Annotated in this window: 43 protein-coding genes, 1 tRNA gene and 1 other RNA gene (2 of these 45 cut by a window edge); 15 read left to right on the top strand and 30 right to left on the bottom strand. The window is 74.1% G+C overall.

Annotated elements, in window-relative coordinates:
* Positions 1 to 777, bottom strand: partial view of a 4-hydroxyphenylpyruvate dioxygenase gene (gene hppD, locus CG747_RS28065; protein ID WP_374701825.1) — the 5' portion only. It extends 381 nt beyond the left edge of the window; 777 of the gene's 1158 nt are visible here — the first part of the coding sequence; it begins with the start codon at positions 775 to 777; the stop codon falls past the left edge of the window.
* 129 nt (positions 778 to 906) lie between these two features.
* Here hppD and CG747_RS28060 point away from each other — a divergent pair, with 129 nt between their 5' ends.
* The 5 genes from CG747_RS28060 to CG747_RS28040 all read left to right on the top strand — a co-directional run bounded on the left by CG747_RS28060 (position 907) and on the right by CG747_RS28040 (position 5270).
* Positions 907 to 1374 (top strand): Lrp/AsnC family transcriptional regulator, encoded by a 468-nt coding sequence (locus CG747_RS28060; protein ID WP_100604632.1) that lies wholly within the window; start codon positions 907 to 909, stop codon positions 1372 to 1374.
* 45 nt (positions 1375 to 1419) lie between these two features.
* Entirely contained in the window at positions 1420 to 2067 is a 648-nt protein-coding gene (locus CG747_RS28055) for an ABC transporter permease (protein ID WP_100604631.1), read from the top strand.
* A 133-nt stretch (positions 2068 to 2200) separates the two neighbouring features.
* Complete coding sequence (locus CG747_RS28050) at positions 2201 to 3367, top strand: ABC transporter ATP-binding protein (protein WP_374701827.1); 1167 nt, start codon at positions 2201 to 2203, stop codon at positions 3365 to 3367.
* A complete protein-coding gene (locus CG747_RS28045) occupies positions 3364 to 4248 on the top strand; it encodes an ABC transporter permease (RefSeq protein ID WP_100604629.1) in 885 nt (294 codons plus the stop codon). The genes CG747_RS28050 and CG747_RS28045 overlap by 4 nt, the downstream gene beginning before the upstream one ends.
* Positions 4245 to 5270, top strand: a complete 1026-nt coding sequence (locus CG747_RS28040) for a glycine betaine ABC transporter substrate-binding protein (RefSeq protein WP_100604628.1) — start codon at positions 4245 to 4247, stop codon at positions 5268 to 5270. Before CG747_RS28045 ends, CG747_RS28040 begins: the two co-directional genes overlap by 4 nt.
* A 25-nt stretch (positions 5271 to 5295) precedes the next feature.
* On the opposite strand, the gene CG747_RS28035 is transcribed toward CG747_RS28040, so the two are convergent.
* The 4 genes from CG747_RS28035 to CG747_RS28015 form a co-directional block, all read right to left on the bottom strand.
* Complete coding sequence (locus CG747_RS28035) at positions 5296 to 6081, bottom strand: S16 family serine protease (protein WP_100604627.1); 786 nt, start codon at positions 6079 to 6081, stop codon at positions 5296 to 5298.
* Positions 6082 to 6209: 128 nt separating this feature from the next.
* Entirely contained in the window at positions 6210 to 6851 is a 642-nt protein-coding gene (locus CG747_RS28030) for an IclR family transcriptional regulator (protein ID WP_100604626.1), read from the bottom strand.
* A gap of 504 nt (positions 6852 to 7355) precedes the next feature.
* Positions 7356 to 9152 carry a DEAD/DEAH box helicase gene (locus tag CG747_RS28020; protein WP_100604624.1) on the bottom strand — a complete coding sequence of 599 codons (1797 nt, stop codon included), beginning with the start codon at positions 9150 to 9152 and terminating at the stop codon, positions 7356 to 7358.
* 184 nt (positions 9153 to 9336) lie between these two features.
* Complete coding sequence (locus CG747_RS28015) at positions 9337 to 10884, bottom strand: MFS transporter (protein ID WP_100604623.1); 1548 nt, start codon at positions 10882 to 10884, stop codon at positions 9337 to 9339.
* A 150-nt stretch (positions 10885 to 11034) separates the two neighbouring features.
* Between CG747_RS28015 and CG747_RS28010 the strand changes: the two genes are divergently transcribed.
* Together CG747_RS28010 and CG747_RS28005 are read left to right on the top strand one after the other, a co-directional pair.
* Positions 11035 to 11898 (top strand): alpha/beta fold hydrolase, encoded by an 864-nt coding sequence (locus CG747_RS28010; protein WP_100604622.1) that lies wholly within the window; start codon positions 11035 to 11037, stop codon positions 11896 to 11898.
* A 123-nt stretch (positions 11899 to 12021) separates the two neighbouring features.
* Positions 12022 to 12093 (top strand) — tRNA-Cys (locus tag CG747_RS28005).
* A gap of 199 nt (positions 12094 to 12292) precedes the next feature.
* Here the strand turns inward: CG747_RS28005 and CG747_RS28000 are convergent.
* From CG747_RS28000 to CG747_RS27975, 6 genes are all read right to left on the bottom strand, one after another.
* Complete coding sequence (locus CG747_RS28000) at positions 12293 to 14635, bottom strand: xanthine dehydrogenase family protein molybdopterin-binding subunit (protein WP_100604621.1); 2343 nt, start codon at positions 14633 to 14635, stop codon at positions 12293 to 12295.
* A gap of 100 nt (positions 14636 to 14735) precedes the next feature.
* Positions 14736 to 16796 (bottom strand): 2Fe-2S iron-sulfur cluster-binding protein, encoded by a 2061-nt coding sequence (locus CG747_RS27995; protein WP_100604620.1) that lies wholly within the window; start codon positions 16794 to 16796, stop codon positions 14736 to 14738.
* Positions 16793 to 17689: a xanthine dehydrogenase family protein subunit M gene (locus CG747_RS27990; RefSeq protein ID WP_100604619.1), complete on the bottom strand. Its 897-nt coding sequence runs from the start codon at positions 17687 to 17689 to the stop codon at positions 16793 to 16795. Before CG747_RS27990 ends, CG747_RS27995 begins: the two co-directional genes overlap by 4 nt.
* A gap of 233 nt (positions 17690 to 17922) precedes the next feature.
* Positions 17923 to 19605, bottom strand: a complete 1683-nt coding sequence (locus CG747_RS27985) for a beta-N-acetylhexosaminidase (RefSeq protein ID WP_100604618.1) — start codon at positions 19603 to 19605, stop codon at positions 17923 to 17925.
* Between the two features lie 163 nt (positions 19606 to 19768).
* Positions 19769 to 20053 (bottom strand): DUF3039 domain-containing protein, encoded by a 285-nt coding sequence (locus CG747_RS27980; RefSeq protein ID WP_026247947.1) that lies wholly within the window; start codon positions 20051 to 20053, stop codon positions 19769 to 19771.
* Positions 20040 to 21221 (bottom strand): MFS transporter, encoded by a 1182-nt coding sequence (locus tag CG747_RS27975; protein WP_100604617.1) that lies wholly within the window; start codon positions 21219 to 21221, stop codon positions 20040 to 20042. The genes CG747_RS27980 and CG747_RS27975 overlap by 14 nt, the downstream gene beginning before the upstream one ends.
* 133 nt (positions 21222 to 21354) lie before the next feature.
* Between CG747_RS27975 and CG747_RS27970 the strand changes: the two genes are divergently transcribed.
* Entirely contained in the window at positions 21355 to 22323 is a 969-nt protein-coding gene (locus CG747_RS27970; RefSeq protein ID WP_100604616.1) for a LysR family transcriptional regulator, read from the top strand.
* A gap of 59 nt (positions 22324 to 22382) precedes the next feature.
* Here CG747_RS27970 and CG747_RS27965 read toward each other — a convergent pair whose 3' ends face one another.
* Both CG747_RS27965 and CG747_RS27960 read right to left on the bottom strand, forming a co-directional pair.
* The gene (locus tag CG747_RS27965) at positions 22383 to 23066 is read right to left on the bottom strand and encodes a hypothetical protein (protein WP_100604615.1); all 684 of its coding nucleotides are present in this window, start codon (positions 23064 to 23066) and stop codon (positions 22383 to 22385) included.
* Between the two features lie 233 nt (positions 23067 to 23299).
* Entirely contained in the window at positions 23300 to 24007 is a 708-nt protein-coding gene (locus CG747_RS27960) for a YqgE/AlgH family protein (RefSeq protein WP_100604715.1), read from the bottom strand.
* Between the two features lie 294 nt (positions 24008 to 24301).
* Here CG747_RS27960 and murA point away from each other — a divergent pair, with 294 nt between their 5' ends.
* A complete protein-coding gene (gene murA / locus CG747_RS27955) occupies positions 24302 to 25648 on the top strand; it encodes a UDP-N-acetylglucosamine 1-carboxyvinyltransferase (protein ID WP_100604614.1) in 1347 nt (448 codons plus the stop codon).
* Between the two features lie 266 nt (positions 25649 to 25914).
* On the opposite strand, the gene CG747_RS27950 is transcribed toward murA, so the two are convergent.
* From CG747_RS27950 to CG747_RS27935, 4 genes are all read right to left on the bottom strand, one after another.
* A complete protein-coding gene (locus CG747_RS27950; RefSeq protein ID WP_004951951.1) occupies positions 25915 to 26196 on the bottom strand; it encodes an HU family DNA-binding protein in 282 nt (93 codons plus the stop codon).
* 245 nt (positions 26197 to 26441) lie between these two features.
* Positions 26442 to 27875, bottom strand: coding sequence for an NAD-dependent malic enzyme (locus CG747_RS27945; protein WP_100604613.1), 1434 nt, complete (start codon positions 27873 to 27875; stop codon positions 26442 to 26444).
* A gap of 499 nt (positions 27876 to 28374) precedes the next feature.
* Positions 28375 to 30807 carry a UvrD-helicase domain-containing protein gene (locus CG747_RS27940; RefSeq protein WP_100604612.1) on the bottom strand — a complete coding sequence of 811 codons (2433 nt, stop codon included), beginning with the start codon at positions 30805 to 30807 and terminating at the stop codon, positions 28375 to 28377.
* Between the two features lie 148 nt (positions 30808 to 30955).
* The gene (locus tag CG747_RS27935; protein ID WP_100604611.1) at positions 30956 to 31540 is read right to left on the bottom strand and encodes an ABATE domain-containing protein; all 585 of its coding nucleotides are present in this window, start codon (positions 31538 to 31540) and stop codon (positions 30956 to 30958) included.
* A gap of 383 nt (positions 31541 to 31923) precedes the next feature.
* Between CG747_RS27935 and CG747_RS27930 the strand changes: the two genes are divergently transcribed.
* On the top strand, positions 31924 to 32697 hold the full coding sequence (locus CG747_RS27930) for a class I SAM-dependent methyltransferase (RefSeq protein ID WP_100604610.1): 774 nt from the start codon (positions 31924 to 31926) through the stop codon (positions 32695 to 32697).
* A 120-nt stretch (positions 32698 to 32817) separates the two neighbouring features.
* Here the strand turns inward: CG747_RS27930 and CG747_RS27925 are convergent, their stop codons facing one another.
* Positions 32818 to 33999, bottom strand: a complete 1182-nt coding sequence (locus CG747_RS27925; protein WP_100604714.1) for a uroporphyrinogen-III synthase — start codon at positions 33997 to 33999, stop codon at positions 32818 to 32820.
* A gap of 199 nt (positions 34000 to 34198) precedes the next feature.
* Positions 34199 to 35611, bottom strand: coding sequence for a NarK/NasA family nitrate transporter (locus CG747_RS27920; protein WP_100604609.1), 1413 nt, complete (start codon positions 35609 to 35611; stop codon positions 34199 to 34201).
* Positions 35612 to 36214: 603 nt separating this feature from the next.
* On the opposite strand from CG747_RS27920, the gene CG747_RS27915 reads away from it, so the two are divergent.
* Positions 36215 to 38119: an asparagine synthase-related protein gene (locus CG747_RS27915; RefSeq protein ID WP_257980792.1), complete on the top strand. Its 1905-nt coding sequence runs from the start codon at positions 36215 to 36217 to the stop codon at positions 38117 to 38119.
* Positions 38120 to 38179: 60 nt separating this feature from the next.
* On the opposite strand, the gene CG747_RS27910 is transcribed toward CG747_RS27915, so the two are convergent.
* Together CG747_RS27910 and CG747_RS27905 are read right to left on the bottom strand one after the other, a co-directional pair.
* Positions 38180 to 38716 (bottom strand): DUF4232 domain-containing protein, encoded by a 537-nt coding sequence (locus CG747_RS27910; RefSeq protein WP_257980791.1) that lies wholly within the window; start codon positions 38714 to 38716, stop codon positions 38180 to 38182.
* A gap of 186 nt (positions 38717 to 38902) precedes the next feature.
* A complete protein-coding gene (locus tag CG747_RS27905; RefSeq protein ID WP_100604712.1) occupies positions 38903 to 39895 on the bottom strand; it encodes a LysR family transcriptional regulator in 993 nt (330 codons plus the stop codon).
* A 400-nt stretch (positions 39896 to 40295) separates the two neighbouring features.
* Between CG747_RS27905 and CG747_RS27900 the strand changes: the two genes are divergently transcribed.
* Positions 40296 to 40634 carry a hypothetical protein gene (locus CG747_RS27900; protein ID WP_374701824.1) on the top strand — a complete coding sequence of 113 codons (339 nt, stop codon included), beginning with the start codon at positions 40296 to 40298 and terminating at the stop codon, positions 40632 to 40634.
* 111 nt (positions 40635 to 40745) lie between these two features.
* On the opposite strand, the gene ssrA is transcribed toward CG747_RS27900, so the two are convergent.
* From ssrA to ftsE, 5 genes are all read right to left on the bottom strand, one after another.
* Positions 40746 to 41116: a transfer-messenger RNA gene (gene ssrA / locus CG747_RS27895) on the bottom strand.
* 125 nt (positions 41117 to 41241) lie between these two features.
* Positions 41242 to 41742 carry an SsrA-binding protein SmpB gene (gene smpB / locus CG747_RS27890; RefSeq protein WP_100604608.1) on the bottom strand — a complete coding sequence of 167 codons (501 nt, stop codon included), beginning with the start codon at positions 41740 to 41742 and terminating at the stop codon, positions 41242 to 41244.
* Between the two features lie 18 nt (positions 41743 to 41760).
* Complete coding sequence (locus CG747_RS27885; RefSeq protein WP_100604607.1) at positions 41761 to 42948, bottom strand: S41 family peptidase; 1188 nt, start codon at positions 42946 to 42948, stop codon at positions 41761 to 41763.
* 67 nt (positions 42949 to 43015) lie between these two features.
* A complete protein-coding gene (ftsX, locus tag CG747_RS27880) occupies positions 43016 to 43927 on the bottom strand; it encodes a permease-like cell division protein FtsX (RefSeq protein WP_100604606.1) in 912 nt (303 codons plus the stop codon).
* A gap of 9 nt (positions 43928 to 43936) precedes the next feature.
* Complete coding sequence (gene ftsE / locus CG747_RS27875; RefSeq protein ID WP_100604605.1) at positions 43937 to 44626, bottom strand: cell division ATP-binding protein FtsE; 690 nt, start codon at positions 44624 to 44626, stop codon at positions 43937 to 43939.
* Positions 44627 to 44921: 295 nt separating this feature from the next.
* On the opposite strand from ftsE, the gene CG747_RS27870 reads away from it, so the two are divergent.
* Positions 44922 to 45113: a hypothetical protein gene (locus CG747_RS27870; RefSeq protein WP_100604604.1), complete on the top strand. Its 192-nt coding sequence runs from the start codon at positions 44922 to 44924 to the stop codon at positions 45111 to 45113.
* Between the two features lie 141 nt (positions 45114 to 45254).
* On the opposite strand, the gene CG747_RS27865 is transcribed toward CG747_RS27870, so the two are convergent.
* From CG747_RS27865 to CG747_RS27850, 4 genes are all read right to left on the bottom strand, one after another.
* The gene (locus CG747_RS27865; RefSeq protein ID WP_100604603.1) at positions 45255 to 46190 is read right to left on the bottom strand and encodes an LPXTG cell wall anchor domain-containing protein; all 936 of its coding nucleotides are present in this window, start codon (positions 46188 to 46190) and stop codon (positions 45255 to 45257) included.
* Between the two features lie 335 nt (positions 46191 to 46525).
* On the bottom strand, positions 46526 to 47632 hold the full coding sequence (prfB, locus tag CG747_RS27860; RefSeq protein WP_100604602.1) for a peptide chain release factor 2: 1107 nt from the start codon (positions 47630 to 47632) through the stop codon (positions 46526 to 46528).
* Positions 47633 to 47757: 125 nt separating this feature from the next.
* Positions 47758 to 49062 (bottom strand): serine/threonine-protein kinase, encoded by a 1305-nt coding sequence (locus CG747_RS27855; RefSeq protein WP_100604601.1) that lies wholly within the window; start codon positions 49060 to 49062, stop codon positions 47758 to 47760.
* 180 nt (positions 49063 to 49242) lie between these two features.
* A complete protein-coding gene (locus CG747_RS27850; protein ID WP_100604600.1) occupies positions 49243 to 50871 on the bottom strand; it encodes a serine/threonine-protein kinase in 1629 nt (542 codons plus the stop codon).
* 535 nt (positions 50872 to 51406) lie between these two features.
* Between CG747_RS27850 and CG747_RS27845 the strand changes: the two genes are divergently transcribed.
* Positions 51407 to 55507, top strand: a complete 4101-nt coding sequence (locus tag CG747_RS27845; RefSeq protein ID WP_100604599.1) for an FtsK/SpoIIIE domain-containing protein — start codon at positions 51407 to 51409, stop codon at positions 55505 to 55507.
* A gap of 1071 nt (positions 55508 to 56578) precedes the next feature.
* Positions 56579 to 57671 carry the 5' portion of an ABC transporter substrate-binding protein gene (locus CG747_RS27840; RefSeq protein ID WP_100604711.1) on the top strand. Its footprint extends 242 nt past the window's final position, so 1093 of the gene's 1335 nt are visible here — the first part of the coding sequence; the start codon lies at positions 56579 to 56581; its stop codon lies beyond the right edge, outside the window.

The following is a 57671-nucleotide window of genomic DNA, read 5'->3' as shown; positions in this document are numbered from 1 at the left end:
CTGGGACTTCTTCTTGGCGATGGCGGGCTCGTTGAGCGGGAACTTCACCTTCTTGGTGCCGTCCGCGACGACCTTGGACATCAGCGCCGAGTACTCGGTGGCGATGTCGTCGCCGACGAACTCCTTCATGTTGGTGAAGCCCATGACGTTGTTGTAGAAGGCCACCCACTCGTTCATCCTGCCGAGCTCGACGTTGCCGACGCAGTGGTCGATCGCCTGGAAGAAACGTTTCGTCGGAGCGGCGACCAGCGGCTCCGAGGCGACGAAGCCCGGCAGGTACGGCCCGTCGTAACCGGTGCGCTCCACGAGGGTGTGCCGGGTCTGCCCGTAGGTGGCGATGGCGGCCCGGACGACGGTGCCGTGCTCGTCCTTGGTCTCGTAGGGCTCGGTCAGGCCGGTCGCGCCGTGCTCGACGGCGTAGGCGTACGCCGCGCGGGCGTCCGGCACCTCGATGGCCAGGTCGATGACGCCGTCGCCGTGCGCGGCCACGTGGTCGGCGAGGAAGCGGCCCCACTCGGTGGTCGGCTTGACCACGGAGGTGAACACGAACCGGGCGCCGCCGGACTCCAGGACGTAGGAGGCCGTCTCGCGGCTGCCGGTCTCCGGGCCCTGGTAGGCGATCCGCTTCATGCCGAAGGCGGTGGAGTAGTAGTGCGCGGCCTGCTTGGCGTTGCCGACGGCGAAGACGACCGCGTCCATCCCCTTGACCGGGAAGGGGTCCGCCTGCCGGGCCGTGTGCGGGGTGGTGGGCTGGGTGTGCATCGTGGTGTCTGCCATGTCCGCAGAGTCCCGCCGATCCACAAGGTGCGCAATAGTTTGTGCATCCGCTGGGCACTCTGTATAGCAGTCCGCGGGTATCACCGAGCGTTCTGTACATGATGACCATCGAAATCGGAGGGTGCGGCGATGGCGATCGATCATTTGGACGGGGCACTGCTGGAACTGCTCGCCCGGGAGCCGCGGATCGGCGTCCTGGAGGCGTCCCGCCGGCTGGGGGTGGCCCGCGGGACGGTGCAGGCGCGCCTCGACCGGCTTCAGTCGAATGGAGTGATCAGGGGTTTCGGACCGGACGTGGACCCGGCGGCGCTGGGATATCCGGTGACCGCGTTCGCGACCCTGGAGATCAAGCAGGGCCAAGGCAGCGACGTACGGGCCCACTTGGCGGGCGTTCCGGAAGTGCTGGAGCTGCATACAACGACCGGGCACGGGGACATGCTCTGCAGGCTGGTGGCGCGGTCGAACGCCGATCTGCAGCGGGTGATCGACCGGGTCGTGGGCTTTGATGGCATCGTGCGGGCATCCACGGCGATTGTCATGGAAAATCCGGTTCCGCTGCGGATCATCCCGCTGGTGAAGCAGGCCGCGGGCGACTGAACCGCGGCGGGCCGGCCGCAGTGCGACGGACCGAGGAGGCGACGAGTGAGCTTCTGGGAGTACGTCGGCAGCCGGCACACCCAGCTGCTGACGGACACGTACCAGCACGCCAGCGCGGTCTTCCAGTGCATGGTGATCGCGACGGTGCTGGGCGTCGCGATCGGCGTCGCCACCTACCGCAGCGAATGGGCCGGCACGCTCGCCACCATGACCACCGCGACGATCCTGACCATCCCGTCCCTGGCCATGATCGGCCTGCTGATCCCGGTCGTCGGCCTCGGCGTCGCACCGACCGTCGTGGCGCTGACCCTGTACGGGCTGCTGCCGGTGGTCCGCAACGCCATCGTGGGGCTGCGCGGGGTGGACCCGGCCCTGGTCGACGCGGCCAAGGGCATCGGGATGTCGCGCCCGGCCCGGCTCTTCCGGGTCGAACTCCCGCTGGCCTGGCCGCCGATCCTCACCGGCATCCGGGTCGCCACCCAGATGCTGATGGGCATCGCGGCCATCGCCGCCTTCGCCTCGGGCCCCGGCCTCGGCAACGAGATCTTCCGCGGGATCGCCTCGCTGGGCAGCGCCAACGCGCTCAACCAGGTGCTCTCCGGGACGCTCGGGATCGTCGTCCTGGCGCTCCTCTTCGACGCCGCCTACGTCCTGATCGGGCGCCTGACCATCTCCAGGGGGATCCGTGCCTGAGCCGTACCCGAGCGACCCGAGCGCCACGGAGAACGCCGCGCGGCCGGCCGGTTCGGTGGGCGCCGCCATCCGGCTGGAGCACCTGACGAAGGCCTACCCGGGCACCCCCGCCCCGGCGGTGGACGACGTCAGCATGGAGATCAAGGCCGGCGAGACGGTGGTGTTCGTGGGGCCGTCCGGCTGCGGCAAGTCGACCACGCTGAAGATGATCAACCGGCTGATCGAGCCGACGTCGGGGCGGATCCGGATCGGCGACGAGGACGTCACCGCCATCGACCCGGTCCGGCTGCGCCGCAAGGTCGGCTACGCCATCCAGGCGTCCGGGCTCTTCCCGCACATGACGGTGGCGCAGAACATCGCCCTGGTGCCGAGGATGACCGGCTGGTCGAAGGCGCGCACCCGGGACCGGGTGGCCCAGATGCTCGACCTGGTCGGCCTGGACCCGGGCGAGTTCCACGACCGCTACCCCCGGCAGCTCTCCGGCGGCCAGCAGCAGCGGGTCGGGGTGGCCCGCGCGCTCGCCGCCGACCCGCCGGTGCTGCTGATGGACGAGCCGTTCGGCGCCGTCGACCCGATCACCCGCGACCACCTCCAGGACGAGCTCATCCGGCTCCAGCACGAGCTGCACAAGACCATCGTCTTCGTCACCCACGACTTCGACGAGGCGATCAAGCTCGGCGACCGGATCGCGGTGCTCCGCGAACGCTCGCACATCGCCCAGTTCGACACCCCGGAGGCCATCCTCACCAACCCGGCGGACGACTTCGTCTCCGGCTTCGTGGGCGCCGGAGCGGCGCTCAAGCGGCTGAACCTGACCCGGGTGCGGGACGTGGCGGTGGTCGACTTCCCCACCGCGCGGGTCGACGACCCACTCCAGTCGATCTTCGACCTGCTGCGCGACGGCGCCACCAACGAAGTGCTGCTGCTGGACCGCCACCGCCGCCCGTACAAGTGGCTGCGCCGCGGCGACCTCTCGCTCGCCAAACAGTCGCTGGCCCGGGCCGGCACCCTGGTCACCGACACGGTGACCCTGGACGCGACGCTGCGCGACGCCCTGGAGGCGGTGCTGACCGACAGCGCGGGCCGGGTCGCGGTCACCGGCCGGCGCGGCGAGTTCCTCGGTGTGGTCGACATGGAGACGCTGATGAACAACGTCCACGAACTGCTGGAGGCGGACCGCCTGGAGGCCCTGGAGCACCAGCACGAACTCCAGGCGCTGCGCGCCCACCGGACCCAGCTCGCCCAGGAGGGCCTGAACGGCGCGGGCGGGGCCGAGCGCGGCCCGGGAGGCCGGGCGTGACGCCGGGCGCCGGATCGGGCGGCGGGGGCCGCAGACGGCCTCCTGAGGGGCCCGGCGGGGCGGCTCCACCGGACGGCGCGGAGACCGCTGAGCGGGAGGTGGCGTCCGGGACGGCGCCGACCCGCTCCGCCCCGGTGGGCGGGCGCCGGATCAGCTGGCAGAAGTGGACGTTCATGCCGGCGTTCCTGACCGCCGCGCTGCTGGCGACCTGGCTGTGGTTCCGCGGCGCCCGTCTGGACTCCATCGCCCACCAGGCGGTCGACCACGGCAAGGTGTGGCTGGCGCTGCGCCAGCACCTCCAACTGACCGCCGTCTCCACCATCTTCGTGCTGGTGATCGCGATCCCGCTGGGCATCGCGCTGACCCGGCCGCGGCTGCGCCGGGCCACCCCGTTCGCGATGGCCGTCGCCAACCTCGGGCAGGCCGTCCCGGCGCTCGGCCTGCTGGTGCTGCTGGTCATCTGGCTCGGCATCGGCGCCCGTTCGGCGATCGTCGGCATGGTGGTCTACGCCGTCCTGCCGGTGCTGGCCAACACCATCGCCGGGCTGCGCGGCATCGATCCGACGCTGACCGAGGCGGCCCGCGGGATCGGCATGTCCCCGCTGGGCGTGCTGACCAAGGTCGAACTCCCGCTGGCCGTCCCGCTGATCCTGGCCGGGGTGCGCACCGCGCTGGTGCTGAACGTGGGCACCGCGACGCTGGCCACGTTCGGCGGGGGCGGCGGGCTGGGCGACCTCATCTCGGCGGGCATCATCACCCAGCGGATGCCGGTGCTGATCCTGGGCTCGGTGCTGACCGTGGCGCTGGCGCTACTGGTCGAGTGGCTCGCCTCGCTGGCCGAACTGCTGTTGCGGCCGCGCGGATTGGAGGTGGCCACATGAGGGGGCAGAGCGGCCCGAGGGTGCGGAACGGCCCGAGGGTGCGGCGCGGCAGGCTCGCGGCGGTCGGCGCGGCACTGCTGGCGGCCGCGGCGCTCGGCGGCTGCGGGCTGGTCAGCGGCAGCCCGATGACCGACGACGTCGTCCCCGGGACGGTCGGCCGGGGGCTGCCCCTCAAGGGCGCCCAGCTCACCGTCACCTCCAAGGAGTTCACCGAGAACATCATCCTCGGCCAGATCATGGGGCTGGTCTTCAAGGCGGCCGGCGCCACCGTCGTCGACAAGACCAACATCCAGGGCACCATCGGCGCCCGGGAGGCGGTCCGCACCGGCACCGCGGACGGGATGTACGAGTACACCGGCACCGGCTGGATCACTCACCTCGGGCACGTCAAGCCGATCCCGGACCCGCATCAGCAGTGGGTGGCGGTACGCGACGCCGACCTGCGCAACGGCATCGTCTGGCTGCCGCAGTCCCGGCTGAACAACACCTACGCGCTGGCGCTGAACGCCGCCAACGAGCAGAAGTACCGGGTGCGCACCCTCTCCGACGTCGCCGCACTGCTGAAGAAGGACCCCCGCGCGGTCACGCTGTGCGTGGAGAACGAGTTCGCCACCCGCAACGACGGCCTGCCCGGCATGGCGAAGGCGTACGGCATGGACATCCCGCCCGGCAACGTCCGGCGGATGACCGGCGGCGTGGTCTACACCGAGACGGCGAAGGGGACGTCCTGCACCTTCGGCGAGGTCTTCACCACCGACGGCCGGATCAAGGCGATGGGGCTGACCGTCCTCGCCGACGACAAGCGCTTCTTCCCGAACTACAACGCCGCGCCGTCGATCAACGCCGCCGCGCTGCGGAAGTACCCGCAGATCGCCGCCGTCCTCGCCCCGGTCACCGCCGCCCTGGACAACGAGGTCGCCCAGAAGCTCAACGCCGAGGTCGACGTCGAGGGCCGCGATCCGCACGAGGTGGCCAAGTCGTGGCTGCTCCGGGAGGGCTTCATCAGGAAGGGCGGCGGCTAGGGACGACGGGCCCCGGGCCCTCGGCTCAGCCGGTGCAGCTGGGCACCGCACCGCCGGAGTTGAGGGCCTTCAGGGCGTCCACCGCCCCGTCCAGGGAGGTGATCGGGATCAGCCGCATCCCTTGGGGGAGCTCGGCGCGGGCATCCGTGCACTCCTGGCGCGGGACGAGGAAGACCGTCGCGCCGTCGCGGTGCGCGGCCTGGGTCTTGAGCGCCACCCCGCCGACCGCGCCGACCGCGCCGTCGGCGTCGATGGTGCCGGTCCCCGCGATGGTCCGGCCGCCGGTGAGGTCGCGCCCGGCGCCGTCGCCGGCCAGCTTGTCGACGATGCCCAGCGCGAACATCAGGCCGGCGCTGGGCCCGCCGACGTCCGCCAGGCTCAAGGTGACCTTGACGTCCTTGGGGGACTTCCCCAGCCGGCCCAGTGCGGCCCGGGTGGCACTGTCCTGCGACTGCTTCATCTGCTCCGCGTTGTGCTCGGCGATCTCCTCGGTGTTGTTGCCCACCGGGTAGACCGAATCCCGCGGCATGACCGCCTCGTCGGTGCGGAACCACGCCCGGACCACGTCCGGCAGGTGGACGGAGGCGTCCGGGCCGGTGGCGGTGATGGAGGTCATCCGCAGCTGCCCGCTGGTGTCGCGGGTGGGGGGGCCGGCGACGGTGATCACGGGTTTGCCCTTGTCGTCGCCGAGGACGTTGGCGGTGATGCCTGGATAGGCGACCGAGTACGGCAGCGGTGCCAGGGCCGCGGTGACGAGGACGGCGAGGACGAGGGCGGTGCAGACCAGCAGGGCACGGGCGCGTGAGGACACTCCGCCACCCTAAATGACCCCCGCCCCGCCCGCCCCGTGCGGCGCCCTGGCCACACGGCAGCGGCACAGGGTCACCACATGGCGCACGTGATCGCCACGGGCACGCGGACCGGCGGCGGGCCGCCGCGTCAGCGCAGCGCCTCGGCGACCTCCCGGGCCGCGTCCACCACCCGCGGCCCGATCTGCTCCGCGACGGTGTCCGTGAGCATCACCACGCCCACGCTGCCCTCGATGCCGCTGACCCCGAGCAGCGGAGCCGCGGCACCGCTGGCACCGGCCTCCAACTCCCCGTGCGTCAGGGCGAGTCCGGCGTCCTGGAGGCGGCCCTGGCGGGCCTTGAGGATCGCCCGCCCGGCGGCCCCGCGGTCCAGCGGATGGCGGAACCCGGCCCGGTAGGCGACGTGGTAGTCGGTCCAGGTCGGCTCGACCACCGCGACCGCCAGCGCCTCGGTGCCGTCGACGAGGGTGAGGTGGGCGGTGGCGCCGACGTCCTCGGCGAGCGACCGCAGCGCCGGCAGTGCGGCCTCTCTGACCAGGGGGTGGACCTGACGGCCCAGGCGCAGCACGCCCAGTCCGACCCGGGCCCGGCCGCCGGCGTCCCGGCGCACCAGAGCGTGCTGCTCCAGCGTCGCCAGCAGGCGGTAGACCACGGTGCGGTTGACGCCGAGCTTGTGCGAGAGCTCGGTGACGGTCAGCCCGTGATCGGTGTCGGCGAGCAGTTTGAGGACGCGCAGTCCTCGGTCGAGCGTCTGGGAGGTCTCTGCGGTCACGACGCCCCCTCCTGAAGTGAGTGGCGGCGTCCGTGCGCGGCGCACTGCCCGTCCCGGAGCAGCGCGCAGGAGCCGCCGGCCGCTTTGCACCGGCTGCGCTCCGCGGCGGCGCTGCCACGGGGCGTGTGCGTGACCGGGACAGTAGCGAGCCACTCCGGTCAGCGGAAGAGTCCGTCCAGAATCCGGGCTTTCACGCCCGGAATATCCGCTCTCGTCCGCACCGTGGCCCTCTCCGACGGGGGCCAGGTCGCGCCACCGTGACCGGCCCGTGACTTCCGGCCGCGCGCCGCCCGGCGCTGCGCGGCGCGCTCCGCACACCACTTCCGCACGGAACCCGCACCGCGCCTCCCCGACGCGTCCCCCGGACCGACACCGGCCGGACCCGTCACCACTGGCACCATCGGCACCATCGGCACCACTGGCGCCACCGGCACTACTGACACCACTGGCACCACCGGCTCCGGCCCGCCGGGCCGCCGGGCCGGGCCGCGGCCGCGAACGCGCTCAGCGCATCCGCGTGGCCCACTCCCGCACCTTCTTGATGCGTTCGTTGAGCTGCCCGGCCGTCGCCTCCGCGCTCGGCGGGCCGCCGCACGTCCGGCGCAGCTCGGTGTGGATCACCCCGTGCGGTTTGCCGCTCTGGTGGACGTAGGCGCCCACCAGCGTGTTGAGCTGCTTGCGCAGCTCCAGCAGCTCCTTGTGCGTGACCACCGGCCGCCGCTCGGCGGGCATCTCCAGCAGGTCCGCCTCCGCGTCCGGCTTCTTCCGGCTGTGCGCTATCTGCCGCGCCTGCCGCTTCTGGAGCAGCATCTGCACCTGGTCGGGCTCCAGCAGGCCGGGGATGCCGAGGTAGTCCTGCTCCTCCTCGCTGCCGGCGTGCGCCTGCATGCCGAACTCGGCGCCGTCGTAGAGCACCCGGTCGAAGACCGCCTCCGACTCCAGCGCCTCGAACGAGAACTGCTCCTGCTCCCCGGTGTCCTCGTCCTGCTCCTTGTTCGCCTCGTCCATCTCCTTCTCGGACTCGGCGTACGGGTCCTCCTCGCCGTCCTTCTTCGGCTTGTCGAGGACGTGGTCGCGTTCGACCTCCATCTCGTTGGCGAAGCCGAGCAGCGACGGGACGGTGGGGAGGAAGACGGACGCGGTCTCACCGCGCTTGCGGGACCGGACGAAGCGGCCGACCGCCTGCGCGAAGAACAGCGGGGTGGAGATCGTGGTGGCGTACACGCCGACCGCGAGCCGGGGCACGTCGACGCCCTCGGACACCATCCGGACCGCGACCATCCAGCGGTCGTCGGAGTGCGAGAAGTCGTCGATGCGCTGCGAGGCGCCGGAGTCGTCGGAGAGCACGAGCGTCGCGCCCTGCCCGGTGATCTCCCGGATCAGCTTGGCGTACGCGCGGGCCTGCTCCTGGTCGGAGGCGATCACCAGGGCGCCGGCGTCCGGGATGCCCTTGCGGACCTCGCTCAGCCGGCGGTCGGCGGCCCGCAGCACGTTCGGCATCCAGTCGCCGCGCGGGTCCAGCGCGGTGCGCCACGCCTGGGAGACCGCGTCCTTGGTCATCGGCTCGCCCAGCCGCGCCGCGATCTCGTCGCCGGCCTTGGTGCGCCAGCGCATGTTCCCGCTGTAGGAGAGGAAGATGACCGGCCGGACGACGCCGTCGGAGAGCGCGTTCCCGTAGCCGTAGGTGTAGTCGGCCGACGACCGGCGGATCCCGTCGTTGCCCTCCTCGTACGCCACGAACGGGATGGGGTTGGTGTCGGATCGGAAGGGCGTACCGGTCAGCGCCAGCCGCCGGGTCGCCGGCTCGAACGCCTCCAGGCACGCCTCGCCCCACGACTTCGAGTCACCGGCGTGGTGGATCTCGTCGAGGATGACCAGGGTCTTGCGCTGCTCGATCCGGTTGCGGTGCAGCATCGGGCGCACCCCGACACCGGCGTAGGTGATCGCGATGCCGTGGTACTCGCGGCCCAGCGGCCCGGCGCTGTACTCCGGGTCGAGCTTGATCCCGATCCGGGCCGCGGCCTCCGCCCACTGCTTCTTCAGGTGCTCGGTCGGCGCGACGACGGTCACCTGCTGCACGACGTGGTGGTGCAGCAGCCACGAGGCGAGGGTCAGCGCGAACGTCGTCTTGCCGGCGCCGGGCGTGGCCACGGCGAGGAAGTCTCTCGGCTGGGTCTGGATGTACCGGTCCATGGCCGCCTGCTGCCAGGCACGCAGCTTGTTCGCGGTACCCCACGGGGCCCGCCCCGGGAAGGCCGGGGACAGGTGATGGCTGTTGGTGGCGCTGGTGGTAGTAGTCACGGTCTCCGTCGGCTGAAGTCGGCGATCGGCAACCGCGTCAGCCTACCGGTGCCCCGCTTTCCCCCCGACGCGGAACGGCCGCTCCCGCCCGGGGGTGGGAGCGACGTCACACCGCACCGGCTGCCGATGGGGGCGGTGCCCAGTGCCGGGCGTCGCGCGGCAGACGGGAATGCGACGACAGGTGCTAGAGCTCCACCGACGGCCGGGGCCCGTCCACCGCTTTCGGGCGCAGCCGGGCGGCCACCACCGCGCCGACGACCGCCACCACCGCCATCGCCGCGAAGACCGCCAGGAACGCCGCGGGGTGGCTCACCGGGGCGGCGCCGCCGGTGGTGGCCGGCGCGGCACCGCCCGCGGCGATCGAACCGCCGCCGAAGGCCACGAACAGCACCCCGCTGACGCCGACGAAGGTCACATTGCCCAGCGCATCGGACATCTGGAGGGACGAGGAGTTGCTGCCCGCCTCCTCCGGACGGGACAGCTTCAGCAGCAGCACCCCGCCACTGGAGATGTTCAGGCCCATGCCGAAGCCGCCGATCGTCCACGCCGCGGCCACCGTCCAGACCGGCACCGCGTCGATCAGCACCAGCGGCACCAGCAGGATCGCCGTCGCCAGCAGCGCCATGCCCAGGCCCATCAGCCGCTCGCGGTGCGGGTCCAGACGCGGGCGGCTCTGGACGTACGAGCCGAGCGCCCAGGTCAGGCCGCCGCCGGTGAGCGAGAGCCCGGCCAGGGTGGCGGACAGCCCGCGCTGGGTGACCAGCAGCAGCGGGATGAAGCTCTCGGCCGCCACCAGCGACCCGGCGGCCAGACCGCGCATCAGCACCACCGCCGGCAGCCCCCGCGCCGCCCGGAACGTGCCGCGGGGCAGCAGTCGCACGATGGCCGGGGCCAGCAGCGCCAGCCCGACGGCGGCCGGCAGCAGCGCGCCCCGGTCCGGGTGCTGGCCCGCGTACTGCAACAGCGACGCACCCACCGCGACCGCCAGGGCCAGCAGGCAGCGGCGGCTGCCGAGGATGCCCCGAAGGCCGGCGTCCGGGCCCGGGGCGGTGCGCGGCAGCTTGCGCAGCGCCGGCAGCATCACCGCGAGCGGCAGGAGTATCAGCACGGGTATGGAGAGGAACACCCAGCGCCAGCCGAACTGCTCGGTGACCGTCCCGGCGACCAGCGGGCCGACTATCACCGGCACCACCCAGGCCGCCGAGAACGACGCCATGACCGACGGCCGCAGCCGCTCGGGATAGCCGCGGCCGACGACGACGTACAGCGCCACCACGGCCAGGCCGCCGCCCAGGCCCTGGACCCCGCGCCCGGCGACGAACATGCCCATGCCCTGCGCCCCGCCGGCGATCAGCAGCCCCGCGCCGAACGCGGCGATCCCGCTGAACAGCGGCGCCAGCGGTCCGCGCCGGTCGCTCCACACACCGGAGAGCGCCATGGCGAACAGGCTGGCCGTGAAGAAGGCCGAGAAGGCGAAGGCATAGAGCCCGATGCCGTCGAGGGCGTGGGCCGCCACCGGCATGGCGGTGTTCACCGCGCTCGCCTCGAAGGCGATGAGGGAGACGACGGAGATGATGCCGAGGGTCAGGGCGCGGTGCTCCCGTCCGAGGACGCCTCCGGAGCCGTCCGGGGGCGGGGTGGCGGCACGGGCGGCAAGTACGGCGGGTGCGGCGGTACTGCCCGCGGCGGCGGGGGCGGCCGCGTCCGCGGGGCTCGAAGGATCAGCGGTCATCGGGCCAGCGTAAGGGCCGTAGGGTACTTGCGCCCCTGTCCGGAGTCGGGGATTCCCTCCGCCGTCGGTCCTACGCCGCACACCGCTCCCCGGCCCCGCGGCCGCGTCCCGGCCACCGCGCCGCCCCGGACCGTCCGGCAGGCTGTCCACATGCCGTACTTCCGCACCTACGACGACGCCGAGCTGCACTACCGCGTGCTCGGGCCCGCCGACTCCCCGCTGCCGCCCCTGGTGTGCCTGGCCGGCGGCCCCGGGCGGGACGCCGCGTACCTGGGGGATCTGGGCGGCCTGGCCGTACACCGGCAGCTGATCGTCCCGGACAGCCGCGGCACCGGCGCCTCCCCGGCCGCCGCCGATCCCGGCCGATACGCCTTCCCGCGCCTCGCCGAGGACGTCGAGGCGCTCCGCGCCCACCTCGGCCTCGAACGCTTCGCCCTGCTCGGCCACGACGCGGGGGCCACGCTGGCGCAGGCGTACGCGGCGGCCCACCCGGAGCGGCCGACCCGCCTGGTGCTGGTCTGCCCCGGCTCCCGCCTCCAGGACGAACTCCCCGACGACGCACGGGAGATCTTCGCGTCCCGGATGCACGAGGAGTGGTGGCCGCGGGCCGCGGTGGCGGTGCAGGAGCTGACCGAGGCGTCCGACCTGGCGGAGGTCCGCGATCTGCTGCACGCCGCGGCACCGCTGGCCTACGGGCGGTGGGACGAACCGCAGCGGGCCCACGCGGCCACCGAGGGCGCGCAGTTGCGGCCCGTACCGCGGGCGGGCTTCTGGCAGGGCGTGGACGAGCCGACCCGGGAGGCACTGCTGGCGGGGCTGCGGCGGGTCGACTGCCCGGTCCTGGTGGTCACCGGCGACCGGGACGGGGTGGTCGGGATGCGCGCGGGCGAGCTGGTGGCCGCCGCCTTCCCGCACGGCCGGGTGCGTCCGCTGCACCTCGTGGGGCACTACCCCTGGGTGGACGAGCCGGAGCTCTTCCGCCCCCTCGTGGAGGAGTTCCTCCGGGCCTCCTGAGGCCGCCGGACCACCGCCCACCGCCCGTTCGTGAACCGCGTGTTGCAGCCTCGTGGCAGCCCGCCCGCCGCTCTTGTCCGGCCCCCCACCCCGCGGCCTAGAGTCGGGACAGCACCGCACCCCGGCCGTGTGCCCGAGTGGTTCAGGGACTCGCCTGCAAAGCGAGTTACGCGGGTTCGATCCCCGCCACGGCCTCTGTACGCGCAACGCCTCGACAGGCAGCGCGCGAGCGCTTCGGCGCAGCCACCCGAAGGCGGCCCCGACAACCGCGGGGACCGCCTTCAGTCCGGCCCGCACGCCACGGCACCCGCACGCCACGGCGCCCGCGCGACGCCGGCGCGCCCTCGACGCACCGGCACCACCACGGCTTCGCTACGGCATCACCGCGGCATCACTACGGCATCTGCGACGTCTGCACCGGCTGTGCCACCGCCGCCTGCGGCCGGATCGGCAGCCGGCCGATCGGCCGGCCGGTGGCGGCCCGGACCGCCGACGCCACCGCGGCCGGCGAGGTCACGACCGGCACCGCGCTGGCCGCCTTGGCGCCGAACGGCGCGATCACATCGCGCTCCTCGACGAGCTTGACGATCCGGATGTCCGGCGCGTCCAGCGCGGTCGGCAGCGCATAGCCGGTCAGGTCGGGGTGGCGGACCTCGCCGCGGGTGGTGCGGAGGTTCTCCATCAGCGCGGCGCCCAGGCCCTGGGTGACCCCGGCCTCGATCCGGGCCCGCAGCTGGCGCGGGTTGAGCACCCGGCCGACGTCCTGCGCCACGGACATCTCCACCACCCGGACGGTGCCCAGTTCGATGTCCACGTCGGCGACGCAGCGGATGGCGCAGAACGCGAGGCCGACGAACGCATCGCCCTGACCGGTCTCGTCCAGCGGCTCGGTGGGGTGCGGCCGGCACTGGGCGGTGGCCCACAGTTCCTTGCCGTCCAGCGCCTCGGCAACGGTGGTGCTGAGCACCCCGTCGTAGGAGGTGATCTTGCCGTCGGCGATCTGGAGCAGCTCCGTGGACATCCCGAACGTGTGGGCCAGCGGCTGGAGGAGCTGGGTGCGGACCATCTTCGCGGCCCGCTCGACGGCGCCGCCGGAGACCCAGGTGTGCCGGCCGTGGCAGGCCCGACCGGCCGGCGGCTGGTCGGTGTCCACGCCCGCGACGTGCACCTCCTCGACGCCCAGCGTCTCCTGGACGATCTGCCGCGCCAGCGTCGCGAACCCGGAACCGGTCTCCACCGCGGCGCAGATGACGGTGGCGACCGAGCCGCTGACCTTCACGGTCGCGGTGGACACCTCGTCGGCGCCCTCCGCGCCCAGCATGTGCACCATGCCCAGCGCGTAGCCGACCCCGCGCCGGACCGCGCCCGGCTCGCCCGCGCCCTCGGTGCCGCCCGGCAGCAGCCACTCCGCCTCGGGGGTGTCCTTGGGCAGCTCGGGCAGCGGCGCCTCGGTGACGGCGCGCAGGAGTTCGGCGACCGGGGCGGGGCAGGTGACGGTCTGCCCGGTGGGCAGCAGGTCGCCGGTGGCCATGACGTTGCGGCGGCGGATCTCGTCCGGCTCCAGGCCCAACTGGGCGGCGAGCTTGTCCATCTGGCCCTCGTAGGCGGCGCAGACCTGGAGCGCGCCCTCGCCGCGCATGTGCCCGGACGGCGGGTTGTTGGTGCGGACCGCCCAGCCCTCGACGACGGCGTGCGGGACGACGTACGGGCCGCAGGAGAACGAGACCGCGGCGGCCAGCGCCTCGGCGGAGGTGTCCGCGTAGGCCCCGGCGTCCATCAGGATCTGCGCCTCCACCTTCACCAGCTTGCCGTCGCCGTCCGCGTGGTGGCGGTAGCGCAGCAGCGTGGGGTGGCGGTGGGCGTGCGTGAGGAAGGACTCCTCCCGGGTGGCGGCCAGCTTCACCGGGCATCCCGTACGGAGCGCCAGCAGGCCCAGGGACAACTGGATGCCGGGGTCCTCGCGGTCGGCGGTGGCACCGGGCACGCCGGTCACCACGACCTTGACCTGCTCGGGCTGCAGGCCGAAGGAGGCGGCGGCCAGATCGCGGTCGGCGTGCGGGTCGGTGGAGGCGGTGTAGATCTCCACCCCGCCGTCCGGGCGCGGCACCGCGAGACCGGCCTCGGCCCCGATGGGCGCCGGGTCCTGGCGGCCGATCCGGTAGAAGCCCTCGACCATCACCTCGCCGACCGCCTCGGCGTCGCCGAAGCGGAGCGGGATGTGCCGGATGAGGTTGCCGTCGGGGTGCAACGGCTCGGCCTCGAAGGCGAGTTGGGGATCGGTGACGGCCTCCAGGACCTCGTACTCGACCACGATGGCGGCGGCGGCCAGCCGGGCCGTGTCCGGGTGGTCGGCGGCCACCGCGGCGATCGGCTCACCGTGGTAGCGGACCTCGTCCCTGGCGAACACCGGGCGGTCGGCGATGCCCCGGCCGTGCCCCTTGTCGCCGGGCACGTCCTCGTGCGTGACGACGGCGCGCACGCCCGGCATCTCCGTGGCGTGCCGGGTGTCCACGGACCGGATCCGGGCCCGGGGGTGCGGGGACCGCAGCACCGCCGCCCACAGCAGGCCCTCGGCCCACAGGTCGGCGGCGTACGGGAAGGTGCCCTCGGCCTTGGCCGCCGCGTCGGCGGGCGTCAGGGAGACGCCCAGCCCGTGCGGCGGCGGTTCGGCGGGGATCTGGACGCCCGCGGGGGGCGTCGCGGTGACGGCTCCGGCGCCGTCGGTCGTACCGCTCATGCCGAGTCCTCGCTCCGCTCGCCCGCGCATCCGCCGGGCGCGCACCTCTTGACGAATCTCCCCCAGCCGTCGGCCGCGGGTACCCCCACGCTGCGCTCGCTCATCCGGCGCCCCCCGGCTGCGGATCCTGGTGGTGCGGTGCCCCGTCCATCGGGTCGGCGGGACCCGCCTGGTGGGGGATGCGGGCGGCTTCGGCCGGCGCCGGCTCGGCGACGGCCGACTCGGCGGCCTCGGCACGGGACTTCACGACCTCGGCGACGGCGTCCAGGACACCGCGGTACCCCGAGCAGCGGCACAGGTTGCCGCAGAGCGCCTTGCGGGTCTCCAGCTCCGTGGGGGCGTGATTGCCCTCCAGGAGGTCGTGCACGGTCATCGCCATGCCCGGTACGCAGAAGCCGCACTGGACCGCCCCGGAGGCGGCGAGCGCCTGCTGGACGTCGGAGGGCACGCCGTGCTGCGCCAGCCCCTCGACGGTGCGGACCTCGCTGCCGGCCGCGGTGGCGGCGGGCACCAGGCAGGAGGCGACCAGCCGCCCGTCCACCTGGACCGAGCAGGCCCCGCACTCCCCTTGGGAGCAGCCGTCCTTGGCCCCGGCCAGGCCGAGCCGTTCGCGCAGCACGTACAGCAGCGACTCGCCGATCCAGGCGTCGGTGACGGGCCGGTCGGCGCCGTTGACGCGCAGCAGGTAGGAGGCGGAGGGGTGTTCGTCGTGGCTGTCGAGGACGGCCTCGGCGGCGTCCGGCGCGGCAGCGACGTCGGGGGCGGCGGGGGCCGCCTCGGGCGCGGGGTGCGCCGCGGCCTCCTCGACGACGTGGGCGGCCGGTCCGGCGGGCGCGGCGGCCTCGGCGGGGGCCGGCTCGACGGGCGCGGCGGGGGCCGCGGCGGGCTCCGCCGGGAGGTCGGCCGGGGCATCCGGGGCGGGCGCCTCCGGAGCGCCGGGCAGCGGATCCGCCGCCACCGGGGCGGCGGCCACGGCCTCGGCAGGGACCTCGGGGTGCGCCACGGGCGTCGCGGGCCCGGCGGGGGCGTACTCCTCGACCGGCGCGCCGGGTGCGGCACCGGGGCCGGCGACCACGCCGTGGCCGTCACCGAGGACGAACTGCCCCGTGGTGTCGAGCTGTTCGCCCTCCACCACCGGGACCGACCACCCTTCGGCGCCTCCCGGGGCGGGCACCTCGGCGGCGGCCTCCTGGCCGGCTGCGGAGTCCTGGACCGCGGCGGCGCCGTGTCCCGCGGGCGCTTCCTGGCCCGCGACGACATCCTGGCCCGCGGCCGCGTGGGCCTGCTCCTGCGGGGACGGGTGCGCGGCCGGCGGCCACTGGGCCAGCGCGTCGGCGGGCAGCGACCAGTGGCCGGTCGCACCCGCCGCGCCCGGCGCGTACGGGTCGGCGGCGGGCGCCGGGAACGGCTCCCCCGCGGCGCCGCCCTCACCGGCGCCGACGGCACCGCCCGCGTCGACGGTCCCGGCGGTCCCGCTCGTGGCGTTGAGCCCGGCGGTGAAGTTCCAGTGGCCGGTGGCACCGGCCTCCCCGGGGGCGGACGCGCCGGCGCCGCCGTCGTACGGCGCGCCGGGGTAGCCGCCGTCCTGGTAGGACGCGGCGCCGCCGTGCCCGGTCAGCCGGTCGTCGCCGACCAGGTACTCACCGGACTCCTCCAGGGTGTCATCGACCGCGGGGACGGTCCAGGCGCCACCGGCCGCCTCCGGGCTGCCGGCGACCGGCCAGTGCACCTGGTCGCCGCCCCACGCCTGGGCGCCCTCGGGCACGTTGGCCTGATAGCCCGCGGACGGGTCCTGGTGCGGTGCGTGCCCCTGCTGTGCCGCCGGGGCGTAGCCCGCCGCGGGGTCGGCGTAGCCGGCCGACGGGTCGGCGAACGGCATCGTCCACTGCCCGGTGGCCGCCGGGTCGGTGCCGGGGCCCGGCACCGGGGGCGCGGCGGGGTGCGCGGGGAACGAGGCGGGCGGGGTGTAGCCGTGGCCGGGGGCGGCCAGCGGCTCCGTGCCCGGAGTGCCGTAACCGGCCCCGTACGCCCCGGTGGTGAAGCCTTCCGGGAGCTGGACGAAGGCGGTCGCCTCCGACTCGTACTCGCCGCCCGGCGGCAGCGGCTGCCACCCCTGCTCGGGGTGCGGCTGCTGCGGGTGACGGTGGTCTGCGTTGCTCACGAGAGCGCCCTCCCAAGTGCGCGGCGGGCCAGGGCTGCCACCGTACGGCGCAGGTGCAGCGCGGCCGGCGGCAGGGTCTCCGGTTCGGAGCCGTCCTGCGGCGGCGCCGGGTCGGGGATGCAGGCGGCGGCCACGTAGTCGCCGAAGGCGGCCAGCGCCTCGGGGACCAGGCCGCGTTCGCCGTCCCAGTCGATGAGCGAGGCCACCCACTGCTCGGCCTCCAGCGGGCGCAGCGGCATGGCCGCGACCGCGCCGACCGCGCAGCGCACCGAGCGCCGGGCCGGGTCCAGGACGAGCGCGACGGAGGCGGTGGCGCGGCCGGGGCCGGTGCGCCCGGTGGCCTTGAGGAAGGTCTGCGGGGCGTGCAGCAGCGGCACCCGTACGAAGCCGACGAGTTCACCGGGGCTCAGCATCTCGCGGCCGGTGAGCAGGTGGCTGACCGGGATCTCGCGGCGGGCGCCCCCGGGGCCGGCGATGACCAGCGTGGCCTCCAGGGCGGCGAGCACCGGGAGGGTGTCGCCCGTGGGGGCGCAGCTGACGATGTTGCCGCCCAGGGTCCCGGCGTTGCGGATCTGCGGCGGGCCGGCCGCGCGGGCCGCGGCGGCCAGGCCCGGGATCAGGGCGGCGAAGTCGGGGCGCCCCATCCGGGCGAGGGTGAGGCCGGCGCCGAGCAGCGCATGGCCGTCCAGGTACTGCCAGCCGCGGATCTCGCTGATCCGGCCGAGGCCCACCAGGCCCGCGGGTCTGAGGAGTCCGGCGTTGACCGCCGCCATGAGGTCCGTGCCGCCCGCGACGGGCACGGCGGCGGGCATGGCGGTCAGTGCCGCCACCGCCTCGTCGAGCGAGGCCGGCAACGTCACCGATTGCGACGCCTGCGGTGCGTGCGTGGTCAACCCAGCTGCCCCTTCCCCGGTGTCCCGGCAGTTCCGCTCCGCCGTACGGTACGTGCTCACAGCCCGGACGTGGCAACTCTGGCACATCTTCGCGGGCCCGGTACGCGCGAGGGTCCGCGAAGCGGTGTTCCGTCCTCGAACAGGGCGCTGGTCCGGTTTCGTCCGCCGGTTCCGGTCACCGGGCACCACCGTTCCAGGGTCCGGCCGGACGGGCGCCCCCCTTGCACGGCGGCTCACACGTTTGGGGGCGCCCCGTCGAAGGGGCGTCCGAGGATGCCGGGGCGTTTCTGCCAGGGGTGCGGGCCGCCGGGCGGGCGGTAGCCGACGCCGAGGGCGTCGAGGCGGGCGTAGTGGTGGGTCATCCGGCGGGTGAAGTCCTGGTAGTCGCGGGCCGGCGGGGCGGGCAGCCGGGACCAGGCGACCTCGGCGAGCGCGGCCAGCCGCGGGAAGACCTGGTAGTCGAGGCGCTGCTGACTGTCCATCCCCTCGGTCCAGGTGTTGGCCTGGGTGCCGAGGACCCGTTCGGCCTGTTCGTCCGTCAGGTCCGGCGGCACCGGCTCGAAGCGGTAGACGTCCTCCAGGGTCCGCACGTAGCCGATCGGCACCGGCTCGTCGGGGGAGGCGTGCTGACGGTGGTCCAGATACACCTGCTGCTCGGGGCACATGACGACGTCGTGGCCGGCCTTGGCGGCGGCGATGCCGCCCGCGTACCCGCGCCAGGAGGAGACCGCCGCCCCCTCGGCCAGGCCCCCTTCGAGGATCTCGTCCCAGCCGACGAGCCGCCGGCCGCGGTCGGTGAGCCAGCGGTCGAAGTGGCGGATGAACCAGCTCTGCAGGCCGTCCTCGCCGTCCAGGGACAGGGCGGCGATCCGGGCCTGGGCGGTGGGCGACGCCCGCCACTGGTCCTTGGGGCACTCGTCGCCGCCGAGGTGCACGAACCGCGACGGGAAGAGCCCGAGCACCTCCTCCAGCACGTTTTCGTAGAAGCGCAGGGTGTTGTCGGTGGGCGCCAGTACGTTGGGATTGACGCCCCAGGTGTCCCAGACCTTCAGGGAGGTGGTGTCGATGACGTCGGTGTTGCCGAGCTCCGGGTACGCCGCGATGGCGGCCTGCGAGTGCCCGGGGACATCGATCTCGGGGACGACGGTGATCTGCCGCTCGGCGGCGTAGGCGACGATCTCGCGGAGGTCGTCCTGGGTGTAGTAGCCGCCGTGCGGGCGCGGGTCCCACAGCGGCGAGTCGCGGTGGCCGAGTCTGCTGCGCTCGCGCCAGGCGCCGGTCGCGGTCAGCTCCGGGTAGCGGAGGATCTCGATCCGCCAGCCCTGGTCGTCGGTGAGGTGGAAGTGCAGGACGTTCAGCTTGTGGGCGGCCATCAGGTCGAGGTAGCGCAGCACCCCCTCCTTGGGCAGGAAGTGCCGGGCGACGTCCAGCATCAGGCCGCGCCAGGCGAAGCGGGGGGCGTCCTCGATGGTCTGCTCCGGCAGACCGGGGGTGTGCGCGGGGTCGAGGGGCGCGCGCCGGAAGGCGGCGGGGCCGAGGAGCTGACGGAGCGTCTGCGCGCCCCAGAAGACGCCGGCCGGGCCGCCGCCGGTGAGGCGCACGCCCCAGCGGGCGTCGGCGTCGAGCCGGTAGCCCTCCGCCGGGAGGGCCGGGTCGAGGGCGAGCGCCAGGGCGTCCGGGGCCTCGGCGGAGCCGGGCGGCAGCGGCAGCGCGAAGGCGGCGCCGAGGGTGGCGCGCAGCCAGCGGGCGGTGGCCTCGGTGCCTGGGGCGGCGGCCAGCGCGGTCTGCGTGCCGAGCCGTACGGTCCGCGGGCGGGCCCCGGCGTCGCCCGGGTCGTGGCTCAGGTCGTGGCTCAGGTCGTGGCTCAGCGGCGCCGGGATCAGACCCGTGTGGGCAGCGGTCTCCAGATCTGTCACGACGTCAGTCTTCACCGCGCCGCCGCGGAGGGAAACCCGCGGCGGGCGGCGCGGGCACGGCGACGGGCCCGGGCCCCTGAGGGGGCGCGGGCCCGTGCGGACCATGGGCGCGGAGCGGTGCGCCGGGGCGCCGCGCCCGAGGGGCGGGCGCCGCGGCCGGCGGTTACTTCTTGCCGCCGTCCTTGTCCTTGTCGCCACCGGCGCCCATGGACTCGAAGATCTCCTTGCACAGCGGGCAGACCGGGTACTTCTTCGGGTCGCGACCCGGGACCCAGACCTTGCCGCAGAGCGCCACGACGGGCGTGCCGTCGAGCGCGCTCGCCATGATCTTGTCCTTCTGGACGTAGTGGGCGAAGCGCTCGTGGTCGCCGTCGCCGTGCGACACCTGCGGTGTCGGCTCTACGAGGGTCCCCGTACCTGCCCCGCGCTCGGGCTCAAGAGTGCTCATAACTGCCAAGGGTACTCACGCGCGGCGCGGGTCGGGAGCGTCGGCCCGCCCCCAGGTGCACCACCAGTGCCAGGGCCGCCACACCGGCCGCCGCCCAGGGCAGCGCGGCCGGCGGCAGCCCCGCGGCCAGGGCCAGCCCGCCGAGCGCCGAGCCGACGGCGCTGCCCAGGTAGAGCGCCGAGTTGTTCAGCGCGAGGACGACGGTGCCGCGCCGCGCGCCGGCCTGAAGCAGCCGGTGCTGCTGCGGCACCTGGAACGCCCAGCCGGCCGCGCCCCAGGCCAGCAGGGCGACCACCGCACCGGGCAGCGCCACCGCCGCCAGGGTCGGCAGCAGGGCCTCGGCCGCGGCGACCACCAGCAGGATCACGCCGGCCAGCATCCGCACCCGCCCGGTCCGGTCCACCAGCGGCCCGGACAGCACGCTCCCCAGCACTCCGCCGGCGCCCCAGGCCCACAGGTACGGGGCGACCTCGTGGACGCCGCCGGCCGCGGCCAGCACCGGCGCGAGGTAGGTGTAGAGGCCGAGGCTGGCCACCGCGGCGAGGAAGGACACCGCGACCACCGGCGCCACCGCCCGGTCGGCGATGGCCGTCAGCCGGGCCCGCACCGGGACGGCGGGCCCCGCGGGCACCTGCGGCAGCAGCACCGCCAGCCCGCCGAGCGCGGCCGCGCCCAGCGCGGTGACCAGCCAGAGCGTGGCCCGCCACCCGGCGTGCTCGGCGAGCAGCACACCGATCGGCACGCCGAGCACGGTGCCCGCGCTCATCCCGCCCATCACCAGTGCCAGCGCCCGGCCGCGCCGCTCCTCGGGGACCAGTGCGGCGGCGGCCGCGGTGGACAGCGCGGAGTAGACCCCGGCGCCGGCCCCGGCGACGATCCGGGCGGCGAGCAGCGTTCCCAGCGACGGGGCCAGCGCGGTCAGGCCGTTGCCGAGGGTGAAGACGGCCAGCGCGGCCAGGATCAGCAGCCGGGGCCGCACCCCGGAGAGCAGTCCGGCGACCAGCGGCGCGGAGATCGCGTAGGCGAGCGTGAAGACGGTCACGAGTTGGCCGGCGAGGGACACCCGAGTGCCGACGTCCGCCGCGAGGACCGGCAGCAGCCCCGCCATCACATACGCGTCCAGGCCGAGGGTGAACGCCCCCAGCGTCAGCAGCCAGACCTTGCGCACCGCACTCAACTCCCCTGGTGGTCCAGGGGGACCGGGGGCCTTCCCCGGCCCCGGGAGGACCATCGCGGGGAAACGTAGGCAGTCTCCGGATGGCCGGGGAAATGCCCGTACGGAGCACTTATGCTGGGGCGGCATGAATGGTGTCCGCAGTAACCAGGACGACGCCGACGCCACGGCGGGGCCCGCCCCCGACGACGGCCACGACCTCGCTCCGGACGACGCCGACCAGCTCGCCGACCCGGCCCTCGACGGCGTCGAACTACGCCATCTGCGGGGCTTCCTCGCCGTCGCGGAGGAGCGCAGCTTCACGCACGCCGCGGACCGCCTGCGGATCGGCCAGCCCGCGCTGACCCGCGCCGTCCGCGCCCTGGAGGCCACGCTCGGCGTCCGGCTGCTGGACCGGACCACCCGCCGGGTCGCCCTCACCGACGCCGGCCGCCGCCTCTACGCCGACCTCGCCCCGCTGCTCCCCCGGCTCGCCGCCGCACTGCGCTCCCCCGCCGGGCCGGGGTTGCTGCGCCTGGGCTTCACCTCACTGCTGCCGGCCGCCTGCGGCACGCTGGTCACGGAGTTCAAGGCGGCGACCGGCGCCAAGGTCCGGCTCGTCCGCCGGGACACCCCGCTGGCCGGGCTGGAGACCGGGGAGTCGGACGTGGTGGTGCTCCGGGGCGAGGTGCCGCGGGACGCCGGACTGCGCACCGCGCTCCTCTTCCGGGAGCCGCGGGTCGCCGCCGTGCCGCGCGCCGCCGCTCCGGGGAGCCTGGCCCGCCGGCGGGTGCTGGACTGGGCCGAGCTGGCGGAGCTGCCGCTGGTGGTCAACACCGTCACCGGCACCACCCGGCCCGAGCTGTGGCCCGCCGACCGGCGCCCCCGACTCGCCTGCACCGCGGGCAACTTCGACGAGTGGCTGGAGGCGGTCGCGGCCGGGCACGGGGTCGGGGTGGCCCCGGAGGGGGTGGCCGAACGGCATCCGCACCCCCGGATCCGCTACGTCCGGCTGAAGAACGCCCCGCCGGTGCCGGTGCGCCTGGCCCTGCCGGCCCGCGACGCCGATCCGCTGGCCGAGCGCTTCTTCGCCCTGGGCGGGCAGCACCGCCGCTGACGCCCTCAGCGGCCGGCCGGTGCGCCGGCGCGAACCCACCGGCGCGCGCCGGAGCGGCGCTACGACGCGACCGCCGGCACCCCGCCCCGGTCCCCGACCGTCAGCCCCAGCTCCGCGGCGAACGCCAGCGCGGCCTCCGGGCGGACCTCGTACCAGCAGTCCGGGCCGCAGACCGCGTCCAGCAGCGCGGAGACGTCCGCCGCGCCGACCGTGCGGGCCTCGGCGGCCGCGATGAACGCACGGACCGTCGCCGCCGGCTGGACGTCGGTCTCCGTGAGGGCCACCAGGTGCTCGGTGATCTCCTCCACCGCCGCGTCGCCGGGCGCCGCCCAGCCCATCGCCATCTCCAGGCCGTCGTCCGGCATCGCCGCGGGGTACGGGGCGCGGGCCCAGGCGCCGTCCTCGTACCAGTAGGCGAAGCCGAGGAGGTTGCCCTGGGCGTCGTCCCGCAGCTGCTCCCAGGGCAGCCAGGCGGGGCCGCCGGCCAGGAAGTCGATCTGCCGGTCGCCGCTGTGGGTGTAGCTCCCGTCGGAGTCCTGGCCGCAGAGCAGGGCGCGGCCGCCGTCGTACAGCTTCAGCCGCCACCAGTACGAGCCGCCGCAGTTCCAGCAGTGCAGGCCGTCCGGCCCCCAGGAGTACTCGTCCCCGTCGTTCATGGCGGCGGCCACCACCGCCAGGGTCGCGGCCCGCGCCCACACCTGCTCCGGATGGTCCAGGTCCTCGGGCACGCTCGGCCTGTGCATGGTGCTCTCCCCCGTCCGTTCGGCGCGGTCGCGAGCTCCCCTGCTCGCACGAGGCTCAAGGGCTCGGGGACGCGGCCGCGCAGCGTTCTTGCCACACCGAACGATAGCGACGGGGTCCGACAATTCCCCATGACGAAGCCGTCACAAAGTGCCCCGTCGAGCGCCCGGGCGCACCACCCGGCGCACGGGGTCCGGCACGCGCTGCGCGGCGGCGCCCGCAGTGGTCCGGCGGCTCAGTTCAGCGACGGGTCGTCGGGGTACGTCGCCACCATCGCCAGCTCGTTGCGCTGCCGGCGCAGCACGGCCCGCCACAGCTGCTCCGGATCGGGCGAGGAGACGTCGCCGGGCTCGGACTCGACGACGTACCAGGCCCCCTCCACCAGCTCTTCCTCCAGTTGGCCGGGTCCCCAGCCGGCGTACCCGGCGAAGATCCGCAGGCTGCCGAGGACCGCGGCGAGGAGCTCCGGCGGGGCCTCCAGGTCCACCAGGCCGATCGCGCCGTGCACCCGGCGCCAGCCCAGCGGCTCGTCCCCCGGCCCGGCGCCGTCCGCCGTGTCGGTGGCCCGGGGGTCCTCCCGGCTCGTGGAGCCCGGGGGAGCGCCGGCCGCCCCGCCGACCGCGCCACCCGTACGGGTGCCGGCGCCGGCCCCCGGGGAGGGGGCGCCCTCGCCGGACGGCCCGCCGGGCACCACGGCCACGCCGAGCGCCGAGTCCAGCGAGACCGGGCCGCCCTGGAAGACCACCCCGGGCTCCCCGGCCAGCTCGGCCCAGGGTGCGAGGATGTCGGCGACGCCGACCGGTGTGGGACGGTTCAGGACCACGCCGAGGGACCCCTCCTCGTCGTGGTCGAGGAGGAGCACCACCGCGCGGTCGAAGTTCGGGTCGGCGAGCGCGGGTGTGGCGACGAGCAGCCGCCCTGTGAGCGAGGACACCTCGGTCATGGCCACATGATCCCGCACTTCCGGCCGGAAGGGGGAGTCAACGCCCGGACCCGCTGGGAGAGCAGGGCGGGCGTACGGCGGCAGGCCCCGGCGCACGCGCTTCGCCCGGGATGACCCATTCGCGACATTTGGCATGTTGCGCGCAAAAGGTGATTACGAATCAAAGGCGGACCGTAGCGGAGCGTGTTGTGACAAAGCCATTACATGGCTGGACCAGGCGCATCGCCACGGACCCCCCCTCGGTCGCCCTTACCATTTCTCCTGGCCCTGACCGACTCCTGGAACGCGAGATCCATGACCGTCTCTACTGACGACGTACTGCTTGTCCACGGCGGCACCCCGCTCGAGGGCGAGATCCGGGTTCGTGGTGCGAAGAACCTTGTGCCCAAGGCCATGGTCGCCGCCCTGCTGGGCAGCGGTCCGAGCCGGCTGCGCAACGTTCCCGACATCCGGGACGTCCGCGTGGTGCGTGGGCTGCTCCAGTTGCACGGCGTCACGGTGCGCCCGGGTGACGAGGCCGGCGAGCTGGTCCTCGACCCGTCGCACGTGGAGAGCGCCAACGTCGCGGACATCGACGCGCACGCCGGCTCCTCGCGGATCCCGATCCTGTTCTGCGGCCCGCTGCTGCACCGCCTGGGCCACGCCTTCATCCCGGGCCTGGGCGGCTGCGACATCGGCGGCCGGCCGGTCGATTTCCACTTCGACGTCCTGCGCCAGTTCGGCGCCAAGATCGAGAAGCGCGACGACGGGCAGTACCTGGAGGCCCCGCAGCGGCTGCGCGGCTGCAAGATCCGGCTGCCCTACCCCTCTGTCGGCTCGACCGAGCAGGTGCTGCTGACGGCCGTCCTGGCCGAGGGCGTCACCGAGCTGTCGAACGCCGCCGTGGAGCCGGAGATCGAGGACCTGATCTGCGTGCTCCAGAAAATGGGCGCGATCATCTCCATGGACACCGACCGGACGATCCGGATCACCGGTGTCGACAAGCTCGACGGCTACACCCACCGCGCCCTCCCGGACCGCCTGGAGGCCGCCTCCTGGGCGTCCGCGGCACTGGCCACCGAGGGCAACATCTACGTCCGCGGCGCCCACCAGCGCTCGATGATGACGTTCCTGAACACCTTCCGTAAGGTCGGCGGCGCCTTCGAGATCGACGACGAGGGCATCCGCTTCTGGCACCCGGGCGGCTCGCTCAACGCCATCGCCCTGGAGACCGACGTCCACCCCGGTTTCCAGACCGACTGGCAGCAGCCCCTGGTGGTCGCCCTGACCCAGGCGTCCGGCCTGTCGATCGTCCACGAGACGGTCTACGAGTCCCGGCTGGGCTTCACCGAGGCGCTCAACCAGATGGGCGCGCACATCCAGCTCTACCGCGAGTGCCTGGGCGGCTCCGCCTGCCGCTTCGGCCAGCGCAACTTCCTGCACTCCGCGGTCGTCTCCGGCCCCACCAAGCTGCAGGGCGCCGACCTGGTCATCCCCGACCTGCGCGGCGGCTTCTCGTACCTGATCGCGGCGCTGGCGGCGCAGGGCACCTCCCGGGTGCACGGCATCGACCTGATCAACCGCGGCTACGAGAACTTCATGGAGAAGCTCGTGGAACTGGGCGCGAAGGTGGAGCTGCCGAACGGCTCCCTGCAGGGCTGACACCCGCCCGCCCGAGGCTCCGGGCCCCCGAGGCCACGAAGGCGCCGTACGGTCGCGAATGCGACGACCGTGCGGCGCCTTCGCGCTGTCCCGCCGGGCGGGCCGCCAGGGGGCCGACGGGGCGGCGACGAGCGCACACGGGCCCCGGAGTCGGAGCCCCGGCCCGACCAGGGCCTTCCAAGGCCCCTGAGCACCGCACAGACGGGCATACGCGAAGGCGGCCACCCCCGGGAGGGGTGGCCGCCTTCGGTGCCGTCGGAAGGGCCTTACTTGCCCTTGGCGGCTTCCTTGAGCTTGGAGCCCGCGGAGACCTTCACGCTGTAGCCGGCCGCGATCTGGATCGGCTCACCGGTCTGCGGGTTCCGGGCGGTGCGAGCGGCACGGTGGGTGCGCTCGAAGGTCAGGAAGCCGGGGATGGTGACCTTCTCGTCGCCCTTGGCGACGACCTCGCCGACGGTCTCGGCGAGCGCGGCCAGAACGGCGTCGGCGTCCTTGCGGGTCACCTCGGCGCGATCGGCCAGAGCGGCCACCAGCTCACTGCGGTTCATGTATGTACTCCCGTGTTCTTCTTGCCAATGCGGCGTGAGATCGAAGCCGATGCTGCCAGGGCCCTCGGACGGCCCACCGAACCGGGTCCGTCCTTCAGCTCCCTCGCGCCTGAGGTCCCCCTGGACAATGTCCTTGGGAGAGCATCCTGCCCCCACCTGCGGCGGTAAAGCCAATCCGGCACCCTGGAGGGTCACTCGACACCCTATGGGGGGCCTGCTGAGGGCGAGTCCCGCGACGCGCCGTCTCAGAGCTCCGTGGCAGCCGTCACAGCCTCGCCCGCGGCCTTCGCCGCGTCGCGCACCGCGCCGGCCACCGCGCCCGCGACCTTCTCGTTGAAGACGCTGGGGATGATGTAGTTCGCGTTGAGCTCGTCGTCCAGCACGACGTCGGCGAGAGCGCGGGCCGCAGCCAGCATCATCTCGGTGTTCACCGTACGCGAGGCGGCGTCGAGCAGGCCGCGGAAGACGCCGGGGAACACCAGGACGTTGTTGATCTGGTTGGGGAAGTCGGAGCGGCCGGTGGCGACCACGGCGGCGGTCTGCCGGGCGACGGCCGGGTCGACCTCGGGGTCCGGGTTGGCGAGTGCGAACACGATCGCGCCGTCGGCCATCTGGGCCACGTCGTCGCCGTCGAGGACGTTGGGGGCCGAGACGCCGATGAAGACGTCGGCGCCGACCGCGGCCTCCTTGAGGGTGCCGGTGACGCCCTCGGGGTTGGTGTTGTCGGCGATCCAGCGCAGCGCCGAGTCGGGGTCGGCGTCGACCAGGTCGGGGCGGCCGGCGTGGACCACGCCGTGGATGTCGGCGACCACGGCGTGGTGGACGCCGGCGGCCAGCAGCAGCTTGAGGATGGCGGTACCGGCCGCGCCGGCGCCGGACATCACGACCCGGACGTCCTCGATCTTCTTGCCGACCACCCGCAGCGCGTTGGTGAGCGCGGCGAGCACCACGATGGCGGTGCCGTGCTGGTCGTCGTGGAAGACCGGGATGTCCAGGGCCTCGCGCAGCCGGGCCTCGATCTCGAAGCAGCGGGGCGCGGAGATGTCCTCCAGGTTGATGCCCGCGAAGCCGGGGGCGATGGCCTTGACGATCTCGACGATCGCGTCGCTGTCCTGGGTGTCCAGGCAGATCGGCCAGGCGTCGATGCCGGCGAAGCGCTTGAAGAGGGCCGCCTTGCCCTCCATGACGGGCAGTGCGGCCTTGGGGCCGATGTTGCCGAGGCCGAGGACCGCGGAGCCGTCGGTGACCACCGCGACGCTGTTGCGCTTGATGGTGAGCCGGCGGGCGTCCTCGGGGTTGTCGGCGATCGCCTGGCAGACCCGGGCCACGCCGGGGGTGTAGACCATGGACAGGTCGTCGCGGTTCCGGATGGGGTGCTTGGACGACATCTCGATCTTGCCGCCGAGGTGCATCAGGAAGGTCCGGTCGGAGACCTTGCCGAGCGAGACGCCCTCGATGGTGCGCAGCTTGGAGACGATCTCCTGGGCGTGCGCGGTGGAGGTCGCGGCGATCGTGACGTCGATCCGGAGTTTTTCGTGGCCGGATGCGGTCACGTCGAGGCCGGTGACCGACCCGCCGGAGGACTCCACGGCCGTGGTGAGCTGGCTGACGGCGGTGCCGCTTGCGGGAACTTCCAGTCGCACCGTCATCGAATACGAGACGCTAGGCGCCGTTGCCATGGCCGACTTCCTCTGCTTTCCCTGGTTTGGCTCTAAGCGGCTCCGGGACTCAGGGGTGCCCGAGCCGGAGCGCGTTGTTCGATCGTCCCACCTACCAGCTGGTATACGGTAACCAGCTACAAATTTCGGAAAGACTCTTCCACCATACGAGAGTTGGTCCGCCGAGCGGAACCCCCCTCGGGCAACGCGAACCAGCCACGGCGCACCCGAGCACCTGCGCCGGGCGAAAACGACCGCGGGCGCCTCTCCCGAAGGAGAGGCGCCCGCGCCTTTGTGGCTTATGACACCGACCCGCCATGCTCGCCTCGCGGCAAGTGGTCGCTCGTAGCGACGATGGTTGGGCCCGGGGGCTTGGATCGAGCCGGTGCCGCCACCAAGGCTAACAAACCATCCCGGCAAGCGAATCCCGTCCCGCGCGACTGATTTCACAACCCCTCGGATGGCAGCACCGCCCCCGGTACGTGGTGCGCCCCGCGCGGGGGCGCACCGCGGCCGGGCCCTAGGGCCGCAGCAGGTCCGGTACGCCGTCGCCGTCCGGGTCGTCCGGGGCGGCGGAGAGCACGGTCAGCTGCTGGGTGGCGCGGGTCAGGGCGACGTAGAGCACCCGCAGACCGGCCGGGGACTCGTCGGCGATCTCGGCGGGCGAGACCACCAGGGTGGCGTCGTACTCCAGACCCTTGGCCTCCAGGGAGCCCAGCGCCACCACGCGGTCGCCGAGCCCGGCCAGCCAGGTGCGGGCCTGCGCGCGGCGGTGCATCGCGACCACGACGCCGACCGTGCCCTCGACCTCGGCCAGCAGCCGCTCGGCCTCGGCGACGGTGGCCCGGGCCAGCGCCTGGTCGGCGGCACCCTTGGCGCCGCCCGTGCCGTCCACGACGGCGAAGCGGGGTTCCAGACCGGTCGAGCGGACCGCCCTCGGTGCCGGGGAGCCGGGCATGGCCAGGGCCAGCACCTTGGACGCCAGCTCCGCGATCTCGGCCGGGTTGCGGTAGTTCACGGTGAGCGTGAAGCGGCGGCGGGGGCGGGTGCCGAGCGCCTCGTCGCGGGCCTCCGCGGCCTCGTCCGGGTCCGACCAGGAGGACTGCGCCGGGTCGCCGACCACGGTCCAGGTGGCGTGCCGGCCGCGGCGGCCGACCATCCGCCACTGCATCGGCGTCAGGTCCTGGGCCTCGTCGACGATGACGTGGGCGTAGTCGGTGCGCTCCTCCTCCAGCCGCTCCCGGCGGCTGCGGCCGGCCGAGAACCGGTCCGCGTACGTGGTCAGCTCCTCCAGGCCGGTCAGCTGGTCCAGCGGGTCGGCCGCGCGCGGGCGGGCCGGCCGGGCCGGGGCGCCCAGGATCTGCTGGAGCTCGTCCAGCAGCGCGATGTCGTGCACCGACAGCGGGCCCTGCCCGTCCTCGCCCGAGCGGCGCAGCGAGCGGGCGAGTTGACGGACCTCGCGGGGGTTGAGGAGGCGGCGCCCCCAGCGGCCGAGGCGGCGCTCGTCGGCCATCGCGGCGAGCACCCCGCGCGGGGTGAGCTCGGGCCACCAGGCGTCCAGGAACTCCTGGAACCCGGGCTCGGTGGTGAGGTCCTCGTCGAAGCCCTGGCGGGCCTCGGCGGCCAGCTCCGGGTCCGGGAAGCGGCGGGCGGCGCCGGACTTGGTCCACAGGGCGTCCAGGATCAGCCGGCGGGCGCGCGGGCGCAGCAGGTTGACCGGGGCGGTACCGCCCAGGGCGGACTGCCGGATGGCGCGCAGCTCGGCCTCGTCGAGTTCGAGCCGGCCGCCGAACGCGACGACCCGGAGGCGGGTCGGCGGGGCCGGGGCGTCCGCTCCCCCGGCGAGGTCCTCCAGGGACAGCTGGGCGTCCCCGGCGCTGCGGGCGCGCGGCGGCGCGGGCGTCTCCAGCGCCCCGCGGGCCGCCCGGCGCAGCAGCTTCAGCATCCGCGCCGAGCCCTTGACGCGGGAGACCGCCGGCGGGTCGTAGGCGGTCGCCTCGGCGCCGTCGACGAGCGAGCCCAGTGCCCGGATGGCGACCTGCCCCTCCTCGCCGAGGGACGGCAGTACGCCCTCGGTGTAGGCGACCAGCAGCGGGGTCGGGGAGACGATCAGGATGCCGCCGGCGTAGCGGCGGCGGTCCTGGTAGAGGAGGTAGGCGGCGCGGTGCAGGGCGACCGCGGTCTTGCCGGTGCCGGGACCGCCCTCGACCTCGGTGACGGAGGCGGCGGGGGCCCGGATCACCATGTCCTGCTCGGCCTGGATGGAGGCGACGATGTCCCGCATGGTGTGGCTGCGGGCCCGGCCCAGCGCGGCCATCAGCGCGCCGTCGCCGACCGCCGGCAGCTCCGCGCCGTCCAGCGTCGCGGTCACCTCCGGGCGCATCAGGTCGTCCTCGACGCCCAGCACCCTGCGGCCCTTGGAGCGGATCACCCGGCGGCGGACGACCCGGCCGGGGGCGACCGGGGTGGCGCGGTAGAAGGGCGCGGCGGCCGGCGCCCGCCAGTCGATGACCAGCGGCGAGTAGTCCGCGTCCAGCACCCCGAGGCGGCCGATGTGCAGCGTCTCGGCGATAGCGGCGCGGCCGTCGCTGATCACGCCGTCGGCGGGCTCGACGGAGGTGTACGCGCCGTCCGGCCCCTTCTTCCCGTCCTTGCCCAGGAGCAGGTCGATCCGGCCGAAGAGGAAGTCCTCGTACTCGGAGTTGAGGCGGTGGAGATGGACGCCGGCCTGGAACACCTGGGCGTCGCGTTCCGCGAGCGCGCCGGGCGTGCCGACCTGGCCGCGCTTGGCGGCGTCGTCCATCAGGAACTCGGCCTCGTGGATCTTCTCCTCGAGGCGCCGGTAGACGCGGTCGAGATGTGCCTGCTCGGCCTCGATCTCGCGGTCCCGGACGGAATCCGACGCGTGGTCCGGTGCGTGGTCCGGTGCGTGCGTGGCGTTGTGCGCGGCCACCCAGGCCCCCTTCTGCTGTGCGTAGGGCAGCCGTCAACCGTACGCGAACCCGGCACCGTGCGCACCTGGAGGTACGGACAAAGACGGACGTTGCCGGTCGGGTGTTGCCTCAGGACGCTCAGGGCGTGTTTCGGTCACACGGGTCCGGTCACGGGGTCCGACCGATCCGGCGCCGGTGCCGGGCCACCCGGGCGCGGTTGCCGCAGACCTCGCTGGAGCACCAGCGGCGGCGCCGGCCGCGCGAGGTGTCCAGGTAGACCAGCGCACAGCCGTCGCCGGCGCACTGGCGCAACTGCCCGCGGACCGCGGGGTCGGTGAGCAGCGCGACGGCGTCCCGGGCCACCGCCGCCAGCAGCCCGGCGCAGTCGGGCGGGTCGGGCAGGACGCCGGCCAGCGCGCCGTCCGGGCCACGGACGGCCCGTACCGCGGGCGGCGGGGCGGCCCCGGCCGCGGCGTTCAGCAGCGCGAGGTCGGACGCGGCGGCCCGGCCGAGCAGTTCGGCGCGGACGATCCGGGCCAGCAGGTCGCGCAGCGCCCGGAAGCGGGCGACCCAGCGGGCGTCGACGGCGTCGAGCGGGGCGCCGGGCGGCACCACGCCCGCACCGGCCAGCCAGGCGGCCAGCGGCGCGGGGCCGGTGAGCCGGTCGGCGGCGGCCGGGGCGCCGGCGGCGGTGGCCACCAGGTCCAGGCAGATCCGCCCGCAGTCGAACCGGAGGTCGTAGGGGGCTGCCATCTGCCGGTCACTCCTCGGGAACGGGCACGGGGAACAGGGAACGGGGGAACAGCGGAACAGGGGAACCCAGGGAAGGGGGCGGAGGGGGCGTACGGGAGCGTTCCCAGGGTGCCCGGCCGCGCCGCCCGCCGGAACCCCGCGGGCGGGGCGGCGCCCGAACCCGTGGCAGGCGGCGGCGCGCGAGGGCGCGCGGAAACCGCAGCGGCGCCCTCCGCGGACCCCCCGTCCAGGCGGCCCACCTGCCCCTCCACCTGGACTCTCCGCCTGGACAGCCCAAGCGGACCGCTCACATGGACAGCCCGTCTAGACAATCCGTCTAGACAATCCGTGTAGACCATCCGTGTAGACACGTCGCGTATACATGTGTTGTATAGTCCGGCGACATGTCCTCTCCGCTGCTCAAGAACCGCGCCAGCCTGACCCACAAGCTCGGCTACGCGGTCCGCAATCCGGCCCGGATCGCCCCCTACGTCAAGCGCACCGCCCGCGACACCTGGCTGCGCCTCAAGCACCCCGACCACGTCGCGTACTACCGCGCGGTGATGGCCTCGGACACCGGCCGCAACCCGGAGGCCGCGGTCGGCAGCCGCAGCCACGAACGCTGGCTGGCGCTGGGCGAGATGCAGTTCGACTACCTCATGGAGCACGGACTGAAGCCCGAGCACCGGATGCTGGACATCGGCTGCGGCAACCTGCGTGCCGGCTGGCGCTTCATCGCCCACCTGGACGCCGGCAACTACTACGGCATCGACATCTCGCCGGACATCCTGATAGCCGCCAAGCGGACCCTGACGACCTACGAACTCCAGGACAAACTCCCGCACCTGACGATCACTCAGGACCTGAAGCTGGAGTTCCTGCCGTCCGCGCACTTCGACGTCGTCCACGCGCACAGCGTCTTCTCGCACTCGCCGATCAACGTCATCGACGAGTGCCTGGCGCACGTCGGCCGGATCCTGACCCCGGGCGGGTTCTTCGACTTCACCTTCGACCGCACCGAGGGCGCCGAACACCAGGTGCTGCGCGAGGACTTCTACTACCGGACCGAGACCCTGCTGCGGCTGGCCCGCAAGCACGGGCTGGAGGCGCGGTTCATGGAGGACTGGGAGACCCGCCCGCACGGCCAGTCCAAGATCCGGGTGAGCAACCCGGCCTGAGGACGCCGGGCGGGGCCGCGCGGACGCGCCCCGGGGCCCGTCCGGTGGAGCACGGCCGGGCCCGCCCCCGGCCCACCGGACCGGCCCGGGCCCATACGGCCGCGACCCACCGGACCGGCCCTAGTGGTCGCCGTACTTGTCGGTGTCCACCGGTGCGTCCAGCGCCAGCCGGTAGCCGCGTTTGACCACCGTCTGGATCAGCCGCGGCTCCCCCAGGGCCGTCCGCAGCCGCGCCATCGCGGTCTCCACCGCGTGCTCGTCCCGGCCGGTGCCCGGCAGCACCCGGAGCAGTTCGGCGCGGGCCACCACCCAGCCGGGGCGGCGGACCAGGGCGCGCAGCAGCGCCATCCCGGCGGGCGGCACCGGGCGCAGCTCGCCGTCCACCACGGCGGCCCGGCCGCGGATCTCCAGCCGCCGCCCGGCGACCGGCAACGGCGGTACCCGGCCGGGGAGTTCCCGGCACAGCAGCTGCACCAGCGGCCCCAGCCGGAACCGCTCCGGCTGCCGGGTGGGCACGTCCAGCGCCTCCAGCGGAAGCGCGGTCACCGGCCCCACGCACGCCACCAGCACGTCCTGCCGCAGCGCGGCCAGCAGCTCCGGCTGGATGCCGCGCTCGGCGGCCCGGCGCAGCAGCGACGCGGCGGCCGGGGCGCTGGTGAACGTCACCGCGTCCACGCCGCGCGCCAGGACCGCGTCCAGCAGCCGGTCCACCGGCCCGAGGTCGGCCGGCGGCATCCACCGGTACACCGGCACCCCGACCACCTCCGCACCACCGGCCCGCAGCGCCTCGACGAACCCCGGCAGCGGCTCCCCGTGCAGCTGGAGGGCGATCCGCCGCCCGGCGACGCCCTCCGCCAGCAACCGGTCGAGCACCTCGGCCATCGACTCCGAGGCCGGCGACCACTTCTCGGTCAGCCCGGCGGCCCGGATCGCGCCGCGCACCTTCGGGCCGCGGGCCAGCAGCTCCACCCCGGCCAGCCGGCCCAGCAGCGCCTCGCCCAGCCCCCAGCCCTCCGCCGCCTCGATCCAGCCGCGGAACCCGATGGCGGTGGTCGCCACCACCACGTCCGGCGGATCGTCGGCCAGTGCGCGGGTGACGGCGAGCAGTTCGGCGTCGTCCGGCAGCGGCACGATGCGCAGCGCCGGGGCGTGCACCACCTGGGCGCCGCGGCGCTCCAGCAGCGCGCCCAACTCCTCAGCCCGGCGGGCCGCGGTCACCCCGACGGTGAAGCCGTCCAACGGGCGCACCGCCCGCTCCGGCCCGGCGGGCTCCTGCCCGGCCGCCTCCTGCTGATCGTGCATCGGTCCGTCCCGCTCCGCCCGAGTGGTCTGCTGCGCCGTGCGTCCCGGTGCCGCCGGGCGCTCCCGTCCGTCGTACGCCCGGGTGTCGCCGCGGTTCCGGCGCACCCGCGCAAGGTGTCGAGCCTGCCAACGGCACATGACAGACCCGGTGCGCCAGTATTTCCCTCCTGTTACGGCCGCGCCTCCTGGGGCGCGGTTTTCAGACGTCGGCGTACACGGGGCGGCGCGCCGCCCCGTCCGCGTCCGCGGCGGCCGGCCCGCGCTCCGGGCGGCGCAGGTACACCGCCCGGGTGACCACCCCGCACACCACGTAGAACGCCAGGAACGCGGCGAACGCCGGCACCCCGGAGCCGGTGGCGGCGAACGCCTCCCGGAAGGCGAGGTTGATGCCCAGCCCGCCGAGCGCGCCCACCGCCCCGATCAGCCCCATCGCGGCCCCCGAGAGCCGCCGCCCGGACGCCGCGGCCGCCTCACCGGTCAGCCCCCGGCGGTGCGCCCGGGCCAGGAAGATGCCCGGGATCATCTTGTACGCGGCGCCGTTGCCCAGGCCGGTCAGCAGGAACAGCGCGGTGAACCCGACGAGGAAGAGCGGCAGGGAGCGCACCGCCGAGGCGGCCAGCACCACCCCGGTGGCCAGGCCCATCGCCGCGAAGTTGCCCAGGACGATCCGCGCGCCGCCGTACCGGTCCGCCAGCCAGCCGCCGGCCGGCCGGGCCAGCGACCCCAGCAGCGGCCCGATGAAGGTCAGCGACGCCGCCTGGAGGGGCGTCCGGGCGAACTGGCTCTGCAGGACGAGCCCGAAGGCGAAGCTGTAGCCGATGAACGACCCGAAAGTCCCGACGTAGAGCAGCGCCATCACCCAGGTGTGCCGGTCCCGGGCCGCCTCGACGGCCGCGCCGGTGTCGTTGGCCACCGGCGCGAGGTTGTCCATGCGCAGCGCGGCCAGCAGCGCCGCGAGCACGATCAGCGGCAGGTACACGGCGAGCACGAGCCGCGGCCGGGCCGCCCCCGCCGTGCCGATGACCAGCAGCCCCAGCAGTTGGACCACCGGCACCCCGAGGTTGCCGCCGCCGGCGTTCAGCCCCAGCGCCCAGCCCTTCTTCCGCAGCGGATAGAAGGAGTTGATGTTGGTCATCGACGAGGCGAAGTTCCCGCCGCCGACCCCGGCCAGCGCGGCGACCGCCAGGAACTCCCCGTACGACGTCCCCGGCCTCATCGCCACCGCCGCCGCGACCGCCGGCACCACCAGCAGCAGCGCGCTGAAGACCGTCCAGTTGCGCCCGCCGAACCGCGCCACCGCAAAGGTGTACGGCACCCGCAGCACCGCCCCCACCAGCGTCGGCACCGCCACCAGGAAGAACTTCCCGGCCGGGTCGATCTCGTACTCCGGGCCCATGAACAGCACCAGCACCGACCACAGGCTCCACACCGAGAAGCCGATGTGCTCGGTCAGCACCGAGAAGACCAGATTGCGCCGGGCGATGCGCTCCCCGGACTCCCGCCAGAACACCTCGTCCTCAGGGTCCCAGCGCTCGATCCAGCGCCGCCCCTTCCTGGGCCGGCCACCCGCAGTCCGGGTGCCGGCGGTCTCCGTCGCGGTCTCGGCCGTCATCGCGCCTCCCAAGGGTCGGTTCGGTCCGCGGACCGGTTCCGTCCTCGACGCTAGGGACGACGGGTTACCTCCCTGTGGCAGCACGTGACCAGCGCGAAACCTTGCGCTCACGCGGTGCGGATGCATGCGGTGAGCCACCGCGGCACACCGCGGCGTACGGAGCGGGGGCGGTGCGCCGCCGTGCACCACGCGCCCCCGCGTTCACCCGAACGGGGTAATGGCATGTGCCGCGGACACTGCCAGCCTTTTCCTCCGACGCACGGAGTGACCAGCCCGCCACGTTCCGTCGCCGACGCGGAGGCGCCTCCCGTCCGGCGGCGGCCGTTCGCCCCTGCCAGGGCGCCACACCCACCCCCGCAGGGATGCCGGGCACCTCGGACACCGGAAGGAAAGGGATGCGATGCACCGATCACCGCAGCGGATCACCGCAGCGGATCACCGGCGGACGGTACAGCTCCTGACATCCCCCCGCCGCCGCGCGATCACCCTGCCGGGGCGCCTCCCCGCCCCGGCACCACCGAGGCCGGTCCGGCCGGTCGCGGCCGGACGGCCCCGGCCTCCGTCCGCCCTCCCCCAGCCCCGAGGCCAAGGAGCGGTAACCCCGTGGACTTCCTGGTGTTCCCCGACCACCCCGCCGCCGACCGGCTCGCCGCCTGCCTGCCCCGCACCCGGGCCACCCGTACCGTCCCCCACCTCTCCGGCCGCCCCTGGATCGTCGGGCACTGGCAGCGCGAGGAGCTGGTCACCGCGCGGGTCGGCCCGCGCTGCGCGGTGCTGCTCGGCACGACCTCGGCCACCCCGGGCGCACTGGCCCGGCTGCTGCGCCGGCTGCGCGGCCTCGACGACCTCGCCGAGCTCCGCCAGGAACTCCCCGGCAGCTTCTTCCTGCTGGCCTACATGGGCGCCGAGGTCCGCGCCCAGGGCAGCCTCTCCGCCGTCCGCCAACTGCACCGCACCGACCTCGCCGGGCTGACCGTGCTGGGCAGCCGCCCGCAGGACCTGGCCGCACTGGCCCGCCCGGCGGCCGCCGCCGGCCTGCCCGGCGCCCCGCGGACCGGCACGGTCGACGAGGAGGCGCTGGCCACCCGCCTGCTCGCGCCCGGCGCCCCGCTGCCGCTGACGCTGCGCACCCCCTGGCACGCGGTGCACGCCGTACCGCCCGGCCACTGCGCCACCCACGACCCGGCCGGCCGCTACCGCGAGGACCGCTGGTGGCACCCGCCGGAGCCGGACCTCCCGCTTCCGGACGCCGCCGAGGCGGTGCGGGAGGCCCTCAGCGCGGCCGTGCACGCCCGGACGCACCGGGCCACCCTCAGCGCCGACCTCTCCGGCGGCCTGGACTCCACCAGCCTGTGCTTCCTGGCCGCTCGCGACGGGACCGAGCTGATCACCACCGCCTGGGAGGGCCGCGACCCGGCCGACGACGACCCCCTGTGGAGCGCCCACAGCGCCTACCGTCTCAGCCAGGTCCGCCACGAGGGCCGCCACCTCTCCCTCCCGTACACCGACGCCCCCACCTGGTACACCCCACCCGCACAGCCCGCACATACCGACCCCGCCGGGCCGCTGGCCGCCGTCCGGGAGGCCGCCCGGCTGATCCACCAGGCGCGGCTGGTCGCGAAGTTCGGCTCCCGGATGCACCTGGCCGGGATCGGCGGCGACGAGCTGTTCGCGCTCCGGCCGGTGGCGCTCAACTCCCTGGCCCGCGGCGACCTCCGCGAGGCCCTCCGGCTGGCCCGCCGGGCCCGGCGGCTCGCCCCCTGGACGCTGCCGGCCACCGCGCGCACCCTGCTCGGCGGCCGCTGCTACCCCCGGTGGCTGGCCGCCGGCGCCGACCGGATCGCCCCCGGCGCCCGCCGCCGGCCCGGCGGGACGGACTGGGAGGAGCTCCCGGCGATGCCGCCCTGGGCGCATCCGGACGCGGTCGCCACGGTCCGCCGGCTGCTGCGCGCGGCCGCCGCCGCGGCACCGGAGCCGTTCGACCCGCTGCGCGCGCAGCACGAGTTGGCCGCCGCCGCGGTCCGGGCCGGCGAGCGGGTGCGCGGCGTCGACGCGCTGACCTCGGCGCACGGCGTGGCGTACGAGGCGCCGTTCCTGGACGACGCGGTGATCGAGGCGGCGCTGGCGGTCCGGCTCGCGGACCGGGTGCCGGGCGGCGGTGGCAAACCGGTGCTGGTCGCGGCGATGCGCGGCACCGTGCCCGGCCCGGTCCTGGGCCGCGGCGGACGGCGCGTGCACAGCGCGGAGCTGCATGCCGGGCTGCGCCGGAACCGCCGGGCGCTGGCCGCGCTGTGCGAGGACTCCCGGCTGGCGGCGCTGGGCCTGATCCGCCCGGAGGCGCTGCGTCCGGTCCTGACGTCGCTGCAACCGGACACCGGCGCGCTGCGACCGCTGGCCCCGACCCTGGCCGCCGAGTTCTGGTTACGGGCCCGGCCGGGCCCGCCGGCACGGAGCACCGTCCCGGGGCCCGGCGCCCGGATGCCCGCCCCGACCGGCGAGGGCGGCTGACCCGCGCCCGGCGGAATCCGCCGGACGGCCGATCGGGCGGCCGGTTCCGGCCGGACGTCGTCAGCCGGCGGGTGCGACGGGCGGACCCATCCAGATGGTCTGCTCGCAGATGTTCATCCGGGTCTTCTTGCCCTTCTCGTCCCGGACCTTTATCGCCTTCTGGTGGTGGTCGCGGGGCGCGCCGACCACCGCCTCGTCATTGCTGACCAGGCAGTCGGCGGGCGTCATACCGGGCCCGTGGTCCTTGTAGCGCAGGCTGGTCGTCACCGTGCCCCCGCGCGCAAGGTCTATCGGCATGGTGCGGCCCTGCCCCTTGCCGTCCGACTCCGGCCCCTTGCCGACGTGGACCGCGAACGTGGGGAAGCCGTCGAAGACGCACGGCTGCGAGCCCTTGTTCACGACCGAGAGCCGCGCCTCCCGATGGGTGCTGCGCGGCGCCTCCTTGAGGACGGTGACCTTCCAGCTCAGGCCCTTGGTCTTGCAGTAGCCGTGCAGTGCCGCCATCCGCCCCGAGCCGCAGCCGGCCAGGCCCAGCCCGGCGGTGACGGTCAAGGCGAGTGCGGCCATCGTCGTCGCGAGCACGGAACGTCGCTGCACGACTCCCCCCTGTTCCATCCACTAGTCCTGTTCGCACACATCGTTCGCACGCGATGTCCTTCCGTAAGGAAGGAATTTCAGTGCCGTTGGTTGCCTGTACGCGGGTACGGATATGCGTCCCGTAAAGAGACATCGATCACGTCGCGGTCGCGGGCGGCTCCTCGCCGCCGGGCACCCGGCGGGATCCTACGGCCCCTCAGCGCCCGCCGCGGACACGTCCATCGCCGCGGCGTCCGCCGCCGGCAGCCACCAGCCGTCGCCGGGGAGCGTCAACCAGCCCTCCCGGGCGCCCAGTTCCCGGGCCGCGGCGCGCAGCGCGTCCAGCCCGGGATGCCGCAGCCCCCGCCGCCACACCATCCCCACCGGCGACAACGGCACCGGATCCACCACCGGCCGCAGCACCATCCCCGGCACCTCGATGAACTCCGTACTCGCCAGCACCGACCAGCCGCGCTTGCGCACCACCCGGACGAACTCCTCCGCCCCCTCGATCTCCGGGAACGGCTCCGCCATCGCGATCCCCCGCCCCGCGAAGAGCCGCGCCGCCAGATCCGTCCACTCCGCGGTGTGCGGGTTCCCGGCGGCCGCGTAGAGGGTCTCGCCGGCCAGCCGGCCCAACGGCACGGCGGCCGCACCGGCCAGCGGATGATCCGCGCGCAGCAGCACCGCCATCGGCTCCAACCTGACCGGCCGGTGGACCAGCCCGGTCCGGGCCGGGCCCGGCAGCCCCGCGAACCGCCCGAAGGAGACGTCCAGCCGCCCGGCCGCCAACGCCGCGGCGGCACCGGTCAGCCCGCTGTGGAACCGCGCGACCAGTTCGCAGCTGTCCGGCACCCGCCGCCGGGCCTCCTCCAGCACCCGGTACGCGGTCCCGACCGGCGCTCCCACGTCCACCACCAGCGGCCGCGCGGGCTCCGCCCGGAAGGCCGCCGCCAACTCCTCGTGGGCCGCCAACACCCGCCGCGCGTACGGCAGCAGCCGCTCGCCCTCCGCGGTCAGCGCCACCTGCCGGGTGTTCCGGACGAACAGCTGGGCCCCCAACTCCCGCTCCAGCCGCCGGACATCGCGGCTGAGCGCCTGCTGGGCGACGTAGAGCCGGGCGGCGGCCCGGGTGAAGTGCAGCTCTTCGGCGACGGCGGTGAACGCCCGCAGCAGCCGGGGGTCGATGGCGTACGGCACGGCCCCATCCTCACACCGGGCACCGGCCCCGCACACCGGGTTCCGGCAGCTCGGACGCCCCCGCCCGGACACTCACCGCACCACTGCGTCAATCGCCCCGTCCAGGTGTTGGACGGCCACCGGGCCGCACCGCGACCGTGGCGGACATGATCCTCCTGCTGGCCGCCCGCCCCGTGACGCCCCGGACCGCACACCCCCGCCCCGCCCGCCGGCGCTCCCCGTACGCCCGGATCTTCACCGCCCCCGGCACCCGCGCCTTCGCGGCCGCGGGCCTCCTTGCCCGGCGGCCGGCGCGCTGCTCGCCCTCCAGGCCGCCGGGTCCGGCGCGACCGGACTGCTGCTCGGCCTGCTGCCGGCGGCGGCCCGCCCCGCCCGGCGCTTCCTGGGCTGCGTCGCCGCGATGGCCGCCCTGCTGACCCTGCCGCCGGCGGCCGCCGCCACGGGCGCGCCGGTGCTGCTCGCCGCCGCCCTGCTGACGGCCGGTACGGCCACCGCCCCGGTCATGGTCACCGGCATGGGCCTGGTCCAGTCCCGCACTCCGGCGGGCCGGCTGAACGAGGGGACGACGCTGGCGGTGACCGCACTACTGACCGGCATCGCGGCCGGCTCCGCGACCGGCGGCTGGGCCGCGGAACACCTGCCGTCGTCCGCCGCCGGGTACGCCGTACCGGCCGCGGCGGCGGCCCTGGCCCTGGCGATCACCGCGGCGGCCGCGGCAGCCGCGGCCCGGCGGTCCTGACGGCCGTCCGACGGGCCGGAGGGACGGCACCGGACGGGCCGGACCCGGGCGGGAAAAACGAAAGCCCCGCCGTTCCGGTCCGGAACGGCGGGGCTCTCGATCACATGGGAATTGTGGAGATGGCGGGAATCGAACCCGCGTCCAACGGTGTGGAATCAGGGCTTCTCCGAGTGCAGTCCGCTTCGATTTTCTCGGCCCCGGAGATCACGCGGACAAGTCTCCGACGGGCTCAGTCACTGTTAGTTGTCCTTACTGCACCCCGTGACCGGGTTCAGAAGTGAAGTCCCCTAGCTGATGCCAGGATCCGGGTCGGGAACAGCCCCGGGCTGACACTTCGCAAGTCGCTACTTAGGCAGCGAGGGCGAAGGAATCGCGCTTGGTGTTGGCGATTATTGGTTTCGGCATATGGTTTACGAGATCATTGCCGCTTCCTCGACTCGCTTCCCCTGCTTCGACATCCGCTGTCGAAACCGATCATCCCCATGTTTTCTTTTCAAGGTGGTGCCACACCCTCGCGGGGTGTGACCCCATCGTACGTGACCAACGCACGAGGGTGCCAGCATATTCCCGGCGGCCGCTGCGAACCCCGGTCCGGCCGCCGGTGACGTCAGGCCCGCTGCCGGCGCCGGACCGCCGAGATCGCCCGGTCCGTCTCCCGCCGATCCTGCTGCTCGCGCAGCGTCTGCCGCTTGTCCCACTCCTTCTTGCCCTTGGCCAGTGCGATCTCGACCTTGGCCCGGCCGCCCTTGAAATACAGGGCCAGCGGCACGATCGTGTGACCCGAGTCCTGGGACTTGACCTCCAGCTTGTCGATCTCGGCGCGGTGCATCAGCAGCTTCCGCTTCCGCCGGGCACTGTGATTGGTCCAGGTGCCCTGCGCGTATTCCGGGATATGTACGTTGTGCAGCCACGCTTCGCCGCCGTCGATCTGGACAAATCCGTCCACGAGCGACGCCCGGCCCTGACGCAGCGACTTCACCTCGGTGCCGGTCAGCACCAGACCACACTCATAGGTGTCCAGAATGTGGTAGTCGTGCCGCGCCTTCTTGTGCTGCGCGACGAGCTTGCGCCCGTCGTCCTTCTCTTTGCCCTTGCCCTTGGTAGCCATAGTGCGGCCATTTTCGCACTACGTACCGGTGCCGAGGCCACTCAATACTGTCCGGGCCCGTTTCTCGGCATGGTCCTCGACGATCAGGTCCGGGGTGATGCCGGCGCCGTCCACCGCCCGGCCGGCCGGGGTCCGGTAATGGCCGACGGTCAGCTCCGCGACCGAACCGCCCGGGAGCTCGCTGGGCATCTGGATCGAGCCCTTGCCGAACGTCGGGGAGCCCACCACGACCGCCCGACCGCGGTCCTGGAGGGCCCCGGACAGCAGCTCGGCGGCGCTCATCGTGCCGCCGTCCACCAGCACCACCAGCGGAGTCCGGGTGTCGCCGGTGCCCTCGGCGTACAGGGCGCGCTGGCTGCCGTGCACGTCGTAGATGGCGACCAGGCCGCCGTCGAGGAAGACCGAGGCGGTGGCGACGGCCTCGGTCACCAGGCCGCCGGTGTTGCCGCGCAGGTCCAGCAGCAGGCCCTCGCGCGGGTCGGCGGTGCGCACCGCGCGGCGGACGGCGGCGCCGGTGCCCTTGGCGAACGCGGTGATCTTGATACGGGTCGGGCCGCCGCCGGCCGGGCGGTGCACGGTGACGTTCTCGGTGTGCAGGCGGGTGCGGCGCAGGGTCACGCTCCACTGGCGGGCACCGCGCCGGAGGTCCAGCCGGACGGGGGTGCCGGCGGCGGCGCCGGAGCCCCCAGGGCCGTCGCCGCGGAGCCGAGCGACGGTCTCGGTGACCGGTCGGCCCTGGGCGGGCCGGCCGTCGACGGCGTCGAGGCGGTCGCCGACGGCGATACCGGCGCGGGCGGCGGGGCCGCCGGGCTGCACCCGGGAGACCGTGATCCGGCCGCCGCCCTGCTGCCGCACCCACAGTCCGACGCCGACGTAGGTGCCGCCCAACTGGGCTTGGAAGTCCTCGAATTCGCCGGGGGTGTAGACCGCCGACCAGCGGTCGCCGCTGCGGCTGACGACGTCGGCGGCGGCCTGCGCACCGGACTTGCCGTCCGCGGTGGCCTGCGCCGCGGCCCGTTCGACGGACGCCCGGTCGGCGACCGCGCCCGTGGCGGGGCGGCTGCGGGCGGCGGGTTCCGCGACGTCCCCGGCCTGGTCCCAGGTCCCGGTGGCCGCGCCCGCGGCGAGCACCCCGGTGAGGAACAACGTCAGGGCCGCCCCGCGGCGGATGCGGCGGGGCCGGTCGTACGAACACGGGCCCGACATGCCGGTGAGTCTAGGCGACACAAAGGCGCCGTACGGTGAGTTGACCGTACGGCGCCCTTGGTGAAGCTCACACCTTGAGGTACTTGCGCAGCGCGAAGAACGCGGCGAGCGCGGGCATCAGCAGACCGATGAGGAGGACCAGCGGGAGCACCGCCAGGACCGAGTCCCAGCCGATGAAGTTGACCACCTGGATCTGCTTGGCCAACCACTGGTTGATCATGAAGTACTTGCCGCCGACGAGCAGGACGCAGGCGAACACGGCGCCGATGAGGCCGGCGATGGCGGCCTCCATGATGAACGGCATCTGGATGTAGAAGCTGGACGCGCCGACCAGCCGCATGATGCCGGTCTCCCGGCGGCGGCTGAAGGCGGAGACCCGCACGGTGTTGACGATCAGCATCAGCGCCACCACCAGCATCAGGCCCATGACGCCCAGGGCCGCGTACCGCATACCGTCCAGGAGACGGAACAGCGGCTCGACGGTGTCCCGTTGGTCCTGCACCTGCTCGACGCCGGGCCGTTCGGAGAACGCCGACTTGATGACGTCGAACTTCGTCGGGTCCTTGAGCTTGACCCGGAAGGACTCCGGCAGCTGGTCGGGCGTCACCAGCCCGGCCACCGGCGTGTCGCCGAACTGCTCCTTGTAGTGCTTGTACGCCTGGTCGCTGGTCTCGTGCTCCACGTTCTGCACCAGCGGCAGCCGGCGCAGCTCGGCCAGGATGTCGTTCTTCTGCTGCTCGGTCGCCGCGCCCTTGGCGCAGTTGGCGGCCGTCTCGGCGTCGTTCTTGTTGCAGAAGAAGATGGAGACGTTGACCTTGTCGTACCAGTAGCCCTTCATCGTGCTGACCTGGTCGCGCATCAGCAGTGAAGCGCCGAACAGGCCGAGCGAGAGGGCCACCGACACGATGACGGCGAAGGTCATCGTGAGATTTCGGCGGAGACCGACGCCGATCTCCGACAGGACGAACTGGGCGCGCATGGCGTCCTTTCAGTGCTGGTAGCCGTACACGCCGCGCGACTGGTCGCGTACGAGCCGGCCCTTCTCGAGTTCCATGACCCGCTTGCGCATCTGGTCGACGATCTGCTGGTCGTGGGTGGCCATGACCACCGTCGTCCCGGTGCGGTTGATCCGGTCCAGCAGCTTCATGATGCCGACGGAGGTCTGCGGGTCGAGGTTTCCGGTGGGCTCGTCGGCGATGAGCAGCAACGGGCGGTTGACGAAGGCCCGCGCGATGGCGACGCGCTGCTGCTCACCGCCGGACAGCTCGCCCGGCATGCGGTCCTCCTTGCCGCCGAGGCCGACGAGTTCGAGGACTTCGGGCACCGTCTTGCGGATCTGCCCGCGCGGTTTGCCGATCACTTCCAGGGCAAAGGCGACGTTCTGTCCCACCGTCTTGTTGGGGAGCAGCCGGAAGTCCTGGAAGACCGTCCCCACCTGGCGGCGCATCTGGGGCACCTTCCAGTTGGAGAGTTTGGCCAGGTCCTTCCCCAGTACGTGGACGGCGCCATGGCTGGCGCGCTCCTCGCGGAGGAGCAGTCGCAGGAAGGTGGACTTACCGGAGCCCGAGGAGCCCACCAGGAAGACGAACTCGCCACGCTCGATCTCCAGGGAGACGTCCCTGAGGGCGGGGCGGTTCTGCTTCGGGTAGGTCTTGGAGACGTTGTCGAATCGGATCACAGATGCACCACGGTCGACCTGGGTAGGGGCACGGGTTGCCGGTCACGGCTCCCGTCGGTGAGCGTGACCCTACGCGAAGCTCGGGTGGGGGCGAAGCCGTCGCGGGGGGTTGGTGGGTTTCTTCACGGCGCCTATGGGACAAAACGCGCACAATTCCAGCCGGATGGGAGGGAGGGATTCCGCGCGGACGGGAGGCGGCGACCCGTGGGGCGCGCCGTACGACGACGGAGCTGGCACAGTGGTAAGGGAACCGACGCGCCTCCCGGTGCGTTGGTGCAGTGAGTAAGGAGGTCGCATGACGTACGACCGATTGGTGTGCGCCAATTGCGCGGCCCCTGTGAGCGAGGGCCGCTGCCCCGTGTGCCGGGCCAGCAGGGAACGACTCCAGCAGCAAGCAGGCATTTTCGGCCAGCTCAATCCCGTGGTGCTGGCGGCCCTGCTGATCGCGTTGATCGCGGTCGCGGTGCTGCTCCGCCAGGCCGTCTGAGGGCCCGCACCCGACCGCGGCGCCGCAGGGTGTCGGCGCCGTCGCGCAGTGTGTCCGAAGAGTGTGAAACCTCACCCGTAGACGCCCGAGGGGCCCGGGACGCTGTGCGTCCCGGGCCCCTCGTCGTGTGCCGCGTCAGCGTCAGGCAGCCGCCGCGCCGCCGCCGTTCTTGTTGATCAGACGGGGCAGGACCCGGAAGCCCACACCGCCGGCGATCATCGTGGCCGCACCGATCAGCAGGAAGGTGGTGCCGGACGAACCGGTCTCCGCCAGCTGCTGACCACCCTTGGCCTGCTGCTTGGACTGACCCGGGGTGTCGACGACCTGCTCCTTGCCCTGACCGGGCTGCTCGATCGGCTTGGAGCCCTCGTTGTCGGTGCCGGTACCGGTGCTGTCGCCGCCGGTCGAGCTGCCGCCGCCGGTGCTGCTGCCACCGGAGTGACCACCGGTGCTGCTGCCACCGGAGTGACCACCGGTGCTGCTGCCGCCGGTCTGGCCGCCGGAGTGGCCGCCGGTGGACTGGCCACCAGTGTTCTCGCCACCGGAGGTCTGGCCACCGGTGGTCTGACCGCCGGAGTTCTGGCCACCGGAGTTCTGACCACCGGTGGTCTCGCCACCCGAGGTCTGGCCACCGGAGTTCTGACCACCGGTGGTCTCGCCACCCGAGGTCTGACCGCCGGAGGTCTGACCACCGGTGGTCTCGCCACCGGAAGTCTGGCCACCGGAGGTCTGACCACCGGTGGTCTCGCCACCCGAGGTCTCGCCGCCGGTGATCTCGCCACCCGAGGTCTGGCCGCCCGAGGTCTGGCTGCCGATCTCGCCGCCGGTGGTGTCGCCGCCCGTGGACTCGCCGCCGGTGGACTCGCCACCCGTGGACTCGCCACCGGTGGAGCTACCGCCGCCGGTCTCGTGGCAGAACAGCTTGAGCACGTCCCACGGCTTGCAGACCATGCCACTGCCCTGAGCCTGACCCGTCTCGGCGGCCGATGCCGCGCCGGCCGCCGTGAGCGACGCACCGGCCGCGATCACCGCACCGGCCGCAATGCGCGCAACGCGCAGCCGCGTCTTCTTCGTCATGTACTGCTACCCCCAGTAGCTGAACTCGTCATTGGAGCACCGCCGCACGGGGCAACGACCGATGGGGGTGTGCACGCCACGGCCGCGCACTCACTGCGGGCCATTCGCCTCCCCGTTCTTGCACGCGCCCCATGACACACGCATGCCGCGCTCAGCCTTCCCAGTTCTCGGAACATCGTCAAGGCCGAATAAAGGCTTGATGCCTGAATTGTCATGAGGCGGGCGATACATGGACGTACGACTGTGACCTAACCGCCACCGCAAAAAACAACTGCCCCCCGAAGGGAGGCAGTTGTCGGGACGTTCCGCGGGCGTTTGTCCGCTTGTGTCGGTGGTTACTTCTCCGTCTGCTTGCGCCAGCGGATGCCGGCCTCCAGGAAGCCGTCGATGTCGCCGTCCAGCACACCCTGCGGGTTGCCGACCTCGAACTCCGTCCGCAAGTCCTTGACCATCTGGTACGGGTGCAGGACGTACGAACGCATCTGGTTGCCCCAGGAGTTGCCGCCGTCGCCCTTGAGGGCGTCCATCTTGGCCCGCTCCTCCTGGCGGCGCCGCTCCAGCAGCTTCGCCTGGAGGACGTTCATGGCGGTGGCCTTGTTCTGGATCTGCGAGCGCTCGTTCTGGCAGGAGACGACGATGCCGGTGGGGATGTGCGTCAGGCGGACCGCGGAGTCCGTGGTGTTGACGCCCTGGCCGCCGGGGCCCGAGGAACGGTAGACGTCCACCCGCAGATCGCTCTCGTCGATCTCGATGTGGTCGGTCTGCTCGACGACCGGCAGCACCTCGACGCCCGCGAAGGAGGTCTGGCGGCGGCCCTGGTTGTCGAACGGCGAGATGCGCACCAGGCGGTGCGTGCCCTGCTCCACGGAGAGCGTGCCGTAGGCGTAGGGCACCTGGACGGCGAAGGTGGTCGACTTGATGCCGGCCTCTTCGGCGTACGAGGTCTCGTAGAGCTCGGTCTTGTGGCCGTGGCGCTCGGCCCAGCGCAGATACATCCGCTGGAGCTTCTCGGCGAAGTCCGCGGCGTCCACCCCGCCGGCCTCGGCGCGGATGCTGACCAGGGCCTCACGGGCGTCGTACTCGCCCGAGAGCAGCGTGCGGACCTCCAGCTCGTCGACCGCCTTGCGGACGTCGGTCAGCTCGCTCTCGGCCTCGGCGCGGGTCTCCTCGTCGCCCTCGGCCTCGGCGAGCTCGAAGAGCACCTCAAGGTCGTCGACGCGGCCGCGCAGCTCCTCGGCCCGGCGCAGCTGGCCCTGGAGGTAGGACAGCTGGCTGGTGATCTTCTGCGCGTTCGCCGGGTCGTCCCACAGGGACGGCGCCGCGGCCTGCTCCTCAAGCACGGCGACATCGGCCCTCATCTTGTCGAGGTCCAGGACGGCCTCGATCGACTCCATGGTCGAGGAGAGGGACTTCAGCTCTTCGGATACATCGACGACTGCCACGCACCCAGCCTAACGGCTGCCACCGACAATGTGCCCCGGCCCCGGCGACCGGACCGGGGCGGGAGGGCGGAGCGGGGGCCGGCGACCGCCTCGCGCGGGGTTCCCGCGGCGGCGCCAGCCCCAGGTCACGGGGCTGGATGCGGCCGGTGCACGCCCGGCGTGGCGCCGCCCCCCTCGTCGCCGCCCGAGGCCAGCAGACCGCCGGCCGTGGCCGCCACGACGACCAGGGCGGCCACCCCGACCACCTTGATCCGGCGGCGGCGCACCGCCTCCGGCGACGAACGGTGCCGGGCCGAGCCCGCCCGGCGCTCCCCCGCGGCCCGCGGGGCGCGGGCGGTGCCGTGCGCGCCGCCGGCCAGTTCGTCCGGCTCGGGGACCCGCATGCTGGTGTGCGTCTCCCGGTTGGAGTCCGGTTTCGCCCCCTGGACCAGGGGGACCGCGCCGCGCGGCGGCCCTTCGGGCGCCGCCGGCGGGTAGTGGGCCTCCTGGCGGGAGCCGGTGGGGGCGCCCTCCGGGTCGTCGGCCGGCTGCTCGTCGCCGGGCTCGTCGATGTCCAGCGGCGGCATACCGGCCAGACCGGGCAGGATCTCCCGCAGCCGGGCGGCGAGTTCCGGGGCGCGCAGCCGGGAGGCGGGCGCCTTGGCCAGGCACTGGAGCAGCAGCTGCCACAGTTCGTCCGGGATGCCGGGCAGCGGGGCGACGCTCTCGGTGACGTGGCGGCGCAGCACCGCCCCGGGGTGGCCGCCCCCGAAGGGCGTGAAGCCGGCGAGCATCTCGTACAGGACGGTGGCCAGCGCGTAGACGTCCACCGAGGCGCGCGGCGGCAGCCCCTCGATGATCTCCGGGGCGAGGTAGTCGGGAGTGCCGATGACCTTGGCCGAGCGCAGCGGGCCGGAGCTCCCCCCGGCCGGCGGCTGGGAGAGGGTCCGGCGCGGGGAGTCGACCAGGCGCGCGATGCCGAAGTCGGTGAGCAGCGCGGGGTGCGCGCCACCGGGGCCGAGCGGGCCCTGCATGTCCAGCAGGACGTTCTCCGGCTTGACGTCGCGGTGCACGATCCGGGCGGCGTGCGCGGCGGCGAGGCCGTCGGCGACGTCGGCGGCGATGGCCACGGCGGCCTCCGGGGCCAGCCGCCGCTCGCGCTCCAGGCGGGTGCGCAGATCGGTCCCGCGGACGAGGTCCATGACGAGCGCGAGGTCGGCGCCGTCGACGACGAGGTCGCGGACGCCGACGATACGCGGGTGCTCCAGGCTCAGCAGCGCCGCCCGCTCCTGCACGAAGCGGCCGACGAGCTCCTGGTCGGAGGCGAGGTCCTCACGCAACAGCTTGATGGCCACGGCCCCTTCGGGACCCTCGCCCAGCCATACCGTGCCCGCACTGCCGCGCCCCAGGATCTGGTGGGCGGTGTACCGGCTGCCGATCTTCCGTGCCAAGACTGCTCCGACGTGTCGGGCCCCCGAGCGTCCTGCGGGGGCTGAGGTTGGCGTCAAAGCTACGCGGGCGCCAGAGGGTTCAGTGCCCCCAATGGCGGCAACCGTCACTTCTGTCCGGGAATTCACCGGCCGGAAGTCGACAAAGAGACGATGCCGCCGCCGCTCCGTCCGTACGGGTCGTCAGCCGCCGATCTTCTGTACGAAGTGCTGCACGCTGGCGAAGACGTCACCGATCTGCTGGAAGAAGCCCTTGGTCGTCCCGATCCACTCCTGGAGCGGGGTGAACTCCCAGATCAGCCAGGCCGCCACGAACAGCAGCAGCACGGTGAACAGGCAGCCCTTCAGGCAGCCCAGACCGGGGATCCGCATCGGGTTGGCGCTGCGCTGCCGCGGCTCGCGCCGGGGCCGCGGCTCCCGGGCGGGCGGCGGGGCCGGCTCGTAGCGCTGCGGCGGCGGCTCCTGGCGGCGCTGGGGGGCCGGCGGCCGCTGCTGCTGGGCGTACCCGGCCTGCTGCCCGCCGTACTGGGGCGGCTGCTGCGGGGCCGGGCGGCGCTGCGGACGGCGGCGCAGCGGGTCGTCCTGCGGGTCGAGGTACTGGACCTGGGTCTGGTCGTTGCGGTCGCGGGCGGCCCGCAGCTGGGACTCCCACGGGTGCGGGCCCTCGGGCTCCGGCGGACCGCCGATGGGCGCGCCCATCGGCATCGGGGGCACCGGCGGCATCGCACGCGTCGGCGCCGGGCCCTGGCCCCCGGGACCACCGGCACCGGTCGACGGCAGCACGCTGGTCGCCGCGCCCGGGTCGTAGGAGGACGCGTTGGTCGGCAGCACCTGGGTCGGCGCGGCGGCGTCCGTCCCCTGGGAGCCGTCGCTGGTGCCGGGGACGGTGGCGGGGTCCGGGTCGGGGGCGAGCAGCGCGGCGACGCCCAGCGCCGCCTGGGCCTGCTCCGGGGTGGCCTGCGCGCCGATGCCGGACGCGACGGTGCGCAGGGCGCGCGCCAGGTTCTCGGCGCTGGGGCGCTCCTCGGGCCGCTTGCGCAGGCAGCGCTCGACGATCGTCCACATCGGCTCGGGGAGCGAGGCGGGGCGCTGCGGCTCCTCGGCGAGGTGCCTGTGCAGCACCTCCAGGGCGGTCGCCCCGGCGAACGGCGGACGGCCGGTGAGCAGCTCGTAGAGCAGGATGCCGGCGCCGTAGATGTCCACGGCGGAGGTCTGCGGGCGGCCCTCGGCGGACTCCGGCGCCACGTAGGCGGGGGTGCCGACGAACTCGTGCGTACGGGTCAGCCCCGGGGAGTCGGCCAGCCGGGCGATGCCGAAGTCGGTCAGCATCGGGTGCATCTCGCCGCTGCCGTCCGAGCCGGCGAGCAGGACGTTGGCGGGCTTGAGGTCGCGGTGGACGACGCCGTCGGCGTGGCTGGCGGCCAGCGCGTCGGCGATCTGCGCGGTGAGCAGGGCGGCCGCCACCGGGCTGAACGGGCCGTTGTCGCGCAGGTAGCGGTGCAGGTCGGGGCCGTCGACCAGGTCCATGACGAGCGCCAGCAGGTCGCCCTCGACGACCAGGTCGCGGGTCCGGACGATGTTGGGGTGGGTGAGCCGCAGCAGGACCGAGCGCTCCCGCAGGAAGCGCATCACCACGTCGGCGTCGGACGCCAGCTCCTCCTTGAGGACCTTGATCGCGACCGTTTCGCCGGGCTCCCCCGGGACGGCGGCCTCGGCACCCGCCGCCTCCCTCTGGCGGGCACGCCAGACGGTGCCTGTGGCGCCGCGTCCCAGCGGCTCCTCAAGCAGGTACTTGCTGCCTACCGGCCGCACGTCATGCGCTCCCTGGTCGTGGTGGATCCTGGCCTGGCCCGCTGGGTCAGCTCGCGGCCCGTCCGCCCCACTGTAGTGCCGTCGCACAAACATCTCGGTGCGCCGGACGGCGCGGGGCTCCTCGGGAAGACGCCGGTTCCGGGTGGTTGGTTGCCCGTATTCCGGACGCCGCCCGGCCCGGCCCGTACGGGGAACCGCGGCGTCCGCGTCAACACGGCCGGAACCCGCTTCAGCGGTCCGGGTGCCGTCCACCACTGATCACTTCCACGGCAACCGATGAGCGAAATCGGCCGGTTCGATGCACGTAAGTAGGCAGTTTTCCGCCGCCGGCCGACCAATCAAGATCATTAATGGGCGGTCGGCGGGCGTGTTGTCAGCGGCAGGTGCGAGGATGCATCCCAGCACGCACGCGGTGGGGGCGCGCGGTCACTGTCGTGACGTGCATGGGACATGTCCGTGCCGACGTGCCCGGGGTGCGGTGGGGGAGCGAGCGGAGCCCCTGCCGGATTCCCGGCAGAAGGGACCGTTGACGGCGATGCAGATCCGGCTGACCGTCCTCGGGCCGCGCAGCGGCCACACCACGCGGGCCTGCGACGTCCTCGTGACGGCCCCCGCCGGGACCGCCCTGGCGACGGTCGCCGGCTCGCTCGCGGCGTCCGTGGCGGGCACCGGCGCGGACGTCGGCAGCACCGGCAGCAGCGCCCCGGTCGTCCTCTACGCCGGCACCGAGCGGCTCGACCCGCAGCGCGCCGCCCTCGGCGAGCCACCCCTGATCGACGGCGCGGTGCTCTCCCTCCAGGGCCCCGGCCCCGCCCCCGCGCACGGCCTGCCGCACGGCTCCGCACGGCTCCGCGTCGTCTCCGGCCCCGACGCCGGCGGCGTGCACCTCCTGCACGGCGGCCAGATCCGCATCGGCCGCTCCGCCGACGCCGACGTCCCCCTGGACGACCCGGACGTCTCCCGCCTGCACTGCGCCGTCACGGTCGAGCCCGACGGCGCGGTGTACGTCGCCGACCTGCGCTCCACCAACGGCACCGCCGTCGACGGCACCGAACTCCACGACCTCGCCGTCCCCCTGCCGCCCGGCGCCCTGCTGCGCATCGGCGAATCGGCGCTCCGCCTCCAGTCCCCGCCCCGCACCCCGGACCCGGCCCTGGACGCCACCCCCGACGGGGAGGGCCACCTCCGGGTCGCCCCCGGCCGGGTGAGCCCCGCCGCGACGGCCACCGGCGCGACCACGTCGGGCGCCCTGTACGCCCACCACGGCCACGAGCCCCCCACCTCGGCAAGCTTCGCCCCCTCGATGACCGCCCCGGCGGCCCCCGAGAGCCGGCCGGACGCCGGATCCGGGCGCCGGGACACCCCGCTGCGCGGCGTTCCCGCCCCCGCCGCGTGGGCCCCGCACGGTGCCGACGAGCCCCTCGACGCGCCCGGGGCCCACACCCCGGGACCGGCCGGCCCGTCCCAGGACGGCCTGTTCCCACCCGCCGCACCCGCCGCGCCCCGCCAGGAGCCAGCCCCCGCCGCATACGCACCGGACCCGCACACCCCCGCGACACCCGGCTCCGGACCGGCACCGGACGCACCCCACGCCCCGACACACGCCGCCTACGGGAACGGCCCGGGCCATCCCACGGCGGACTACGGGACACCCACCGGCCACGACGCGGTGCCCGGCCACGGCGCCGCGCCCGCGGGCGGGCAGACCCACGGCGGACAGCAGTACCTGGTCCCGCCCGACCCGGTGACCCGCAAGGCCGGCCGGCGCGGCGGCATCGGCGCCTGGGCGCGCCGGCTCGCCGGCGGACGCCCCGCGGTGGAGCCGTACGACCCGTCCCCCGAGACTGCGTACGGCGACGAGCCGGCAGCCACCGACGACCCGTCCGGTACTACCGCCGGCAGTATCCCCGCCCCCGTAGGCCCGGCCGCCCACGAACGCTGGCCGGACGCCGCCGCCATCCTGCTCACCGCGCTCGGCCCCGGCCCCCGGCTCTGGGAGCGCGGCCCGGGACACCCGGACGCACTCACCGTCCGCCTGGGGACGGCCGAGCGGGACGGCGGCCGCACCGTCACGCCCGTCACCGTCGAACTCCGCCGGGCCGGCGCCCTCGGGCTCGCCGGCCCGCGGACCCGGCTCGTCGGCCTGGCCCGGTCCGCCGCCGCGCAGCTGGCCGCGCTGCACTCCCCCGGGGCGCTGGAGATCGTCCTGATCAGCACCGACCGGGCACACGCCATCGAGGAGCGGATCACCGACTGGTCCTGGCTGGGCTGGCTGCCGCACGTCCGCCCGGCCCGCGGCCAGGACTGCCGCCTGCTGCTCGCCTACGACAAGGAGCAGGCCGCGTCCCGCACCGCCGAACTGGTGCGACGGCTGGACGACGGCCCACTGGGCCCCGGCTGGCCCAGTGCCGACCGCGCCGAGGTGGCCTCCGTCGCCGCCGCCCACCAGGGGCCGCACACCCTGCTGATCGTGGACGGCGACCCCGGCTCGTCGGCGCTGCGCGAAACCACCGCACGGCTGGCCGCCGGCGGCCCGGCGGCCGGTATCCACGTGCTGTGCCTGGCCGAGACCCCGGCCGCCTCCCCCGCCTTCCCGCTGGCCGCGACGTACGAGGCGGCGCGCGACGCGTCACCCGCGTTCGGCGAGTGCGGGGCGGTGGCCGTGCTCAGCGGCGACGTCGCCACGGCCCTGCGGGTGGTCCAGCCGGGCTCGGGGCCGAACGGCACGGTCGCGACCGTGGACGCGGTCTCCGTCGCCTGGGCGGAGCGGTTCGCCCGGGCACTGGCGCCGCTGCGCGAGGCCGAAGCGGGCGCCGGACCGGGCGGACCGACCGCGCCGCGCGCCGCGGTACCCCTGCCCGAGTCGGCACGCCTGCTGGACGAACTGGGGCTGGCCCGCGCCACCCCCGCGTCCCTGATGGCCCGTTGGGCGGCGGCACAGGACTCCGACCGGCCCGGCGCCGCCGCGGTGCTGGGCGCCGGACCGCACGGCCCGGTGGTCGCCGACCTCGCGGCCGACGGCACGCATCTGCTCGTCGAGGGCGCCGCGGCCACCGGCAAGACCGAGCTGCTGCGGTCCCTCGCCGCGTCGCTGGCCGCCGCGGACCGCCCGGACCGGCTGTCGCTGGTACTGGTGGACGGCGCCGGCACCGAACGCGGCGAGGGCCTGCGGGTCTGCACGGAACTGCCGCACGTCACGACGCACCTGGCCGCCTCGGACCCGGTGCGGATGCGGGAGTTCGCCCAGGCGCTCTCCTCCGAACTGAAGCGGCGCGCCGAAATACTGGCCGGCACCCCCTTCTCCGAGTGGCGCACCAAGCACCTCCCGGCCCCCCGCATCATCGCCCCGCGCCGCTCCACCGAAAGCACCTCGACGCCCGGCGCCTTCACCCCCAACCCCGCCACGTCGAGCGCCCGCACGTCGAGCGCCCGCACATCCGGCGCCGCCGTGGCCAACGCCTCCACGGCCAACACCTCCACCGCGAACGCTTCGGCCGCCAACGCTTCCGCGTCCGCTTCCGCTTCCACGCCGACCCATCGCACCCCTCCCGCGCCTCGCCCCGCATCGGGGCCGTTCAGCTCGTCCGGCGCGCCCGGCTCTTCCGGATCACCCAACTCATCCGGATCGTCGAACCCGTCCGGCTCGCCCGCCACACCCGGCTCACCTGGCTCACCCGCCTCACCTGATTCATCCGCCACTCCCACCCCCTCCACCCCACCCTCCCCCTTCACAACGAGTAACGAATCCCAGGAACAAATCACTCTCCGTAATCGTTGCCGTAACAAGGAAGACAGCAGCGGCACACCGGCCGACCCCACGGACCCCTCCCGCACGGGCACACTGCGCCTCCGCACCCGCCCCGGCGCCGCCCCGACCCAGGGCCCCGACCCCACCGGCACCCTCGGCGATGCGCCGACCCACCGGACCACCGGCTCCGCAGGCGCGACGGGCAGCGCAGGCCCGACCGGCGCGCCGGGCCCGGCAGGCGCGACCGGCACGGCGGCGTCCGCGGCCTCGGCGGGCTCGGCGGGCTCGACCGCTCCCGACCGGACCGCATCGCAGGCGGCGGCAGCCCCATCGGCCGTCCCGCCGGCCGCTCCCATGTCCCGGCTCTTCATCCTGGTCGACGACTTCGACGCCCTGGTCTCCCCCGCGTTGGGCAGCATGGGCCGCCCGGCCGCCGGTTCCGTGGTGCGCGCCCTGGAGGCGGTGGCCCGGGACGGCGCGGCGCTGGGCGTGCACCTGATAGCCGCCACCGGCCACCCTGATCGCACGGAAGGCACCGCGACCGCCGAACGGGCCGCCCTGCTGATCCAGTTGGGCGACGCCACCGACCCGTCCGAGCCGACGCCGCCCGGCTCCGAGCCGGTACCGCCCGGCCGTGGTCGGCTGCACCGCGCGGCGGACGGCACGTCCACGCCGTTCCAGGCGGGGCGGGTGACCGGGCGGATACCCCGTACGTCCACGCTGCGGCCGACCGTCGTGCCCCTGGAATGGCAGCGGATGGGCGACCCGCCGGCCCGGCGTCCGCTCCGGGAACTGGGCAACGGCCCGACGGACCTGGCACTGCTGGCCAGCGCGCTGCAGCGGGCCGCGCAGTCCTCGGGGGCACCGGCGGGGCCGTCGTTGATTTGAGGACGGCCGGGACGGTCGGGATGGTTGGGGCGGCTGGGACCGTGGGGACGGTCGGGGCCGTTGGGGCTCTGGGGACAGTTGAGGCCGTAGGGGCCGTAGGGCCGTGGGGGTGGTTTTAGGCGCTTGCGGGGCTGCCGGGGGGCTTGTGGGCTGCCGCTGGTGGGGGCTTAGGACGGGTGTCGGGGCGGGGCTGCGGCGGGTGCGGGTAGCGGAGCGGTAGGCGGTTCCCGGGCTGGTGGTGAGGGCGGGGCGGACCGTAACAGGCCCATCACGAAAGGGGAGTTGGCGTGGGTGGCGGTATTGCGGAGCCGGTGGCGGGGGCGTAGGACTGTCGCACGTGCCGCGGCCTCGGTCTCGGTCTCGGTCTCGGTCTCAGGGTGAGCGCAGACGTGGGTGGTGGTGCGGATGCGGCTCCGGCGAATCCGGCGAATCCGGTGGGAACGGCAGGTGCCGGTGGGGCTGGTAGGCGCTGGTAGGCCAGTACGGCTGGCACGGCCGGTAAGGCAGCAAGCGCAGTAGTAAGCGGTAGGCCACGGTGCGGCGCCGCGCGTGGACCGGGACGCGGACCGGATGCGGACCGGATGCGGACCGGATGCGGACCGGCGGGGCGCTCGGGGCGACTGCGTCGGCTCCACGGCACCACGAGCACCACAGCACCACGAGCACCACGAGCACCACAGCACCACGAGCGCCACGGCGCTCGCCCGGACGGCGCGGCGCGGCGGCACTCAGCACTCAGCACTCAGCACTCAGCACTCAGCACTCAGCACTCAGCACTCAGCACTCAGCTGGATGGTACGGCGCGACGGCACGGTAACCACGGCACTGGCGGACGCGGAACGGTTCGGTGGCACGGCACCGGCGTGGGCGGGCGGGACCCGGCCGCACCGGGCGGGGCCGTTCGCGGGCGCTGGATCAAGGGGCTACGGAAGGGCTACGGGGATGCGCAGACGAGTCGACCGTACGGGGACGGGCACGGGGACGGGCACCGGGAGCAGCCGGAACGCGAGGGGCGGGAAGGCGAGCGGGCGGAGGGGGACGGGCCTCGGGGTGCGCGGGCGGGCTGTGCGGGTGGTGGCGGCCGGGGCGGTGCTGGCGCTCGGGGTGGCCGGGTGTGGGAGTGGGAGCGGAAGTGGGGATGGGGGGAAGGGGGCCGGGAAAGGGAGCGGGGGTGCGGCGCCCACGGTGGCGTTGCCGAAGTTGAGCGGGCAGCGGCTGCAGGTGACGGCGGTCTGGACGGGCGCCGAGCGGGACAACTTCACCAAGGTGCTGGCGGAGTTCGAGAAGCGCACCGGGGCGAAGGTCGACTTCGTGCCCAGCGGCGATGACATGGCCGGTTTCATCGGGTCCAAGATCGCGGGTGGTGGGCCGCCGGACGTGGCGCTGCTGCAGCAGGTCGGGGTGTTGAACGAGTTTGCGCAGAAGGGGTGGCTCAAGCCGCTCGGGGCGGACGCCAAGGCGCAGTTGGCGAAGAACTTCAGCAAGGGGTGGCGGGATCTGGGGGCCCACAAGGGCACCGAGTACGGGGTGTATTTCAAGGCCAGCAACAAGTCGTTGGTCTGGTACAACGCCAAGGTCTTCGAGAACGCCGGGGTGTCCGAGCCGAAGACGTGGCCGGAGTTCCTGAAGACGGCGCAGACGATCTCCGAGTCGGGTGTGGAGCCGGTGTCGGTGGGCGGGTCGGATGGTTGGACGCTGACCGACTGGTTCGAGAACGTGTACCTGTCGCAGGCCGGGCCGGAGAAGTACGACCGGTTGGCGAAGCACGACCTGAAGTGGACGGATCCCTCGGTCAAACAGGCGCTGACCACGTTGGGGCAGTTGTTCGGCCGTAAGGAGCTGTTGGCGGGCGGCAATGCGGGGGCGTTGCAGACGGACTTCCCGACGTCGGTGACGCAGACGTTCACCGGTGGTGACGCGCCGAAGGCGGCGATGGTGTCGTCGGCGGATTTCGCGGCGGCGAACATCGCGCAGACGAAGGCGAAGGTCGGGACGGACGCGAAGGTGTTCCCGTTTCCGGCAGTGGGTGCCAGGTCGCCGGTGGTGACCGGTGGGGATGTGGCGGTGGCGCTCAAGGACGGCAAGGCGGCGCAGGCGTTGCTGACGTTCCTGGCGTCGACGGACGCGGCGGGGATCTGGGCGCGGGCGGGCGGTTTCCTCTCGC

Origin of the sequence: Streptomyces sp. CB02959, assembly GCF_002803155.1 — a bacterium.
In the GTDB taxonomy this organism is placed as follows: domain Bacteria; phylum Actinomycetota; class Actinomycetes; order Streptomycetales; family Streptomycetaceae; genus Streptomyces.
Note: the sequence above shows the minus strand (reverse complement) of the source record. Positions and strands in the feature narration are given on the sequence as shown.

Excerpts from the sequence above, each read along its gene's own strand:
- CG747_RS28010 (WP_100604622.1), top strand. The coding sequence starts at position 11,035 with ATGCCGTACTTCCGCACCTACGACGACGCCGAGCTGCACTACCGCGTG.
- CG747_RS27945 (WP_100604613.1), bottom strand. The coding sequence starts at position 27,875 with ATGGCAACGGCGCCTAGCGTCTCGTATTCGATGACGGTGCGACTGGAA.
- CG747_RS27925 (WP_100604714.1), bottom strand. The coding sequence starts at position 33,999 with ATGCACGATCAGCAGGAGGCGGCCGGGCAGGAGCCCGCCGGGCCGGAG.
- CG747_RS27870 (WP_100604604.1), top strand. The coding sequence starts at position 44,922 with ATGACGTACGACCGATTGGTGTGCGCCAATTGCGCGGCCCCTGTGAGC.
- CG747_RS27970 (WP_100604616.1), top strand. The coding sequence starts at position 21,355 with ATGAATGGTGTCCGCAGTAACCAGGACGACGCCGACGCCACGGCGGGG.
- CG747_RS28000 (WP_100604621.1), bottom strand. The coding sequence starts at position 14,635 with ATGAGCGGTACGACCGACGGCGCCGGAGCCGTCACCGCGACGCCCCCC.
- CG747_RS27950 (WP_004951951.1), bottom strand. The coding sequence starts at position 26,196 with ATGAACCGCAGTGAGCTGGTGGCCGCTCTGGCCGATCGCGCCGAGGTG.
- CG747_RS27920 (WP_100604609.1), bottom strand. The coding sequence starts at position 35,611 with ATGACGGCCGAGACCGCGACGGAGACCGCCGGCACCCGGACTGCGGGT.
- CG747_RS27960 (WP_100604715.1), bottom strand. The coding sequence starts at position 24,007 with ATGACCGAGGTGTCCTCGCTCACAGGGCGGCTGCTCGTCGCCACACCC.
- CG747_RS27930 (WP_100604610.1), top strand. The coding sequence starts at position 31,924 with ATGTCCTCTCCGCTGCTCAAGAACCGCGCCAGCCTGACCCACAAGCTC.
- smpB (WP_100604608.1), bottom strand. The coding sequence starts at position 41,742 with ATGGCTACCAAGGGCAAGGGCAAAGAGAAGGACGACGGGCGCAAGCTC.
- CG747_RS27845 (WP_100604599.1), top strand. The coding sequence starts at position 51,407 with ATGCAGATCCGGCTGACCGTCCTCGGGCCGCGCAGCGGCCACACCACG.
- CG747_RS27965 (WP_100604615.1), bottom strand. The coding sequence starts at position 23,066 with ATGCACAGGCCGAGCGTGCCCGAGGACCTGGACCATCCGGAGCAGGTG.
- CG747_RS28060 (WP_100604632.1), top strand. The coding sequence starts at position 907 with ATGGCGATCGATCATTTGGACGGGGCACTGCTGGAACTGCTCGCCCGG.
- CG747_RS27865 (WP_100604603.1), bottom strand. The coding sequence starts at position 46,190 with ATGACGAAGAAGACGCGGCTGCGCGTTGCGCGCATTGCGGCCGGTGCG.
- CG747_RS28040 (WP_100604628.1), top strand. The coding sequence starts at position 4,245 with ATGAGGGGGCAGAGCGGCCCGAGGGTGCGGAACGGCCCGAGGGTGCGG.
- CG747_RS28015 (WP_100604623.1), bottom strand. The coding sequence starts at position 10,884 with ATGACCGCTGATCCTTCGAGCCCCGCGGACGCGGCCGCCCCCGCCGCC.
- CG747_RS28050 (WP_374701827.1), top strand. The coding sequence starts at position 2,201 with ATGGAGATCAAGGCCGGCGAGACGGTGGTGTTCGTGGGGCCGTCCGGC.
- ftsX (WP_100604606.1), bottom strand. The coding sequence starts at position 43,927 with ATGCGCGCCCAGTTCGTCCTGTCGGAGATCGGCGTCGGTCTCCGCCGA.
- CG747_RS27885 (WP_100604607.1), bottom strand. The coding sequence starts at position 42,948 with ATGTCGGGCCCGTGTTCGTACGACCGGCCCCGCCGCATCCGCCGCGGG.
- CG747_RS27980 (WP_026247947.1), bottom strand. The coding sequence starts at position 20,053 with ATGAGCACTCTTGAGCCCGAGCGCGGGGCAGGTACGGGGACCCTCGTA.
- murA (WP_100604614.1), top strand. The coding sequence starts at position 24,302 with ATGACCGTCTCTACTGACGACGTACTGCTTGTCCACGGCGGCACCCCG.
- CG747_RS27900 (WP_374701824.1), top strand. The coding sequence starts at position 40,296 with ATGGCCGCCCTGCTGACCCTGCCGCCGGCGGCCGCCGCCACGGGCGCG.
- CG747_RS27935 (WP_100604611.1), bottom strand. The coding sequence starts at position 31,540 with ATGGCAGCCCCCTACGACCTCCGGTTCGACTGCGGGCGGATCTGCCTG.